Origin of the sequence: Luteimonas colneyensis (assembly GCF_014836665.1) — a bacterium.
Taxonomy (GTDB): domain Bacteria; phylum Pseudomonadota; class Gammaproteobacteria; order Xanthomonadales; family Xanthomonadaceae; genus Luteimonas; species Luteimonas colneyensis.
Genome location: NZ_JACSQJ010000007.1, coordinates 111,087 through 166,401 on the forward strand (window position 1 = coordinate 111,087; position 55,315 = coordinate 166,401).

At 72.2% G+C, this 55,315-nt stretch carries 51 protein-coding genes and 2 pseudogenes (1 of these 53 running past the window's edge); 24 read left to right on the plus strand and 29 right to left on the minus strand.

Annotated features, from left to right (window positions below; genetic code table 11):
* The first annotated feature begins 32 nt into the window (after positions 1-32).
* A complete protein-coding gene (gene bla, locus H9645_RS12115) occupies positions 33-929 on the plus strand; it encodes a subclass B3 metallo-beta-lactamase (protein WP_191729942.1) in 897 nt (298 codons plus the stop codon).
* A gap of 93 nt (positions 930-1,022) precedes the next feature.
* Here the strand turns inward: bla and H9645_RS12120 are convergent, their stop codons facing one another.
* Positions 1,023-2,378, minus strand: a complete 1,356-nt coding sequence (locus H9645_RS12120; RefSeq protein WP_191729943.1) for a dicarboxylate/amino acid:cation symporter — start codon at positions 2,376-2,378, stop codon at positions 1,023-1,025.
* Between the two features lie 190 nt (positions 2,379-2,568).
* Between H9645_RS12120 and H9645_RS12125 the strand changes: the two genes are divergently transcribed.
* Positions 2,569-4,263: an alkaline phosphatase gene (locus H9645_RS12125; RefSeq protein ID WP_425490246.1), complete on the plus strand. Its 1,695-nt coding sequence runs from the start codon at positions 2,569-2,571 to the stop codon at positions 4,261-4,263.
* A 39-nt stretch (positions 4,264-4,302) separates the two neighbouring features.
* Here the strand turns inward: H9645_RS12125 and H9645_RS12130 are convergent, their stop codons facing one another.
* The 3 genes from H9645_RS12130 to H9645_RS12140 all read right to left on the minus strand — a co-directional run bounded on the left by H9645_RS12130 (position 4,303) and on the right by H9645_RS12140 (position 6,603).
* Complete coding sequence (locus tag H9645_RS12130; RefSeq protein WP_191729944.1) at positions 4,303-5,634, minus strand: XVIPCD domain-containing protein; 1,332 nt, start codon at positions 5,632-5,634, stop codon at positions 4,303-4,305.
* A gap of 24 nt (positions 5,635-5,658) precedes the next feature.
* A complete protein-coding gene (locus H9645_RS12135; RefSeq protein WP_191729945.1) occupies positions 5,659-6,018 on the minus strand; it encodes a hypothetical protein in 360 nt (119 codons plus the stop codon).
* Positions 6,019-6,150: 132 nt separating this feature from the next.
* Positions 6,151-6,603, minus strand: coding sequence for a CopD family protein (locus H9645_RS12140; RefSeq protein WP_191729946.1), 453 nt, complete (start codon positions 6,601-6,603; stop codon positions 6,151-6,153).
* Positions 6,604-6,718: 115 nt separating this feature from the next.
* Between H9645_RS12140 and H9645_RS12145 the strand changes: the two genes are divergently transcribed.
* Both H9645_RS12145 and H9645_RS12150 read left to right on the plus strand, forming a co-directional pair.
* A complete protein-coding gene (locus H9645_RS12145; protein WP_191729947.1) occupies positions 6,719-7,309 on the plus strand; it encodes a class I SAM-dependent DNA methyltransferase in 591 nt (196 codons plus the stop codon).
* Positions 7,310-7,416: 107 nt separating this feature from the next.
* Complete coding sequence (locus tag H9645_RS12150) at positions 7,417-8,703, plus strand: polyhydroxyalkanoate depolymerase (protein ID WP_191729948.1); 1,287 nt, start codon at positions 7,417-7,419, stop codon at positions 8,701-8,703.
* A gap of 13 nt (positions 8,704-8,716) precedes the next feature.
* Here H9645_RS12150 and H9645_RS12155 read toward each other — a convergent pair whose 3' ends face one another.
* Positions 8,717-9,640: a sensor domain-containing protein gene (locus H9645_RS12155; RefSeq protein ID WP_191729949.1), complete on the minus strand. Its 924-nt coding sequence runs from the start codon at positions 9,638-9,640 to the stop codon at positions 8,717-8,719.
* Positions 9,637-10,017 carry a PadR family transcriptional regulator gene (locus tag H9645_RS12160; protein ID WP_191729950.1) on the minus strand — a complete coding sequence of 127 codons (381 nt, stop codon included), beginning with the start codon at positions 10,015-10,017 and terminating at the stop codon, positions 9,637-9,639. Before H9645_RS12160 ends, H9645_RS12155 begins: the two co-directional genes overlap by 4 nt.
* 100 nt (positions 10,018-10,117) lie before the next feature.
* Between H9645_RS12160 and H9645_RS12165 the strand changes: the two genes are divergently transcribed.
* Both H9645_RS12165 and H9645_RS12170 read left to right on the plus strand, forming a co-directional pair.
* The gene (locus H9645_RS12165) at positions 10,118-11,050 is read left to right on the plus strand and encodes a peptidylprolyl isomerase (protein WP_191729951.1); all 933 of its coding nucleotides are present in this window, start codon (positions 10,118-10,120) and stop codon (positions 11,048-11,050) included.
* A gap of 93 nt (positions 11,051-11,143) precedes the next feature.
* A complete protein-coding gene (locus H9645_RS12170; RefSeq protein WP_191729952.1) occupies positions 11,144-11,440 on the plus strand; it encodes a hypothetical protein in 297 nt (98 codons plus the stop codon).
* Positions 11,441-11,461: 21 nt separating this feature from the next.
* Here the strand turns inward: H9645_RS12170 and H9645_RS12175 are convergent, their stop codons facing one another.
* Positions 11,462-11,815: a GFA family protein gene (locus H9645_RS12175; protein WP_191729953.1), complete on the minus strand. Its 354-nt coding sequence runs from the start codon at positions 11,813-11,815 to the stop codon at positions 11,462-11,464.
* 106 nt (positions 11,816-11,921) lie between these two features.
* Here H9645_RS12175 and H9645_RS12180 point away from each other — a divergent pair, with 106 nt between their 5' ends.
* Positions 11,922-13,736: a DUF885 domain-containing protein gene (locus H9645_RS12180; protein WP_191729954.1), complete on the plus strand. Its 1,815-nt coding sequence runs from the start codon at positions 11,922-11,924 to the stop codon at positions 13,734-13,736.
* A 58-nt stretch (positions 13,737-13,794) separates the two neighbouring features.
* On the opposite strand, the gene H9645_RS12185 is transcribed toward H9645_RS12180, so the two are convergent.
* On the minus strand, positions 13,795-15,393 hold the full coding sequence (locus H9645_RS12185) for a serine hydrolase (RefSeq protein WP_191729955.1): 1,599 nt from the start codon (positions 15,391-15,393) through the stop codon (positions 13,795-13,797).
* A gap of 121 nt (positions 15,394-15,514) precedes the next feature.
* Here H9645_RS12185 and H9645_RS12190 point away from each other — a divergent pair, with 121 nt between their 5' ends.
* The 7 genes from H9645_RS12190 (at position 15,515) to H9645_RS12220 (ending at position 21,576) form a co-directional block, all read left to right on the plus strand.
* A complete protein-coding gene (locus H9645_RS12190; protein WP_191729956.1) occupies positions 15,515-15,946 on the plus strand; it encodes a VOC family protein in 432 nt (143 codons plus the stop codon).
* A gap of 1 nt (position 15,947) precedes the next feature.
* The gene (locus H9645_RS12195; protein ID WP_191729957.1) at positions 15,948-16,799 is read left to right on the plus strand and encodes a DUF72 domain-containing protein; all 852 of its coding nucleotides are present in this window, start codon (positions 15,948-15,950) and stop codon (positions 16,797-16,799) included.
* A gap of 98 nt (positions 16,800-16,897) precedes the next feature.
* A complete protein-coding gene (locus H9645_RS12200; protein ID WP_191729958.1) occupies positions 16,898-17,839 on the plus strand; it encodes an EamA family transporter in 942 nt (313 codons plus the stop codon).
* A 4-nt stretch (positions 17,840-17,843) separates the two neighbouring features.
* Positions 17,844-19,544, plus strand: a complete 1,701-nt coding sequence (locus H9645_RS12205) for an ExeA family protein (protein WP_191729959.1) — start codon at positions 17,844-17,846, stop codon at positions 19,542-19,544.
* 8 nt (positions 19,545-19,552) lie between these two features.
* Entirely contained in the window at positions 19,553-20,308 is a 756-nt protein-coding gene (locus H9645_RS12210; RefSeq protein WP_191729960.1) for a general secretion pathway protein GspB, read from the plus strand.
* A 76-nt stretch (positions 20,309-20,384) separates the two neighbouring features.
* Positions 20,385-20,918, plus strand: a complete 534-nt coding sequence (locus tag H9645_RS12215; protein WP_191729961.1) for an RNA polymerase sigma factor — start codon at positions 20,385-20,387, stop codon at positions 20,916-20,918.
* A gap of 10 nt (positions 20,919-20,928) precedes the next feature.
* Positions 20,929-21,576 carry a hypothetical protein gene (locus H9645_RS12220; protein WP_191729962.1) on the plus strand — a complete coding sequence of 216 codons (648 nt, stop codon included), beginning with the start codon at positions 20,929-20,931 and terminating at the stop codon, positions 21,574-21,576.
* 15 nt (positions 21,577-21,591) lie between these two features.
* Here H9645_RS12220 and H9645_RS12225 read toward each other — a convergent pair whose 3' ends face one another.
* The gene (locus H9645_RS12225) at positions 21,592-21,981 is read right to left on the minus strand and encodes an MAPEG family protein (protein WP_191729963.1); all 390 of its coding nucleotides are present in this window, start codon (positions 21,979-21,981) and stop codon (positions 21,592-21,594) included.
* Positions 21,982-22,084: 103 nt separating this feature from the next.
* Here H9645_RS12225 and H9645_RS12230 point away from each other — a divergent pair, with 103 nt between their 5' ends.
* From H9645_RS12230 to H9645_RS12245, 4 genes are read left to right on the plus strand one after another with little or no spacing between them, the layout of a single operon-like run.
* Complete coding sequence (locus H9645_RS12230) at positions 22,085-22,312, plus strand: RNA-binding S4 domain-containing protein (protein ID WP_191729964.1); 228 nt, start codon at positions 22,085-22,087, stop codon at positions 22,310-22,312.
* Positions 22,309-22,866, plus strand: coding sequence for a LemA family protein (locus tag H9645_RS12235; protein WP_191729965.1), 558 nt, complete (start codon positions 22,309-22,311; stop codon positions 22,864-22,866). Before H9645_RS12230 ends, H9645_RS12235 begins: the two co-directional genes overlap by 4 nt.
* Positions 22,863-24,638 (plus strand): DUF2207 domain-containing protein, encoded by a 1,776-nt coding sequence (locus H9645_RS12240; protein WP_191729966.1) that lies wholly within the window; start codon positions 22,863-22,865, stop codon positions 24,636-24,638. The genes H9645_RS12235 and H9645_RS12240 overlap by 4 nt, the downstream gene beginning before the upstream one ends.
* 19 nt (positions 24,639-24,657) lie before the next feature.
* Positions 24,658-26,490, plus strand: a complete 1,833-nt coding sequence (locus tag H9645_RS12245) for an ABC transporter ATP-binding protein (RefSeq protein ID WP_191729996.1) — start codon at positions 24,658-24,660, stop codon at positions 26,488-26,490.
* 159 nt (positions 26,491-26,649) lie between these two features.
* Here the strand turns inward: H9645_RS12245 and H9645_RS12250 are convergent, their stop codons facing one another.
* The 5 genes and pseudogenes from H9645_RS12250 to lexA form a co-directional block, all read right to left on the minus strand.
* The gene (locus H9645_RS12250; RefSeq protein ID WP_191729967.1) at positions 26,650-27,795 is read right to left on the minus strand and encodes a COG3904 family protein; all 1,146 of its coding nucleotides are present in this window, start codon (positions 27,793-27,795) and stop codon (positions 26,650-26,652) included.
* 115 nt (positions 27,796-27,910) lie between these two features.
* Positions 27,911-31,567: an error-prone DNA polymerase gene (locus tag H9645_RS12255; RefSeq protein ID WP_225218222.1), complete on the minus strand. Its 3,657-nt coding sequence runs from the start codon at positions 31,565-31,567 to the stop codon at positions 27,911-27,913.
* The gene (locus tag H9645_RS12260) at positions 31,564-33,045 is read right to left on the minus strand and encodes a Y-family DNA polymerase (RefSeq protein ID WP_191729968.1); all 1,482 of its coding nucleotides are present in this window, start codon (positions 33,043-33,045) and stop codon (positions 31,564-31,566) included. Before H9645_RS12260 ends, H9645_RS12255 begins: the two co-directional genes overlap by 4 nt.
* 135 nt (positions 33,046-33,180) lie before the next feature.
* Positions 33,181-33,843 (minus strand): annotated as a pseudogene (gene imuA / locus H9645_RS12265) (translesion DNA synthesis-associated protein ImuA); the annotation flags it as partial.
* A gap of 20 nt (positions 33,844-33,863) precedes the next feature.
* Positions 33,864-34,538, minus strand: coding sequence for a transcriptional repressor LexA (gene lexA / locus H9645_RS12270; RefSeq protein ID WP_191729969.1), 675 nt, complete (start codon positions 34,536-34,538; stop codon positions 33,864-33,866).
* A gap of 215 nt (positions 34,539-34,753) precedes the next feature.
* Between lexA and H9645_RS12275 the strand changes: the two genes are divergently transcribed.
* Complete coding sequence (locus tag H9645_RS12275) at positions 34,754-35,029, plus strand: type II toxin-antitoxin system RelE/ParE family toxin (RefSeq protein WP_191729970.1); 276 nt, start codon at positions 34,754-34,756, stop codon at positions 35,027-35,029.
* A gap of 53 nt (positions 35,030-35,082) precedes the next feature.
* Positions 35,083-37,614 carry an excinuclease ABC subunit UvrA gene (locus H9645_RS12280; RefSeq protein ID WP_191729971.1) on the plus strand — a complete coding sequence of 844 codons (2,532 nt, stop codon included), beginning with the start codon at positions 35,083-35,085 and terminating at the stop codon, positions 37,612-37,614.
* A gap of 30 nt (positions 37,615-37,644) precedes the next feature.
* On the opposite strand, the gene crcB is transcribed toward H9645_RS12280, so the two are convergent.
* The 5 genes from crcB to H9645_RS12305 form a co-directional block, all read right to left on the minus strand.
* Entirely contained in the window at positions 37,645-38,028 is a 384-nt protein-coding gene (gene crcB, locus H9645_RS12285; protein ID WP_191729972.1) for a fluoride efflux transporter CrcB, read from the minus strand.
* A gap of 1 nt (position 38,029) precedes the next feature.
* Complete coding sequence (locus tag H9645_RS12290; protein ID WP_191729973.1) at positions 38,030-39,157, minus strand: alpha/beta fold hydrolase; 1,128 nt, start codon at positions 39,155-39,157, stop codon at positions 38,030-38,032.
* 67 nt (positions 39,158-39,224) lie between these two features.
* Positions 39,225-39,686: a GNAT family N-acetyltransferase gene (locus tag H9645_RS12295; RefSeq protein WP_191729974.1), complete on the minus strand. Its 462-nt coding sequence runs from the start codon at positions 39,684-39,686 to the stop codon at positions 39,225-39,227.
* A gap of 289 nt (positions 39,687-39,975) precedes the next feature.
* Complete coding sequence (locus tag H9645_RS14420; protein ID WP_191729975.1) at positions 39,976-40,650, minus strand: restriction endonuclease; 675 nt, start codon at positions 40,648-40,650, stop codon at positions 39,976-39,978.
* A gap of 6 nt (positions 40,651-40,656) precedes the next feature.
* Positions 40,657-41,001: a hypothetical protein gene (locus tag H9645_RS12305; RefSeq protein WP_191729976.1), complete on the minus strand. Its 345-nt coding sequence runs from the start codon at positions 40,999-41,001 to the stop codon at positions 40,657-40,659.
* A gap of 136 nt (positions 41,002-41,137) precedes the next feature.
* On the opposite strand from H9645_RS12305, the gene H9645_RS12310 reads away from it, so the two are divergent.
* Positions 41,138-42,325 (plus strand): porin, encoded by a 1,188-nt coding sequence (locus H9645_RS12310; RefSeq protein WP_191729977.1) that lies wholly within the window; start codon positions 41,138-41,140, stop codon positions 42,323-42,325.
* Positions 42,326-42,443: 118 nt separating this feature from the next.
* Positions 42,444-42,923 (plus strand): VOC family protein, encoded by a 480-nt coding sequence (locus H9645_RS12315; protein ID WP_189493991.1) that lies wholly within the window; start codon positions 42,444-42,446, stop codon positions 42,921-42,923.
* Positions 42,924-42,932: 9 nt separating this feature from the next.
* Here the strand turns inward: H9645_RS12315 and H9645_RS12320 are convergent, their stop codons facing one another.
* From H9645_RS12320 to H9645_RS12335, 5 genes and pseudogenes are all read right to left on the minus strand, one after another.
* A complete protein-coding gene (locus H9645_RS12320; RefSeq protein ID WP_191729978.1) occupies positions 42,933-44,387 on the minus strand; it encodes a UdgX family uracil-DNA binding protein in 1,455 nt (484 codons plus the stop codon).
* The gene (locus H9645_RS12325) at positions 44,387-45,607 is read right to left on the minus strand and encodes a putative DNA modification/repair radical SAM protein (protein ID WP_191729979.1); all 1,221 of its coding nucleotides are present in this window, start codon (positions 45,605-45,607) and stop codon (positions 44,387-44,389) included. Before H9645_RS12325 ends, H9645_RS12320 begins: the two co-directional genes overlap by 1 nt.
* Positions 45,608-45,668: 61 nt before the next feature.
* Positions 45,669-45,824: pseudogene (locus tag H9645_RS14250) on the minus strand (NAD(P)H-quinone oxidoreductase); the annotation flags it as partial.
* Positions 45,825-45,878: 54 nt separating this feature from the next.
* The gene (locus tag H9645_RS12330) at positions 45,879-46,268 is read right to left on the minus strand and encodes a DUF6165 family protein (protein ID WP_191729999.1); all 390 of its coding nucleotides are present in this window, start codon (positions 46,266-46,268) and stop codon (positions 45,879-45,881) included.
* Between the two features lie 11 nt (positions 46,269-46,279).
* Complete coding sequence (locus tag H9645_RS12335; RefSeq protein ID WP_191729980.1) at positions 46,280-46,603, minus strand: MliC family protein; 324 nt, start codon at positions 46,601-46,603, stop codon at positions 46,280-46,282.
* A 76-nt stretch (positions 46,604-46,679) separates the two neighbouring features.
* Here H9645_RS12335 and H9645_RS12340 point away from each other — a divergent pair, with 76 nt between their 5' ends.
* Together H9645_RS12340 and H9645_RS12345 are read left to right on the plus strand one after the other, a co-directional pair.
* Positions 46,680-47,444: a hypothetical protein gene (locus tag H9645_RS12340; RefSeq protein ID WP_191729981.1), complete on the plus strand. Its 765-nt coding sequence runs from the start codon at positions 46,680-46,682 to the stop codon at positions 47,442-47,444.
* 97 nt (positions 47,445-47,541) lie between these two features.
* Positions 47,542-48,009: a BON domain-containing protein gene (locus tag H9645_RS12345; protein ID WP_189493987.1), complete on the plus strand. Its 468-nt coding sequence runs from the start codon at positions 47,542-47,544 to the stop codon at positions 48,007-48,009.
* 65 nt (positions 48,010-48,074) lie between these two features.
* Here H9645_RS12345 and H9645_RS12350 read toward each other — a convergent pair whose 3' ends face one another.
* The 5 genes from H9645_RS12350 to H9645_RS12370 form a co-directional block, all read right to left on the minus strand.
* Entirely contained in the window at positions 48,075-49,910 is a 1,836-nt protein-coding gene (locus H9645_RS12350) for a DUF885 domain-containing protein (protein ID WP_191729982.1), read from the minus strand.
* Positions 49,911-50,030: 120 nt separating this feature from the next.
* The gene (locus tag H9645_RS12355) at positions 50,031-51,101 is read right to left on the minus strand and encodes an ROK family protein (protein ID WP_191729983.1); all 1,071 of its coding nucleotides are present in this window, start codon (positions 51,099-51,101) and stop codon (positions 50,031-50,033) included.
* 54 nt (positions 51,102-51,155) lie between these two features.
* Positions 51,156-51,821: a ligase-associated DNA damage response endonuclease PdeM gene (gene pdeM / locus H9645_RS12360; protein ID WP_191729984.1), complete on the minus strand. Its 666-nt coding sequence runs from the start codon at positions 51,819-51,821 to the stop codon at positions 51,156-51,158.
* Entirely contained in the window at positions 51,805-54,342 is a 2,538-nt protein-coding gene (locus H9645_RS12365) for a ligase-associated DNA damage response DEXH box helicase (RefSeq protein ID WP_191729985.1), read from the minus strand. Before H9645_RS12365 ends, pdeM begins: the two co-directional genes overlap by 17 nt.
* Positions 54,342-55,315 carry the 3' portion of an ATP-dependent DNA ligase gene (locus H9645_RS12370; protein WP_191729986.1) on the minus strand. 733 nt of this gene lie beyond the right edge of the window, so only the last 974 of its 1,707 coding nucleotides appear in the window; its start codon lies beyond the right edge, outside the window; the stop codon is at positions 54,342-54,344. The genes H9645_RS12365 and H9645_RS12370 overlap by 1 nt, the downstream gene beginning before the upstream one ends.

Consider the following 55,315-nt stretch of genomic DNA (forward strand, 5'->3'; position numbering starts at 1 on the left):
ATACTCGCACTTCCCCGCACCGGTCCCACCGCATGACGCTCCGCGCCGCCTGCCTCGCCGCTTCGCTGCTGCCTGCGACGATCACCGTCCCGGCCACCGCCGCCGAGCCGCCGCTGCCCCAGCTCGAGGCCTACACGGTGCACGAGAGCTGGCGCCAGCCGATCGCGCCGGTGCGCATCGCCGACAGCACCTGGCACATCGGCACCGCCAACCTCGGCGCGATCCTGGTGAAGACCCCGGTGGGCGCGGTGCTGATCGACGGCGGCATGCCGCAGGCGGCCGACATGCTACTGCGGAACATGGCCGCGCTGGGCGTGGCGCCGGCTGACCTGGAGCTGATCCTGTCCAGCCAGGCCCACGCCGACCACGTCGGTCCCTTCGCCGAGCTGAAGCGCAGGACCGGCGCGCGCATCGTCGCCAACGCCGAGTCCGCGGTGCTGATGGCGCGCGGCGGCAGCGACGACATCCACTTCGGCGACACCATCGTGTTCCCGCCGGTGCAGGCCGACCGCCTGCTGATGGACCACGAGGTCGTCGAACTCGGCGGCATGCGCTTCACCGCACACTTCATGCCGGGGCACACGCCGGGCAGCACGGCCTGGACCTGGACCGACCGCGTCGGCGGCCGCGAAGTCCGCATCGCCTATGCCGACAGCCTGAGCGCGCCGGGCTACCGGCTCATCGACAATCCGCGCTACCCGCGCATCGTCGAGGACTACCGCCGCAGCTTCGACGTGGTCCGCACCCTGCCCTGCGACCTGCTGCTGACGCCGCACCCGGGCGCCAGCGGCCGCGATTTCGCCAATCCGGCGGCTTCGAAGCCGATGGGCTGCGTCGAATATGCCGATGCCGCGGAGCGTGCCTTCGAAGAGCAGCTGGAAGCAGAGCGTCAGGACGTCCACCTGCCCACCGGGTCCCGCGCCCTGTAGGAGCAGCTACAGCTGCGACGGCCCGAAGCCTCCATGGTCGCAGCTGTAGCGGTTCCTGCAGGAAGGCCAAGGGCTCCTCGTTCCGCAGCAGGATCACGCCGGACCGGTGCGCTCCGGCTGCCCGGCCTCCTCGCCCTCCTCCACCCCGACGTTGCTAGAAGCCCGCTCGTACACCTCGCGGTCGAGCAGTCCGGTCTCCTTCGCCACCAGCACCGGCACCAGCACCTGGCCGGTGACGTTGGTCATGGTGCGCATCATGTCGAGGATGCGGTCGATGGCGTAGAGGATGCCGATCGCTTCCAGCGGCAGCCCGGCGGCGCTGATCACCACGGTCGCCATGATCACCGCCGTGCCCGGCACGCCGGCGGTGCCGAAGCTGCCCAGCACCGAGGCCAGCGCGATCAGGAAGTACTGCCCCGCCGACAGCTCGATGCCCATGAACTGGGCGATGAACACCGCGCCCAGCGCCGGGTAGATCGCGCCGCAGCCGTCCATCTTGATGCTTGCGCCCAGCGGCACCGCGAAGCTGGCGTAGTCCTTGTCGACGCCGAGGTTGTGCGTGGCCGAGGTCAGCGACAGCGGCAGCGCCGCGAAGCTCGACGAGGCCACGAAGCCGATCTGCATCGCCGGCGCCGCGCCGCGGAAGAACTTCAGCGGGTTCAGCCCGTGCGCCAGCAGCAGGCCGGTGTAGACCACCAGGATGTGGAAGGCGCAGGCCAGGTACAGCGCGATCACGAACTTGCCCAGCGGGATCAGCTGCTCGAAGCCGTAGGTACCCACCAGCGCCGCGATCAGGCCGAAGGTGCCCACGGGCGTGGCCTCCAGCACGAAGCGGGTGACCTGGATCATCATCTCGCGCGACTGGTCCATCAGCGAACGCAGGCCCGCCGTCTTCTCCCCCAGCCGCACCAGCGCGAAGCCGACCAGGCCCGCGAAGAAGATCACCTGCAGGATGGTGAAGTTGCTGGGCACGATCACCCGCTGCCCGTCCTCGGTGCTGCCGGCGCCCAGCGCGGCCAGGGCGCGCACCGGGTTCTCGGGCACGATGTTGATCAGCACGTCCAGTGGGCCGGGCACGTCACGCTGGCGGTAGGTCTCGGCCACCTGCAGGCTGGCCGCGTCCACGCCCACGCCCGGCTTCAGCACCAGCCCGAAGGCCAGGCCAACGGCCACCGCCAGCACCGCGGTGATGGCGAACCAGATGAAGGTCCGTGCCGCGAGCGCCGCGATCGAGCGCTGCCCGGCCAGCGAACCCACGGCGCTGACCACCGCGAAGAACACCAGCGGGATGGCGATCATCTTGATCAGGTTGACGTAGACCGTGCCCAGCGGGCCGAACCAGGTCCCCGCCGCCGGCCCGAGCAGCCAGCCGGCGATCGCGCCGAGCACGAAGCCCGCGGCCACGCGCTGCCAGAACGGGATCTTGAACCAGGCGGTGACGGCTTTCATCGGCGTCCACGGGAAACTGCGATGGAGCACCTTAGCCCATGCCCCGTGCGGCGGCGACGGCGGAGGCGGAACGCCGAGGTGTCTCCATCGCGACGCTGCGCAGGGCGCCCTGGCCGACACGGTGTCATGGCCCGGCCACTGCGGGACGCCATAATGCGCGTTTCACCGCGTCCGCATCCCCGGGAACTCCATGACCTGCACCCCTCGTCCGCTCCGGCTCGCCCTGACCATGCTGGGCGTCTGCGTCGCCACCGCCTGCGCCACCCAGCCCGCCGGCACCGCCGCACCGGATCGTCCCGTCGCCGCCGCGCCCGCGACCGCCATCCACGTCGACGTGCCGAAGATCCAGCGCCCCGGGGGCGAGACCCCGCAGTGGTGGTACCGCAGCGGCGCCGCCCACGCGGCCGCCAACGGGGCGACCGCCGGCCGCGCGAAGAACGTGATCCTGTTCGTGGGCGACGGCATGAGCCTGACGACCGTGGCCGCCGCGCGGATCTACGCAGGCCAGCAGACGGGCGGCTCCGGCGAGGAGAACCTGCTGTCCTGGGAGCACTTCCCGGCCACCGCGTTCTCGCGCACCTACAACACCAATGCGCAGACGCCGGACTCCGCGGGCACGATGACCGCGATGGCCTCTGGCGTGAAGAGCCACATCGGCGCGATCGGCGTCAGCGCCGGCGCCATGGACGACTGCGCGGAGTCGCGCGGCAAGCGCGTGCAGAGCTGGCTCGCGCTGGCCGCCGATGCCGGCATGGCCACGGGCATCGTCACCACCGCGCGCCTGACCCACGCCACCCCGGCCGCGCTGTACGCGCACGTTCCCAATCGCAACTGGGAAAGCGACGCCTCCACGCCGGATGCGGCGAAGGCGGCGGGCTGCACCGACATCGCCAGCCAGTTCATCGACTTCGTGCGCGACACCGGCGGCCCGCAGGTGGTGCTCGCCGGCGGCGCGCGCGAGTTCCTGCCCGACGAGGACGTGCTGCCGGGCGTGCGCGGCCGCCGCAGGGATGGCCGCAACCTCGTCGGGGAATGGCAGGCGCTGAATCCCGAGGGCGCCTTCGTCCACACCACCGCCCAGTTCGAGGCCGCGCGCGGCGCCTCGCCGGTACTCGGCCTGTTCGAGCTGAGCCACATGCAGTACGAGCACGACCGCGATCGCGGCGCGGAGGGCGAGCCTGACATCGAAGCCATGACCCGCTTCGCGATCGAGTCGCTGTCGAACAGCGAGGACGGCTACGTGCTGCTGGTGGAAGGCGCCCGCATCGACCATGCCAACCATGAAGGCAATGCCTACCGCGCGCTGGACGAGACCGCGGCGATGTCGCGCGCGGTTCAGGCGGCGGTGGAGATGACCTCGGCCGAGGACACGCTGATCGTGGTCACCGCCGACCATTCGCACGTCCTCAGCTTCTCCGGCTACCCGCGCCGCGGCAATCCGATCCTCGGCAAGGTGCGCGAGTACGGCGACGGCCCGGCGCGCGACGCCCTCGGCCTGCCCTACACCACGCTCAGCTATGCCAACGGCCCCGGCTATGCCGGCGCCAGCAACGACCAGCCCGCGGGTCCGAAGCGCCACGAGCACGCGCTGAAGCGCGCGCAGCCGGCCGCGGGCCGCCCGGATCTCACCGACGTCGATACCACGCACCCCGACTACCTGCAGGAGGCGCTGGTGCCGCTGGGCTCGGAAACCCATGGCGGCGACGACGTGGGGATCTGGGCGCGCGGACCGGGCAGCGCGGCCTTCCGCGGCACGCTGGAGCAGAACGTGATCTACCACGTGATCGTGCAGGCCACGCCGAAGCTGCGCGAGCGGCTGTGCGCGACGGGCGGCTGCGATGCATCGGGCGTGCCGGTGGGGCTGCCGGAAGTGCCTGCGCGGTAGGCAGCAGGTCCAGGCGCGCCGGAACGGAGCCGCCCCGGCTCAGATGCCGTGCGCGGCGCGTACCGGGTCCGCCGGCGTCGGAAGACCGCGGGCCAGCAGGCCGGGATCGTCGCGCCGTGGATCCAGCGCCTGCAGCGCACGCAGCGACTCCCGCGGCGGCACCACACCGGCCTCGTCGAGGGCCATCCAGACCCGACGCTGCGCCGGGTCGTCCAGTCGACCCTGCACGACGAGCACGCCCGGCGGCTGCCCGGCGCCGTCCCGCCCGGGGACGAGCAGCACATGGTCGGCCGAGGCCAGCCGCTGTGCCGCTGCGCGACCGGCGAGCGCCAGCGCCACCAGCTCGCCGTCCGCGTCGTGCGCCCCCGCGCCCTCCGACCCGAGGCGCCGGATGTGGCCGCGGATCTGGTCGAGCAGGCGGAAGGCGCCCGGTGGCGACGGCAGGCGCCCATCCGCGTCGAAGACCGGTGCCGGCAGCACCGGCCTGCCGAGCGCCACGTCGAGCGACGCGCGCCAGGTCCGCGGATCGATGTCGGCGGTCGGCTCCAGGCCCTGGTCCACCTGGAAGGCGAGCACCGCGCCCTGCATCGACAGCCGGTACACCCCGTCGACGATGACCGGCGCACCGCCGACCTCCCGGTAGCCTCCGGCCACCAGGGCCCGCTGCACCATGGCGATGCGCTCGCCGGACTCGCCCACCCGCAGCACCCCGTCGTCGACCACCGGTCGCGGCGCGACGCCGGCGCGGTGCGCGGCCTCGACCGGCAGGCGGCCTTCCACCAGGTCGCGCACGTAGCCGTCGAACTCGCGGTAGTAGCGCGTGTCCATTTCGATGTGGACGTGCTTGCCGGCATTGCGCGGCAGGCCGATGTTGTTCTGCGTGCCGAGCGACTGGCCGTAGGCCACGTGGTCGCCGACATCCACGGCGATCGGGCCCAGGTGCCGGATGCGGGCGATCAGGGACCGGTCACCCGGATCGAGGATGTCGACCACGCCGTTGCGCGCATCCACGCGCCCGATGACGCCCGCCGCCGGCGCGGGCACGTCGACGCGGCGACTGTCCGTCGCGGTCGGGTCGTCGAGGATGAAGTCCTTGATGAGCAGGACCTGGTGGGCCCCCAGGGAGTCATAGCGGTCGGTACGCCGCACCTGCACCTCCTGGAACTCGCCGCCGACCACGGCGTGCGAGCGCCGCAGGCTGTTTTCGGCTCCAACCGGTACGCCATCCTCCAGTCGTGCGCGATGATTCGCGCCAGGATGGTGGGTGACCAGGCTGTCCAGATCGGTCACCGGCACGTTCCACTGGTGACCATTCGCATCCGGGCCGCCAAGCTGGCGCACCAGGTATCGGGTTCCCGGCGTATCGACCATTGGACACTCCTTGTCCACGGGGGTTCACTTGCAGCGCATGTACGTCCTTGCACTCCGGCCATCAGCGACCGTCAGGACGTTGCCGTCCAGCACATAGATGAAGGGCTGCTCCAGGCCTTCGGGGCCGATGTTGGACGTCGTCAGGATCCGCCACGTCCGGGGTGAGGACGCCAGCAGCTCGGCGGACACGAGATCCTCGATCTCTTCGTAGTTCAGGCGTTGACGACCGGTGATCTCGAACCGGGCGTCGCGATCGGAGGTTTCCCCCTGATCACATGGCAGCTCGGGTTCCCAGAAGCCGAGCATGTGAACCGGGAACGCCGGCTCCGCGGCAAAGGCGCCAGCGGATGAGCAGGACGCGACCAGGAAAAACGCCAGGACCATGTACGGATTCCTTCCTGCCAGGCACATGACATCCTCCATGACATCCCACGACGAACCCCGAGCCTAGCAGCGCCGCCGGCGCCCCGGTATAGGGCTTTCCCGAGGCCCGGGGGCATCCGCCGCGCCTCCGGCTCAGAACGGCTTCGCCAGCACCAGCCAGACGATCACCAGCAGGATCAGCACCGGCAGCTCGTTGCGGATCCGCAGCGCCTTCGTCGAGGGCAGGCCGGCGCCGCGGGCGACGCCCTTCAGCGCGCGGCCGTCGACGATGTACAGCGCGAACATCACCGCCACCAGCAGCAGCTTGGCGTGCAGCCAGCCGGTACCGGCACCGACCATGGTCGGGAAGTCCGGCAGCACGCGGTAGCCCAGCCAGAGCACCAGCCCGGCCAGCACGGCCAGGCCGAACATCACGTGGCCGAAGCGGTACAGGCGGCCGCCCATCAGCAGCAGGCGCTCGCGGACCGCGGGATTGCCGCCGTCCTCGACGATGTTGATCAGGATCCGCGGCAGGTAGAAGGCGGCGGCCACCCAGGCCATCACCAGCACGATGTGCGCGGACTTGATCCACAGGTAGCTCTGCATTGCGACGGTCCTTGGATGGGGAATCGGCGCAAAGGATGACATGCCGGCCATGGCGCGCGCCTGCCGCAGGCCTCGCCGGGCCACAATGGCGGGCCCTCCAGGCCAGGCCCGCCGCATGGACAAGCGCTACGACCGCGACTATTTCGACCGCTGGTACCGCCGCGGCGGCATCGGCGGCGCGCAGCGCCTGGCGCGCAAGGTCGCGCTGGCGGTGGCCACGGCCGAATACCACCTCGAGCGCCCGCTGCGCACGGTGCTCGACGTCGGCTGCGGCGAGGGCGCCTGGCGGGCGCCGCTGCTGAAGCTGCGGCCGAAGCTGCGCTACCTCGGCTTCGACAGCAGCGAGTACGCCATCGAACGCCACGGCGCGCGCCGCAACCTGCACTTCGCGCGCTTCGCCGACTTCGAACACCTGCGCCCCTGCCCGCCGGCCGACCTGGTGGTCTGCAGCGACGTGCTGCATTACCTGAGGGCGCCCGAGATCGACCGCGGCCTGCCGGGGCTGGCGGAGCTCTGCGGCGGCGTCGCCTTCCTGGAGACCTTCGCCCGCGAGGACGCCGCCGAGGGCGACGAGGACGGTTTCATCGCGCGCCCGGGCGCGTTCTACCGGCGCCGCTTCGAGTCCGCGGGCTTCCGCGCCCTGGGCTCGCACTGCTGGCTGTCGCCGGCGCTGGCGCCGGGCGCGACGGCGCTGGAGCTGGCATGAACGGCCGGGCGGTCCCGCGGACCTGAACAGGCCTCCCACGCCGGGGGTCCTGTCGGTCACGGCAGCTGCGTTATGCTGCGCCGCACCAGGAACAGGGTCCTTCGCCGATGATCTACCAGCTCCACGAACTCAACCGCCAGCTGCTCGCGCCGTTCACCCAGCTGGCGCAGGCGAACGCGAAGATCTTCGGGGCCGACGGCACCTGGCTGTCCTCGCTGCCCGGCGCCACCCGGATCGCCGCCGGCAACGAGCTGCTGCACCGCATCGGCAAGGACTACGAGAAGCCCGAGTTCGCGATCCACCAGGTGGCGAAGGACGGCCACGACGTGCCGGTGGTGGAGAAGGTCGCGCTCGACAGGCCCTTCTGCCGGCTGCTGCGCTTCAAGCGCTACACCGACGACGCCGAGAACATCCTCGGCATGAAGGACCAGCCCACCGTGCTGGTGGTCGCGCCGCTCTCGGGCCACCACGCCACCCTGCTGCGCGACACCGTGCGCACCCTGTTGCCCGACCACAAGGTCTACATCACCGACTGGGTCGACGCGCGCATGGTGCCGAAGGAGGCCGGCGCGTTCACGCTCGACGACTACGTCGGCTACATCCAGGACTTCATCCGCCACATCGGCGCCGGGCGCCTGCACGTGGTGAGCGTCTGCCAGCCGACGGTCCCGGTGCTGGCCGCGATCTCGCTGATGGCCGCGCGCGGCGAGGACGTGCCGCGCTCGATGGTGATGATGGGCGGCCCGATCGACACGCGGAACTCCCCGACCGCGGTCAACAACCTCGCGTCCACCCGCCCGCTGTGGTGGTTCGAGCAGAACGTGATCCACACCGTGCCGCCGAACTATCCGGGCCGCGGCCGCCGCGTGTATCCCGGCTTCCTCCAGCACACCGGCTTCGTGGCGATGAACCCCGAGCGCCACTTCATGTCGCACTGGGACTTCTACCAGGACCTGGTCAAGGGCGACCTGGAGGACGCGGCCTCGCACCGAAGGTTCTACGACGAATACAACGCCGTGCTCGACATGCCCGCCGAGTACTACCTCGACACGATCCGCGTGGTGTTCCAGGAACACCTGCTGCCGCGCGGCGAATGGACCGTGGCCGGCGAGCGCGTCGATCCCGCGGCGATCACGGGCTGTGCGCTGATGACCATCGAGGGCGAGCTGGACGACATCTCCGGGCTGGGCCAGACCCGCGCCGCGCACGCCCTGTGCACGGGCGTCGCCGACGCCGACCGAGAGCACTTCACGGTCGAGGGCGCCGGCCACTACGGCATCTTCAGCGGCCGCCGCTGGCGCACGCAGGTGTATCCGAAGGTGCGGGACTTCATCGCCGGCCACGATGAGCCGGCGACGAAGCCCGGGGCCACCGGCGCGGCGAAGCGCGGCTGACCCCCGCGACCGCTCAGGAGTACTGGGCGGTCTTCACCAGCAGGTGCTTGGCCAGCAGCCCGTGGCCGCGGCCGATCAGGCGCGCCAGGTGGAGGGTGGCGAACAGCAGCAGCACGCCGGCCACCAGCATCAGCACCAGCTCCCAGCCCTGCAGCGCGACGCCGTCGATGCCGACCAGCACCATGTCGTGCATGTCGAACCATTCTTCGGCCAGGCCGGTCCAGACCGCGATCGGCGCCAGCACGAAGCTCAGGCCCACGGCCAGCAGCGTCACCGCCAGGGTGAAGTAGGCCACGCCCAGCGGCAGCATCAGCAGCATGTACAGCAGCGTGCTCCAGGTGCGCGGGTCGGTGAACATGTCGCCGATGCGCTGCCAGATGCTGCGCCCGCGCGCCGAATACAGCGGCCGCCGCGGCATGCGTTCGCCCAGCATCACCTCCACGATCCGGCCCTCGACCAGCGACAGCACGCGCACCGAGCCGAAGAACAGGATCAGCAGCGGGATGCCGACCACGGTGATCGACAGTCCGGCGGCGGTGGAGAAGCCGGCCACCACCCAGGTGAAATAGAAGACGCCCGTGGCCAGCGCCAGCACCATGTAGAACAGCGAGGCGTAGGTGCGAGGGTCGGCGACGACGCCGAAGAAGCGGCCGGCCAGCGACTTGCGTGGCCGCGGCACCGGCGAGCGCAGCGCGGTCTGCACGGTGGCCTCGGTGTCGCGGTAGATGTCGGCGACCTCGTCGGGCGCGCCGTAGCTGGACGCGACCGCGGCGATGACCTCGGCCTCGGACCTGCCCGGATTTTCGGCCAGCTCGGAGCGCAGGTATTCCTCGGCGTCGTAGAGCGCGTCCTGGATCATCGCCGGGTCGGCGCCGGCCAGCGCGCGGCGCAGCTGCTCCAGGTATTCGGGAATGGTGCGGGGCAGATGGGTGTTCATGGGGTCCCCTCCAGGACGGTGTCGACTGAGTCGCGGGTCGCGCGCCAGGCGGCGGCCCATTCGCGCAGGGCGTCGCGCCCGGCGTCGGTGATCCGGTAGTAGCGTCGCGGCGGCCCGGCATCCGACGGCCCGACGTGGCTGGCCAGGAAGGCCGCGCCCTCCAGGTTGCGCAGCACGGGATACAGCGCGCTCTGCTTGCCGCTCAGCACGCCCTCGCCGAAGCGCTCCAGGGTCTTCGCGATCTGGTAGCCGTACATCGGCTCGCCGGCGCGGGACAGCACCGCGAGCAGGGCCAGCGCCACCACGCCCGAGCTCAGCTCGCGCTGGAACTTGCGCAGGGCGGCTTCGATGTCCGGCGGTGGCGACTGTTCGACCATGCCTCGATGCTATTGCGAACTTCCATATAGTGAATGTGCCGATAGTCAGCCAGGCACCGGGATGGGCAACAATCCGGGCCTTCCCACCGGAGTTCCCGCCATGGATCGAAGCCGCCGCGTCCGCCTGCTGCCCATGCTTGCCGCCCTGCTGGCAGCCCCCGCGGCCGGTGCCGCCGAGCCTGTCGCGGTCGAGGCACCGGAGCGTCCGAAGACGACGCAGGAGCTGCTCGACGCATCGCTGCCGACGGACTGGCGCCGCCCGGACCCCGGCAACACCCTGTACATGGAGCTCGACGGCGGCCGCGTGGTGATCGAACTCGCGCCCGACTTCGCCCCGGCGCACGTGGCCAACATCCGCACGCTGGCCAGGCAGGGGTTCTGGGACGGGCTGACCATCTACCGCTCGCAGGACAACTTCGTGGTCCAGTTCGGCGATCTGGTCGACGAGGGCGGCACGCCACGGCCGCTTGGCGACGCAAAGCCGGCGCTGCCCGCCGAGTTCTCCCGCCCGTCCGACGGCCTCGCCTTCCACGCCCTGCCCGACCGCGACGGCTGGGCGCCGCAGACCGGGTTTGCCGCGGGCTTTCCCGCCGCGCGCGACCCGGCGGCGGGCCAGGCCTGGATGGCGCACTGCTACGGCACGTTGGGCGCGGGCCGCGACGCCGCGCCGGACTCCAGCACCGGCGCCGAGCTCTACGTCGTCACCGGCCAGTCGCCGCGCCAGCTCGACCGCAACATCACCCAGGTCGGCCGCGTGCTGCACGGCATGGAGCTGCTGAGCGTGGTGCCGCGCGGCACCGGCCCGCTGGGCTTCCACGAGGACGCCGCGAAGCGGGTGCCGATCAAGGCCGTGCGCCTCGCATCCGAGGTGCCCGAAGGCGAGCGCACCGACCTGCAGGTGCTGCGCACCGACACGCCGCTGTTCGACGCGGTGGTCGAATCGCGCCGCAACCGCCGCGACGGCTGGTACGTACAGCCCGCGGGGCATATCGACCTGTGCAACATCACCGTGCCGGTGCGGATCGCGGACTGAGTCGCGGTCCCGTCACGCGGCCTTGGCCGGCGGCTTCCTAGCCTGCAGAGCACGCATCGACTCCCCACGACTGCATCCCAGAGGACCCCCACGATGGCCCTGCTCCGCATCCGCCTCACCGGCAGCGACGACACCGCGCGCGCCGTCATCAACCTGCTGCAGAGCCTCGACGGCATCGAGCACGTCGAGGAGATCGACGACCTGATGCCGCAGCTCGACGACGCCGACTCCAGCTCCGCCGGGCTCAGCGACGTGGGCGGCCCGCAGGGCCACACCATCGAGATCGATGCGCCCAACGCCTCGACCGCCCGCCGCGTGCGCGAGGCGGTGGAAGCACTGGCCTTCGATCTCGATGCGCTGGTGGAGTTCGACGAGGAAGACGAGGACTGACGCCGCCGTCCCGCGCGAGGCTCAGAAGCTCGCGCCGTCCACCGGCGTCACCTTCAGCGCCGAAAGATCGACGTCGGGCACGCAGCGCAGGTTCACCGCCGCCATCTCCGCGCCGCTGCGCGGATCGGCGCCCTCGCTGAAGGGCGCGATGCCGCAGGTCGGGCAGAAGTGGTGCCGGATCGCATGCCGGTTGAAGGTGTAGGTGCGCAGCGCGGACTCTGGCGTGGACAGCGTCAGCGCCGCGCGCGGGAAGAAGGCCAGCAGGCTGCCTCGCCTGCGGCACATCGAGCAGTTGCAGTCGATCGCCTCTGTGATCGCCTCGGCTTCGAGTTCGAACGCGATGCCGCCGCAGTGGCAGCCGCCCTGGTAGTTCATGCCCCGCCCTCCGTATGGCCAGAACGGCCACGGTAAACGATCGGCCCGGGCGCGGGCACCCGGGCGCGGACTATCCTGCGCGCCTGTCCAGATCCCGAGCGCCCGCATGTCCCGACCGCTGATCACCGTCTCCCTCCTCGCGCTGGCGCTGGCCGCCTGCCAGGGCCAGTCCCCCGCGCCGGCCGCCGGCGATCCAGCCGCGGCCACCGCGACGGCCGTGGACAGCGAACAGGACCGCGCCTTCGCCGCGCTGGCGGCGCGCTACCTGGACGAAGGCCTGGCGCTGTCGCCGGTCGCGGCCACCCAGATCGGCGACCATCGCTTCGACGCCGAACTCGACGACCTCGGTGCCGCCGGCCGCAAGGCCTCGGCGGACTGGACGCGCACCATGCTGGCCGGGCTCGAGGCCATCGACGCGGCCGCGCTCTCGCGCGAGCACCAGGTCGACGCGCTCATCCTGCGCAACCAGCTCGAAGGCAGCCTGTGGGACCTCGAGACCATGCAGTCCTGGGCCTGGGACCCGCAGGTCTACAGCGGCCTGGCCGGCGGCGCGATCTACAGCCTGATGGCGCGCGAGTTCGCGCCGATGCCCGAGCGGCTGAAGTCGGCGGCCGCGCGCATGGAGAAGATCCCGGCGCTGCTGGCGCAGGCCCGCGAGAACCTCGACCCGGCACGGGTACCGAAGACGCACGCCGAGACCGTGGCGCGCCAGAACCGCGGCATCTTCACCCTGGTCGACACCTTCATCACCCCGAACGCGGACCAGCTGCAGGGCGCCGACCGCGAGCGCCTCGACGCCGCCATCGCCGCGCTGCGCACCGCGGTGGAGGAGCACCAGGCCTGGCTCGACGGCACCCTGGTGCCCAACGCCAAGGGTGACTTCCGCATCGGCGCCGAGCGCTACGACCAGAAGCTGCGCTTCTCGCTGAACTCCTCGCTCGGCCGCGAGGAGATCCGCAGCCGCGCCGAGGCCGAGCTGGCGCGCGTGCGCGACGAAATGTACGCCGTGGCGAAGATCGTGCTGAAGGATCGCGCGGGCGCGCCGGAGACGCCGGACCAGCCCAGCGAGGACCAGCGCCAGGCCGCGATCGAGGCGGCGATGGAGCTGGCCAACGAGGACCGCCCCGGTCGCGACGAGGTCGTCGACTTCGCGAAGCACACGCTCGAGGTCGCCACCGACTTCGTCCGCGCCCACGACATCGTGACCGTGCCCGACGATCCGGTGAAGATCATCCTGATGCCGGAGTTCCAGCGCGGCTTCTCGGTCGCCTACTGCGATTCGCCCGGCCCGCTCGACAAGGGCCTGGACACCTACTATGCGATCTCGCCGATCCCCGACGACTGGAACGACGGCCAGGTCACCTCGTTCCTGCGCGAATACAACAAGCGCATGATCCACGTGCTCACCATCCACGAGGCGATGCCGGGGCACTACCTGGAAGGCGCGCACTCGGCCAACCATCCCTCGACCCTGCGCGCCGCGCTGCGCTCGGGTCCCTTCGCCGAAGGCTGGGCGGTATACACCGAGCGCGTGCTGGCCGACGCCGGCTACCTCGACCACGACCCGCTGTTCCGGCTCATGCAGCTGAAGTTCTACGCGCGCTCGGTCGGCAACGCCATCCTCGACCAGGGCATCCACGTCGAGAACTGGACGAAGGAGCAGGCGATGGACCTGATGGTGCGCCGCACCTTCCAGCAGCAGAGCGAGGCCGAGGGCAAGTGGATCCGCGCGCAGCTGTCGTCGACCCAGCTGGCGACCTACTTCGTCGGCGCGCAGGAGCACTTCGACATGCGCCGCGCCGCCGAGGACAAGGCCGGCGAGGCGTTCGACATGAAGCAGTACCACGACCGCGTGCTCGCCCAGGGCGCGCCTCCGGTGCGCTTCGCACGCCAGCTGCTGCTGGACGAACCGATCAGGTAGCGGGTCTCGCGGGCGTTGCCCCCGTCCCCGCCATGAGGGGGGGCGGGGCAGTCCCCGCCTAGTCCTTCCCGACCGGCACCAGCCGCAGGTCGTGGAAGTCGAAGCTGAAATCGGTCAGCGGCGACACCGCCTCCATCCGCGCGCCCAGCACCCTGCCATCCTGGTCGAGGCTGAAGTTGACGAAGGCGTCCGCGTTCAGCGTTCGGTCGTCCCAGCGCACGATGAAGCTGTCGTGCTGCCAGTGCTCGAGCGTCCCCACCAGCTGCGGCGTGCGGCTGAAGCGCATGCGCAGGCCGCGGCCGTCCTGTTCCACGACCACGTCGCCGTACCAGGGGTCGGCATAGGTCGCTGCGTAGCCGCGCAGCGGCAGCGACGGCTTCGACTTCGCGTCGCGCGCGGCCACGTGCTTCGCCCAGTCCTCCTCGGCCCTGTCGCCGCCCTTGCCCACCGCGGCGGCGTAGGCCGCCACCCAGTCGGTGGCCGGCGCATCCATGTAGGCGTCGAGCACGTGCATGGTCACCGCGTTGAAGGCCGCGCCGGCCTCCTGGTTGGTCAGCACCACCACGCCCAGGTCGAGCTCCGGAACCAGGGTCAGGCGCGACACCATGCCCGGCCAGCCGCCGGTGTGCCAGACCAGCCGGCGGCCCCGGTAGTCGCTCAGGCTCCAGGCCTCGCCGTAGCCGGCGAAATTCGGCTTTGTGGCGGCCAGCTCAGGCACCGCCGGCGCGCGGATCGGGATCGGCGTCACCAGGGTCCACATCGCCTCGTGGCGCTTCGCGCTGAACAGCCGCTTCGCGTCCTCGCCCTCGCCTTCCAGCACGCCGCCATCAAGCTGCACGCGCATCCACTTCGCCATGTCGTTGACGCTGGAGTAGATGCCGCCGGCCGCGGTGTTGTTCGACCACGACATCGCCGGCACCGGCTCCGGATCGCCGGTGAATCCAGGCCGCGCGTGGCCCATGGCGACGTTGGTGTCGCTCGGGCGCAGCGCGTTGCTGTCGATGCGCGTGGAGGCCATGCCCACCGGCTCGAACAGGCGCGTGCGCACGAAGTCCGCGTAGCGTTCGCCCGAGACCTCCTCGATCACCAGCTGGGCGACGGCATAGAGCACATTGTCGTAGGCGTAGCGGTCGCGGAAGCCGCCTTCGATCGGCACGTTGGCCAGGCGCTCGACCACCTCGCGCGTGTCGTAGTCGCTCGGCGGCCAGAACAGCAGGTCGCCGGCGCCGAGGCCCAGGCCGCTGCGGTGCACCAGCAGGTCGCGGATGCGCATCTCGCGCGTCACGTAGGCGTCGGCCATGCGGAACCACGGCAGGTGGTCGATGACGCGGTCGTCCATGTCGAGCTTGCCCTCGTCGGCGAGGATCGACAGCGAGGCGGACGTGAAGGCCTTGGTGATCGAGGCGATCGAGAACAGGGTGTCGCCGTCGACCTTCCCCGGCTTGCCGACCTCGCGCTCGCCCCAGCCGCCGGCGAACACCAGCTCGCCGTCCTTGACCACGGCAACGGCGATGCCGGGCACCTTGAAGGCTTCGCGCACCGATTCGACCTGCGCGTCCAGGCCCGCCAGGGCGGGCGGAAGCGGTTCGTTCGCGCCCACGCGCGGCGCGGCGGAAAGCAGCAGCAGGGAAACAGCGGCCACGAGCGGCTTCGACATGTCTGAATACCCGGATGGACTGGGCGCCAGTATCGAGTGCGGGCGCCCGCGCGCCAAGCGTGCGCAGGCACGCGGCTTGCCCTAACCTGCGACGCACGCCCGTTCCCGCAGGAGCCGCGCCATGGCAGGACCCGCAGACACCACCGCGACCATCATTCCCTGCCTGCGTTACCGCGACGCGCCCGCCGCGATCGACTGGCTCTGCCGCGCCTTCGGCTTCGAACGCCACGCGGTGTACGCCGAGGGCGACACCGTCCACCACGCCCAGCTGGTCTTCGGCAACGGCATGGTGATGCTCGGCTCGGCCGACACCGCGAGCGAGTGGGGCCGGCGCATCGCCCAGCCCGGCGACATCGGCGGCCTCGAGACGCAGAGTCCCTGCGTGGTGGTGGCCGACGTCGATGCGCACTACGCGCGCGCGGTCGCCGCCGGCGCCGAGCTGGTCCAGGACATCGCCGACCAGGACTACGGCGGCCGCGGCTATTCCTGTCGCGACCCGGAGGGCCACCTGTGGTGGTTCGGCAGCTACGATCCGTGGAAGGCGGAAGGCTGACATGGGCTCGGGCGGCGGCGACGTGTCCGGGACCGGCGTGCCGCCGGTCGACGGCATCCGCACCGGCATCGGCGGCTGGGTCTACGCGCCCTGGCGCGACAACTTCTACCCGAAGGGGCTGGTGCAGCGGCGCGAGCTCGAATACGCCAGCCGCCACCTGTCGGCGATCGAGGTCAACGGCACGTACTACGGCGCGCAGAAGCCGGCGACGTACGCGAAGTGGCGCGACGAGACCCCGCCCGGATTCGTGTTCTCGGCCAAGGCGCCGAAGCGCATCACGCAGTCGCGGACGCTTGCCAGGACCGGCGCGCAAGTGGAGGACTTCGTCGGCGGCATCGTCGAACTCGGCGACCGCCTGGGCCCGCTGGTCTGGCAGTTCGACGCCGGCACCCGCATCGACCGCGACGGCTTCACCGCCTTCCTCGGGCTGCTGCCGCGCGAGGCCGGCGGGCGCCCGCTGCGCCACGTGCTCGACGTGCGCGACCGCGCTTTCGTGGATCCCGGCTACATCGCGCTGGCGCGCCGGAACGGCATGGCCACCGTCTTCACCGACTCCGACGAACACCCGTCCTTCGCCGACGTCACCGCGGGCTTCGTCTATGCGCGGCTGATGCGCGCGCGCAGCGGCGTCGCCACCGGCTACACCGACGACGAACTCGCACGCTGGGTCGCCCGTGCACGCGCCTGGGCGGCGGGCGGCGAGCCGGACGACCTGCCGAGGATCGCGCCCGCGGCCGACGCCGGCGCTGCGCCGCGCGAGGTGTTCGTGTTCTTCATTTCCGCGGCCAAGGAGCGCAATCCCGCGGCCGCCATGGCACTGCAGGCCCGGCTGGTGCAAGGCTCCATCCGCTGATCCCGCGCCTCCAACGCGGCGCCTTGCGGCGGAAAGTTCAGGGGAATTCCGGAGGGCCGATCCGCGATAATCATCGGCTCCCCCGCGACCTCCCCGCCATGACCCCGAGCACCCGCGCCCAGCTGCAGATCCACCTGTGCGTCGTGCTTTGGGGCTTCACCGCCATCCTCGGCAAGCTGATCACGCTGCCGGCGCTGCCGCTGGTGTGGTGGCGGATGCTGCTGGTGGCCGCGGCGCTGGCGCTGGTGCCGCGGGTGTGGCGCGGCGTGCGCGCGCTGCCGCGCCGGCTGCTGCTGGCGTACGCGGGCATCGGCGTGCTGGTGGCGCTGCACTGGCTGACCTTCTACGGCGCGGTGAAGCTGGCCAACGCCTCGGTGGCCGCGACCTGCATGGCGCTGGCGACGGTGTTCGTGGCGATGGTGGAGCCGAAGCTCGCCGCGCGGCGCTTCTCGCGCGCCGAGCTCGCGCTGGGCCTCGCGGTGCTGCCGGGCGTGGCGCTGGTGGTGGGCGGCATCCCCGACGGCATGCGCATCGGCGTGGCGGTGGGCGCGCTGTCGGCGCTGTTCGTGGCCCTGTTCGGTTCGCTCAACAAGCGCCTGGTGGAGCATGCCGACCCGCTGGTGGTGACCGCGGTGGAGCTGGGCGCCGGTGCGGTCGCGCTGACCCTGCTCGCACCGGTGATGCCGATGCTGTTCCCGGCCTTCGCCGGCCCGCTGTTCGTGCTGCCGGGCGCGCAGGACGCCGCCTGGCTGCTGCTGCTCGCCTTCGCCTGCACCCTGTTCCCGTTCGCGCTGTCGCTGGTGGCGCTGCGCCACATGAGCGCATTCTCGGCGCAGCTGGCGGTGAACCTGGAGCCGGTGTACGCGATCGTGCTGGCGATCGTGCTGCTGTCCGAGCAGCAGGAGCTGAGCCTGCCGTTCTACCTCGGCGTGGTGATCATCCTGGCCGCGGTGCTGGTGCACCCGATGCTGGCGCGGCCGCGCAGGATCACCCATCCCGAAGCCCTGGCCATGGGCGAATCCCGCGACGTGACAGACTGAGGCCATGTACCTGGAGCACTACGGGCTCGCCGAGCCGCCGTTCTCGATCACGCCGGATCCGCGCTTCGTCTTCCTCGGCGAGCGCCACCGCGACGCGCTCGCGCACCTGCTGTTCGGCATCACCCAGGGCGGCGGCGGTGGCTTCGTCCAGCTCACCGGCGAAGTCGGCACCGGCAAGACCACGCTCAGCCGCCTGCTGCTGGGCCAGCTGCCCGCGAACGTGCGCGTGGCCCTTGTGCTCAACCCGCGCCAGGATCCGGTGCAGCTGCTGGAGACCGTGTGCGAGGAGCTGCGCATCGACCTCGACGGCCGCCGCGGCAACGCCAAGGCCCTGGTCGACGCGCTGAACGCGCACCTGCTCGAGGCCTATGCGCAGGGCCTGCGCGTGGTGCTGCTGATCGACGAGGCGCAGGCGCTGCCGGTGGACACGCTGGAGCAGGTGCGTTTGCTGACCAACCTCGAGACCGATACGCAGAAGCTCCTGCAGATCATCCTGGTCGGTCAGCCCGAACTGCGCGACCTGCTCGCCGAGCCCGGCCTGCGCCAGCTGGCGCAGCGCATCACCGCGCGCTTCCACCTCACCCCGCTCGACGCCGCCGGCACCGCCGCCTACCTGCGCCACCGCTTCCGCATCGCCGGCGGCCAGCACTTTCCCTTCGACGACGGCGCGGTGCAGCGCGTGCACCTGCGCAGCGGCGGCATCCCGCGGCTGGTGAACGTGATTGCCGAGCGCGCGCTGCTGGCGGGCTATGCGCGCGACCGCAGCGGCATCGACGCCGCGCTGGTCGAGGAGGCCGCGCGCGAGGCGCTGCCTCCCGCGCGTGGTGCGGACGGGCCGCGCGGGCGCTGGCTGGGCGTGATGGCGGCCGCGGGCGCCGTGGCGGTCGTGGCGATCGTGTTCGCGGCGCTGTGGCCGATGCAGGGACGGCGGGTGGATTCCGCCGCGACCGCGGCGGATACGCGCGTCGCCGACGCCGCCAATGCCGCCACGTCGCAGGCCGCTCCGACCGCGGATGCGCGCGCGTCACAGGCCTCCACGGCCTCTCCGGACGGCAACGCGCACGAGGGCCGGGCGATCGACGGCGAAGTGCTGGCGGCCCGGATCGCCAGCGCATCCACTCCCGCCGCGCACGAAGCCGCGTGGCGCGCCATGCTCCAGGCCTGGTCCCTGCCGCACACCGCCGACGATGCCAGTGCCGCCATGGCCTGCGCCCCGATGCCTGCCGCCGGCACGTACTGCACGCGCGGCACGGCGCACCTCGACCGGCTGGCCGCACTCGGCCGCCCCGTGCTGCTCCAGCTCGACTCCGGACGCAACAGCGCCTGGGCGCTGCTGCAGGGCACCGACGGCACGCGAGCGCGCCTGCTGCTCGGCGGCGCCGTGGTCGATGTCGACCGCGCCGACCTGCAGCGCGCGTGGCCGGGCCGCTACGCCGCGGTGTGGCGCTCGGCGGCGACACTGGCGCCACCGCCGTCGCGCGGCACCTCCGGCGCCGCCGTCGACTGGCTGCGCGAACGCCTGGTCCGCGAAGGCGTGGCCAGCGACGCGCCGTCCGGCACCGCCTTCGACGACGCCTTGGCCGACTCGGTGCGCCGCTTCCAGCGCGCGCGCGGGCTCGCCGTCGACGGCGTGGTCGGCTCCGAAACCCTGTTCGCGCTGGCCGCCGACGATCCCGGCCCACGCCTCGAACGCCGCCTGGACTGAGGCCGCGCATGTCCCTGATCCTCGAAGCCCTGCGCAAGTCCGAAGCCGAACGCCGCCGCGGCGACGCGCCCGACCTGCGCGTCGAACTGCCGCCGCCGGCACCGCCGAAGCGGCGCCTCGCACCCCTCGCCTGGATCGTCGCCGGCACCTTGCTGGCCGCCATCGCCCTGGTGGCGCTCTGGCCGCGCGATGGCCGGCAGGACGCGGCGGAGCGCGACCGCGCTGCGATGGCCGCGACGGACACGCCCGCACCCGCATCGACGCCACGCGACTCCGCGGACGGGGACGCTGCGGGCACCGCCGTGGCCCCGCGCGCCGGCAATGTGGCACCCGGCGCGCAGGGGCAGGACCGGCTCGACGGCGGCTTTCCGACGGTCGAGCGCATCCAGGCACCGGACGCCGCCCCGGCGCCCGAGCCCGCGTCGGATCTCCCGCTCGCACCTCCACCGATGGCCACGCGTGCCGCCGAAGAAGCCGCCGCCGACATCACGGGTGCCGACGCGCCAACGGCCGTCGCGCCTCCCACAGGGGGCCAGGGCGCGCTGCGCATCGCCGGCCTCTCCTCCAGCCAGCGCGAGCGCCTGCCCGAACTGAAGCTCAGCCTGCACATGTGGAACGAGGACCCGGCGCGGCGCTTCGCGGTGATCGACGGCCAGCGCCGGGTCGAGGGCGACCGCCTCGGCGACGCCACCATCACCGCCATCGACCGCGACGGCGTCCTGCTCGACCTCGACGGCCAGGCGGTGCGCGTGCCCCTGCCCTGACCCGCGCGGTGTGACAAACCGCGCCCCGGCGCGAACCACGACTCCATCACGCACACTCGAAGGGTCGGCCACCGGGATGGACGCCATCGCCACGCACCGCCAGCGCGAGGACGCAGAAGGATTCGCCGCGCTGCTGCAGCGCCACCGCGGCATCGTGTACAAGGTCGCCGGCACCTATGCCCGCGGCGCCGACGACCGCGAGGACCTCGCGCAGGAGATCGCCGCCGAACTCTGGCGCGCCTGGCCGCGCTACGACCCCGCGCGCAGCGTCTCCACCTGGATGTACCGGGTGGCGCTGAACGTCGGCATCTCCCACCTGCGCGGCGACGGCCGCCGCCGACGGCACCTGGTGCCGTTCGACGCGGCATTGCACGAGGCCGAAGCCGTCAGCGGCGACGACCACGAGCAGGCCCAGCACCTGCGCCTGCTGCAGGGCTTCATCGCCACGCTCGACCCGCTCAACCGCGCCCTGCTCCTGCTCTACCTCGAGGACCGGCCGGCGCGCGAGATCGGCGACGTGCTCGGCCTGTCCGCGAGCAACGTCGGCACACGCGTCAACCGGCTGAAGCAGCGCATCCGCGACCACGTCGCCCCCTCCACGCCCGACTGAGGACGCCACCATGGAACTCGACGAACTCCGCACCGCCTGGCAGGCCCTCGGCCGCCAGCTCGAACACCACGATGCGCTGCAGCTGCGCATGTACCGCAGCGACCGCCTGGACGCCGCGCGCCGCGGCCTGCGCCCGCTGGTCTGGGGCCAGGCGCTGCAGATCGCGTTCGGCCTGGCCCTGCTGCTGCTGGGCCTGGCCTGCTGGACGCGCAACACCGACGTCCCGGCGCTGCTCGCCACGGGCCTGATCCTGCACGCCTTCGGCCTGCTGAATATCGTGCTCGCCGCGCTCACCATCGGGCTCGCCGCCAGCATCGACTACGGTGCGCCGGTGCTCGACATCCAGCGCCGCCTGGCGCGGCTGCTGCGCCTCTTCGGCATCAACGCCAAGGCCTGCGGGCTGCCGTGGTGGATCATGTGGGTGCTGGTGGTGGTGGCGGTCGCCGGGCTGCAGGGCCTGCCCGCCGGGGCCGGGACGCCGGGCTGGATCACGCTGTCGCTGGGCGTCGGCCTCGCCGGCCTGCTCGCCACCGGCGCTTGGGCCTGGCTGCGCCGGCCGGCCGCTCCCGACCCGGCGACACCGCGCTGCGACGGCGGCGACGGCATCCGCCGCAGCCAGCGCATCCTCGCCGACCTGGACGCCTTCGAGCGCGGCTGAGCGCGCCCGGCAGGCTCAGAACAGCGCGGCCAGCACCATCACGATGCCGGCCAGCGACACGCCCCAGACCACGCTGCGCACGTAGGGGATGCCGGCGGCATACAGCGGGATGTAGGCGACGCGGGCCCAGAAGTAGAGCTGCGCGCCCAGCGCGGTGGTGCCGTCGGTGCGTTCGGCCACCACCGCCGCCAGCACGGCCGCGGCGAAGACCGGGAAGGTCTCGAGGAAGTTCTGCCAGCTCCGGTTGACGCGGCCGGCCACCGGGCCCAGCGGCTTCGTCTCGCCATCGCGCGCACTGGCATTCCAGGCCAGGCCGCGCTCGGAGGTTTTCATCCCCGCGTCCAGCAGCAGGTGGAACAGGCCCAGCGCCATCGCCCAGGCCAGCATCTGCAGTTCGGTCCCCATCTCGTCGCTCCCTTGCCCCGGCGGGGCACGCGTGCCGAGGGTAACCCCGCCGGGCATCGCGCGGTGCGTTACGCTCGCCGTCCGGAACCAGGCAGCGAGCCCCATGCAGCACATCGATCTCGAACTCGAGGGCGACTACGTCGAGCTCAACCAGCTCCTCAAGCTCTGCGGCCTCTGCGACAGCGGCGGCGCCGGCAAGGCGCTGGTGGCGTCAGGCGCCGTGCGCGTGGACGGCGCGCTGGAGTCGCGCAAGACCGCGAAGATCCGCGCGGGCCAGGTGGTGGCGCTGGGCGACGTCGAGGTGCGCGTCCACGCGGGGCCGGCACCGTGACCGCGCTGCTGGTCGCGGCCGTGCTGGTGGCAGCGCTGGCGGCGTGGGCGATCGCGGCCTACAACCGCCTGGTGCGGCTGCGCAACCAGGTCGCGACCGCGTGGTCGGACATCGACGTGCAGCTGCAGCGCCGGCACGACCTGGTGCCGCAGCTGGTGGCCGCGGTTCAGGGCTATGCCCGCCACGAAGGCGCGGTGCTCGAAGCGGTGACCGCGCTGCGCACGCGCGCGCTCGGGCTGCGCGACCCGGCCGAACTCGGCCAGGTCGAGGCCGAGCTGGAGCAGGCGCTGGGCCGCCTGCTGCTGCTGCGCGAGGCCTATCCGGACCTCAAGGCCAGCCGGAACTTCGCCGCCCTGCAGCAGGACCTCGTCGACGTGGAGGAGCAGCTGCAGTACGCGCGGCGCTTCTACAACGGCGCCGTGCGCGACCTCAACGACGGCGTGCAGCGCGTGCCCGACGTGCTGGTGGCGCGCACCTTCGGCTTCGGCGAGGCGGCGTTCTTCCAGGCCGGCGCCGACAGCCGCGAGGCGCCCGCGGTGGACCTGTCGCGATGAGCCTGCCGCGCACGCGCCTGCCCGCGTTCCTGCTGGCCGTGGCGCTGGCGCTGCTGGCGGCGACGGCGCCGGCGCTGGCCGCCGAGCGCATCCTCGCCTACGACAGCGTGGTCGAGGTCCGCGCCGACGGCACGCTGGACGTGACCGAGCACATCCGCGTGCGCGCCGAGGGCGACGCGATCCGCCGCGGCATCTACCGCGACTTTCCCACGCGCTACAAGGACCGGCACGGCAACAACGTGGTCGTCGGCTTCGAGGTGCTGGGCGTGGAGCGCGACGGCCGGCCCGAGCCCTGGTTCACCGAGCGCAAGGCGAACGGCGTGCGCGTGAACACCGGCAACGACGACCTGCTGCCCGTTCCGGTGGACACCGCCTACACCCTGCGCTTCCGCACCACCCGCCAGCTCGGCTTCTTCGACTCGCACGACGAGCTTTACTGGAATGCCATCGGCCATGGCTGGGCGTTCCCGATCGAGGCCGGCAGCGTCGAGGTCCGGCTGCCCGTGCCGGTGCCCGCCGACGCGCTCGACGTCGATGGCTGGTCCGGTCCGCAGGGGGCCCGCGAGCAGGGCTTCGCCGCCGGCGTGGCCGGTCCGGGCGTGGCGCGCTGGACGCTCACCGGACCGCTGCGGCCGCGCGAAGGCCTGACCATCGCCCTGTCCTTCCCCAAGGGCATCGTCGCGCCGCCGTCCCGCGCCGACCGGATCGGCCTGCTGCTGCGCGACAATCTGTCGCTGCTCATCGCACTCGTGGGCCTGGTGGTGCTGCTGGCCTGGTGCCTGAAGCGATGGCACCGCGTCGGCCGCGATCCCCGGCCCGGCGTGGTGATCGTCCGCTACGAGCCGCCGCGCGGCGAGTCCCCGGCCGCGCTGCGCTACCTGGTGCGCCGCGGCCACGATGCCCGCGGCTTCTCCGCCGACCTGCTGGCCTGCGCGGTGCAGGGCGCGGTGCACATCCACCGCGACGAGGGCATGCTCGGCGACCGCTGGCGGCTGGAGCGCGGCCAGGCCGCCGCGGCGGCCCCGGACAACGCCGACGAGCGCCGCCTGCTCGACGCCCTGCTTCCCGGCCCCGGCGCCACGCTGGCACTGGAAAAGAAGAACGCCACGCGCATCCAGGGCGCCATGCAGGCGCACGCCCGGGCCTTCGATGCGCGCTTCCAGCCGGCGATGTTCACCCACAACGCCGGCAGCATCGGCATCGCGGTGGCGATCTTCCTCGTGACCTTCGCGCTGGCGGGCGTGGCGCTGGTGTTCACCGGCGGCGGCGCGCCGTGGATGCTGGTGCCGCTGGGCCTGATGCTGGCGACCACGATCGCGTTCGCGGTGCTGGTCGGCGCGCCCACCGCCGCCGGACGCGCGCTGCTCGACGAGATCGAAGGCTTCCGGCGCTACCTCGGCGTCGCCGAGCAGGACGACATCGCGCGCGTACCGGGACCGGCCGCCGCCGACGCGGAGGAGACCGAACCGGCGCTCGACGCCGGCCGCTTCGAACGGCTGCTGCCCTACGCGGTCGCGCTGGACGTCGAGGATGCCTGGACGGAGAAGTTCACCCTCGCCGTGGGCAGCGCCGCCGCGGCCGCGGCGACCGCGGCCATCACCTGGTACCACGGTGCCAGCCCCGGGAACATGGGCCAGCTCGCCAGCGCGGTCGGCGGCGCCCTGAGTTCGAAGATCGCCTCGTCCGCGACGCCGCCCGGCAGCAGCTCCAGCGGCGGTGGCGGCGGCTTCTCCGGCGGCGGTGGCGGCGGTGGAGGTGGCGGTGGACGCTGAGCGTCGGCGCCGGCGCGGCATCTTCGGCTGGTTCGAGTCGCGCCTGGATCCGTTCCCCGAAACGCCGCCGCGGCAGCCGCCGCGCGGACTGGTCGCGTTCTGCCTGCACTACACCCGCGGCGCCGGCGGCTGGCTGGCGCTGATGGCGCTGACCGGCGCGCTGATCGCCACCGCCGAGCTCGGCCTGTACGTCTACCTCGGCGCCCTGGTCGACCGGCTCGGGCAGCACACCCCGGCCAGCTTCCTCGAAGTCGAGGGCACGCGGCTGGCGTGGATGGCCCTGCTGGTCGCGGTCGGCCTGCCGCTGGTGGTGTGGCTGGACAACCTGATCCAGCTGCAGGTGCTGCTGGGCAACTTCCCGATGCGCATCCGCTGGAACGTGCACCGCTACCTGCTGCGGCAGTCGATGGGCTATTTCCAGGACGAGTTCGCCGGGCGCATCGCCACCAAGCTGATGCAGACCTCGCTGGCGGTGCGCGAGACGGTGGTGAAGCTGCTCGACGTCGGCGTCTACGTCTGCGTGTACGTGGTCGGGGCGATGGTCGCGATGGCGGCCACCGACTGGCGGCTGATGCTGCCCTTCCTCGGCTGGCTCACCGGCTACGTGCTGCTGATGGTGTACTTCGTGCCGCGCATGGAGCGCGTCTCGCGCGAGCAGGCCGACGCGCGCTCGGACATGACCGGGCGCATCGTCGACAGCTATACCAACATCGCCACGGTGAAGCTGTTCTCTCACTCGCGGCGCGAGCAGGCCTACGCGCGCGAGGCGATGGACGGCTTCCTCGGCACGGTCTACCGGCAGATGCGGCTCGGGTCCGGGGTCAGCGCCGGCAACTACGCGCTCAACATGGCGCTGGTGTTCGCGGTCTCGGGCATCGGCCTGTGGCTGTGGCTCGACGGCGCGATCAGCACCGGCGCGGTGGCGGTTGGCATCGCCCTGGCCCTGCGCCTGGTCGGCATGAGCCAGTGGATCATGTGGGAGCTGTCGGCGCTGTTCGAGAACATCGGCACCGTCCAGGACGGCATCAACTCGATCTCGCTGCCGCCGACGGTGGACGACGCGCCGGGCGCGCCGGAACTGCCGGCCGTGCGCGGCGACATCCGCTTCGAGGGCGTGGGCTTCCACTACGGCAAGGGCTCGGGCGTGATCGAGCACCTGGACCTGCACGTGCGCCCGGGCGAGCGCATCGGCGTGATCGGGCGTTCGGGCGCCGGCAAGTCGACGCTGGTGAACCTGCTGCTGCGCTTCCACGACGTCGAACAGGGTCGGATCCTGGTCGATGGCATCGACATCGCCAGCGTGCAGCAGGACAGCCTGCGCGCGCGCATCGGCGTGGTCACCCAGGACACCTCGCTGCTGCACCGCTCGGTGCGCGAGAACATCCTCTACGGCCGCCCCGATGCGACCGAGGCCGAGATGCTGGAGGCCGCCCGCCAGGCCGAGGCGCACGACTTCATCGGCGAACTGTCGGACGCGGCCGGACGCCGCGGCTACGACGCCCAGGTCGGCGAGCGCGGCGTGAAGCTGTCCGGCGGCCAGCGCCAGCGCGTCGCGATCGCGCGCGTGCTGCTGAAGGACGCGCCGATCCTGGTGCTGGACGAGGCGACGTCCGCGCTCGACTCCGAGGTCGAGGCCGCGATCCAGGGCAACCTGTACCGGCTGATGGAAGGCAAGACGGTGATCGCGATCGCGCACCGGCTGTCGACCATCGCGGCCATGGACCGGCTGGTGGTCATGGACCGCGGCGCGATCGTGGAGGAAGGCACGCACGACGAACTGGTGGCGCGCGGCGGCATCTATGCGCAGCTGTGGCGCCGGCAATCGGGTGGTTTCCTGGCCGAGGCGCCCTGACGCCGTCCACCTGCGCCCGCCCTTCTGCTGCTTCTGTAGGAGCAGCTACAGCTGCGACCGCGGTGTGTCATTCCGCGACCGGGGCGTGGCATGCGGCGAGGTGGGAGTCGCAGCTGTAGCTGCTCCTACAAAAAGGCAGCGAGGGAACCCGGCGTGTTTTTACGGCGAGCCGCTGCTGCCGGAGCGCGCGGCGGCGGCCTCCGCCGAGGCGGACTCGTGGCCGCGGCGCTCGTCCGCCGGCTCGGCCGGCACCGGCGCGCTGCGCTGGAAGAACGCGCTGCGCACGGCGTCGAACTCGCTCATCGGGCTGTCGTCGGGGCAGGTGGCGTCGGGGAAGCCGTATTCCTCGCGCAGCGCCAGGCCGCATTCGTTGAGCTCCTCGAGCTCGCGCTCGGGTGCCTTGCACTGGCGGTCGAAGTTGCGCTGGAACGAATCGCGGCGGCGCACGAAGTCCTCGCCGCACTTGCGCATCAGCTGCAGCCGGTCGAGGTCGTCCTGCGCCGGGTTGGTGCCGTCCAGGCCGTACTCCAGCAGCTCTTCGGCGGTGAGCAGGCGCAGGTTGCGGTTGGGCACCGCCATCATCATGTCGGCCACGGCCACGGCGACGCCGTTGCGCGCGAGGTATTCCTTCACCCGTCCGTAGACCGCCTGCAGCTCCTCGTTGAGCTGCGCGCGCGAGGTGGCGGTGGAGCTCATGCGGATGATGCGGTGGATGCCGACCGGGCCCGAGATCATGCGCACGTCGCCGGCGCCCAGGATCAGCACGCAGGCGCTGTGGCAGCTCGCGCCGTCGCGCACCCAGATCGTCCAGCCGGAGGCGCCGATCGCATCGCCGGCCTTGATCGCGTCCTCCACCTGGCCACCGGTGGAGTCGATGTCGAGCACGCGCTTGCCGATCTCCATGCGGTCGGCGATGGCGGCCACGCGCTCCACCAGCGCGGTGAAGCCGGCATTGATCTTGCCCTGGTAGCGCAGCCGCACCAGGCCGACCTCCTGGCAGGGCTTGAGCGCATCGGCGACGTTGAGGAAGGCCAGGCTGGTGAGCGCCTCGCCGTCGCCGGCGCTGGCGTAGTCGAGTTCGCAGCTGATCGCGGCGCTGCCGTCGGCCAGCGCGGCCTCCGGCCAGTCGGTGCCCGTGCGCACGTCGTAGGGCTTGGGCACCGTCTCGACGGGGGCGGAGATGAACTCGCCGGCGCCATTGGCTTCGGTGACCGCCTCCGCCTCGGGCTCCGGCGGCGGCTGGGGCTGCGCGCTGCAGCCGGCCACGAGGGCGCAGAGGGCGAGGGCGCGGAGGAAGGGCGGCATGGAGGGGCGCGGCAAGGACATTCGCGTCAGTCTATGGCCTGCCCGTGGCGCGGGACGCAACGCAGCATGAACCTTCCCCGCCACGGCGCGTGATGCGTCGGCGACCCGCGCGCATTCAGCGGAAGTCCCGCGACTCCGCGGGCAGGCCGCCAAGCAGGCCGGACAGGTCCTCGAGGCCGCCGGCGATCAGGTGCTCCACGCCGTCCACCCGCTCCCAGCGCCCGCGCACGCCGAGCAGGGTCGCGCCCAGCAGCGCCTTGCGCCAGCGCTCTGCGACGCGTGGCCAGACCACCACGTTCACCATGCCGGCCTCGTCCTCGAGGGTGACGAAGATGGTGCCGCTGGCGGTCTGCGGCTTCTGCCGCTGGGTGACGATGCCGGCGGTAGCGACGTGGCTGCCGTGGCGCCGCCCGTGCAGCTCGCGCGAGCCCAGCAGCCGGCGCGCGCGCAGCTGGTCGCGCAGCAGCGCCAGCGGATGCGCGCGCAGGCTCAGGCCCAGCGCGCGGTAGTCGGACAGCACGTCCTCGCCGGTGGTGGGCGCCGGCAGCATGACCGCGTCCTCGTCCGGACTGCCGGCCAGCAGCGGCCGCTGGCGCTCGATGCCGGCGACCTGCCAGCGCGCGTCGTGGCGATGGCCGGCGAGCGACTGCAGCGCGCCGGCTTCGGCCAGCGCGGTGCGCGCCTTCGCATCGAGTCCGGCGCGGCGGCAGAGGTCGGCGACGTCGCGGAAGGGGCGCCGGGCGCGGGCGGCGAGGATCGCGTCCGCGACGTCCTCGCGCAGGGCGGCGACCTGGCGGAGGCCGAGGCGGATGGCGGGATTGTGGATCCGGGACACGCCTTCTCCGTACGCGGCACCATCGTCCCTGTAGGAGCAGCTACAGCTGCGACCAGGTGCCCCTCGCGAGGACAGGTCGCAGCTGTAGCTGCTCCTACAGGGGGATTCGGCCAGGGTGTTGTCCCAGTCGCTGTGGGCGACGTCGACGGGGAGGAACTCCACGCCGGGGCGGTCGCCCTTGCCGCGGCGCGCGTCCTGCACGATCTGGCTGGCCGAGTAGAACCCCATCGGCAGCGAGTTCAGCAGCGCGCAGGCGAAGGCCGCGGGCTCATGCCGCTTCAGCCAGCAGCTGGCGTACACCAGCACCGCGAACGAGGCCGCGTGGCTCTGCGGGAAGCCGTAGGAGCCGAAGCCCTTGATCTGCTCGAAGATCTGGTCGATGAACTCCGAGGAGTAGTGCTTCTTCTCCATCAGTTCGCGGATGCGCAGCCGGTGCGGCTCCATGTCGCCGCCGTGGCGCCAGGCGGCCATCGAGCGGCGCAGTCCGTCGGCCTGCTCGGGCGAATAGCCGGCGTGGATCACCAGCTCCATCACCTGCTCCTGGAACAGCGGCACGCCAAGCGTCGGCCCGAGGATCTCCTTGATGCCGGGCGAGGGATACGTCACCGGCTCCTGCCCCATGCGGCGGCGCAGGTAGGGATGCACCATGTCGCCCTGGATCGGGCCGGGCCGCACGATCGCGACTTCCACCACCAGGTCGTAGAACTTCTCCGGCTTCAAGCGCGGCAGCATCGCCATCTGCGCGCGCGACTCGATCTGGAACACGCCCACGGTGTCGGCCCGCTGGATCATCCGGTAGGTGTCCTTGTCCTCTTTCGGGATGGTGGCGAGCTCGAGGTCGCGGCCGCGGTGGTCGCGCACCAGGTCCAGCGCCTTGCGGATGCAGGTCAGCATGCCCAGCGCCAGGCAGTCGACCTTGAGCAGGCCCAGCGCCTCCAGGTCGTCCTTCTCCCACTGGATGATGGTGCGCTCGGCCATGGCCGCGTTCTCCACCGGCACCAGGTTCCAAAGCGGCGCATCGGAGATCACGAAGCCGCCGACGTGCTGCGACAGGTGCCGCGGCCGGCCGCGCAGCATCGCGGTGACGGCGAGGATGCGCGCGATCAGCGGGTTGTCGATGTCGAAGCCGGCATCGGCCAGGCGCCGGTCCATCGGCGTCTCGCCGTTGCCCCAGCCGAAGCAGCCGGCCAGCAGCGTGACCTGGTCGGGCGGCAGCCCGAAGGCCTTGGCCACGTCGCGCACCGCGCTCCTGCCGCGGTAGCGGATCACGGTCGCGGCCAGCGCGGCGCGCTCGCGGCCGTACTTGGCGTAAACGTACTGCATCACCTCCTCGCGCCGTTCGTGCTCGAAGTCGACGTCGATGTCGGGCGGTTCATCGCGCTCCTTCGACAGGAAGCGCGCCATCAGCAGCCGGCTTTCCGCCGGATCGACCGCGGTGATGCCGAGCGCGAAGCACACCGCCGAGTTCGCCGCCGAGCCGCGGCCCTGGCAGAGGATGTTCCTGCTCCGCGCGAAACGGACGATGTCCTCGACGGTGAGGAAGAAGGCTTCGTACCGGAGCTCGGCGATCAGCGCCAGCTCGTCCTCGATCTGCGCGGCGACCTTCGGCGTGGGGCCCTCCGGCCAGCGCCGCCGCATGCCGGCTTCGGTGAGCATGCGCAGGTGGCTGGCGGGCGTCTCGCCCGGGGGCACCAGTTCGGCCGGATAGGTGTAGCTGACCTCCGCCATCGAGAAGCGGCAGCGGCGTGCCAGCGCGGCGGCGTTGTGCAGCAGCGCGCGCGGGTAAATGTTGCCCAGGGTGTAGCGGTGGCGCAGGTGGCGCTCGCCGTTGCGGAACAGGTGCGCGCCGGCTTCGGCCAGCGGCAGGCCATGGCGGATGGCCACCATCGTGTCCTGCAGCACGCGCTGCCGGCGCGTGGCCATGTGCACGTCACCGGCGGCCAGCGGTGTGATGCCGAGGTCGCCGGCCAGCGCGCCCAGCCGGGCCAGGCGCGCGGCATCGTCGTCCTCGCGGTGCAGCTCGACGGCGAGATGCGCGCGTTCGCCGAAGACGCGGCGCAGCCAGGCGCCCTCGGCCGCGTCGGGATCACGGCCGGGCAGCCAGAGCGCGAAAAGTCCGCAGGGGGTTTCGGTATCGGCCTCACCGGCCTCACCGGCCTCACCGGCTGCACCGGCCTCATCGGCATCACCGGCTGCACCTGTAGGAGCAGCTATAGCTGCGACCCGGAGTTCCGGAAGGGCCGGGTGATCGGCGTCGCAGCTATAGCTGCTCCTACAGGGGACGTTGGGGGCAGCGACGGGAGCGGCGGGGGTGGCGGCGGAAAGCGCGGCTTCGACATCGGCGCGGGAGAGACGGTATTCGCCCTTCGGGGCCGCGCGTCGGGCGATGGTGATGAGCCGGCACAGCTGCGCATAGCCGGCGGCGTCCTCGACCAGCAGCACCATGCGCAGGCCGTCGTCGAGGCGGAACTCCGCGCCGACCACCAGCCTCACCCCGGTGATCTTCGCCGCCTCGTGCGCGCGCACGATGCCGGCCAGCGAACACTCGTCGGTGATCGCCAGCGCCTCGTAGCCGCACTGCGCGGCGCGGGTGAACAGCTCCTCGGCGCTGGCCGCGCCGCGCAGGAAGCTGAAGTCGGACAGGCAGTGGAGTTCGGCGTACGGCGGTAGTTGTGTCGCGGTCGCCTGTGCCGCGGTTGCATGCGCTGCGGTTGCCTGCAGCCCTGTGGGAGCGGCTATAGCCGCGACTGTCGTGCGATCGGGGTCGCAGCTGTAGCTGCTCCTACAGGGAGGGGGGGCGGCCGTTGGGTCGTTTGCCGCTTCGAGGCGCGCCTGCATTTGTCGCTGCATGCGCACGATGCGCGGCGGCCTGGCGCCGGGCGTGTCCGGGGCGACGCCCCAGGGCAGTTCGTCGTCGTGATCGTCGCCGCGGCTCATGCGAACCAGCCGTGCAGCATCCAGTCGCCCTGCACGCCCGGCGGCGCGAAGGCCCAGGCGCGCTGGCCGCGCGAGGTTTCCAGCACGTAGTAGTCGCGGCGCGCATCCTCGCCGTCCCACCAGCCGCTTTCCAGGCGCTCGGGGCCGGACACGATGCGCAGCTGCGCATCGCGCAGCGGCACTGGGCGCGGCAGCAGCCAGGCCGGCCGCGGCGGGCGCGGCGGCGCGGGCATGGCGCAGGCCGCGTCGCCGCCCTCGCCGGCATCGACGCGTCGCCAGGCACGTTCGGGACGCGGATCGCCGGACGGCGCCACGCGATGCACCGCTTCGTCGCCCAGCCGCGCGCGCAGGCGCTCGCGCAGCTGCGGCCAGGGCACGGCCTGCGCCGGGCGGGTGTCGAACAGGTCGCGCTCGGCCGGCACGAACGGCGGCAGCTCGCGCGCCAGCAGGCGCAGGCCGATCACCGGCGCCGGCAGCGCCACCTGCTCCAGGCGGTTGCGCGTGAGCTCGAACAGCAGCCCGGCGTCGCGCTCGGCGGCAAGCAGGCCGACCGGCACCTCGGTGAAGCGCACCGCGTCCTGCTGCACCTGGTCGGCTTCGTGCGAGGGCAGCGCGTGGCGCGCTTCGTGCTCCAGGCGCAGGGTGAAGCGCTGCACCCCGCCGTCGCGCGCGGAGAGATACGTGGCGAGGTCGGCGATCAGCCGGCGCAGCGGGAACAGCAGCGCCTGGTGGCTCTCGACCTCGAAGCCGAGTTCGATGCGGCCGTCGAAATGGTCCGGCGGCGCGTACAGCTGCAGCGGATCATCGGCATCGCCATGCAGGCGGTCGAGATGCTCGAGCAGTTCGACGCCGAAGCGCCGCCGCAGGCTGTCGCGCGGCAGCGCGCGCAGGGCGCCGAGCGTGCGCACGCCCATGCGCTGCAGGCGCTCGCCGGCGTTGCCCGGAAGCGCGGCGCGGCGCACCGGCACCCGCGCCAGCGCCTCGCGCATCGCGTCCGCGCTGGTGACCGCGAAGCCGTCGCGCAGGCCGGCGAACACCCGCGCCGCGCGCGGCGTCGGCGCCAGCGCGATGCGGTGGCTGAAGCCGAGGCCGTCGAGCTCCTCGCGCAGCCGCGCCTCGAAGCGCGGCCACGGCCCGAACAGGCGGAAGCTGGCGCGCACCTCCAGCACGATCACGCCCGGCCACCGCGCGCTCACCTGCGAACTGTGGCGGTAGGCCCAAGCGGCGAGGAAGCGCTGCCAGCGCGCCTCCGACGCGGGATCGTGGTCGACCATCGCCACGTCCGACAGCAGCGCGTGCGCGGCCGACAGCCGCATGCCCGGCTTCAGCCCGGCTTCGGCGGCGGCGGCGTTGACCGCGTGCAGGTGGCGCAGCTGCGCAGGGCCGGACACCAGCGCCAGCGGCCGCGACGGATCCGGCATGCGGCGGAGGACGGCGTCCAGCGCCAGCCGCGGCAGCGCGATGCAGGCCCAGAGCATGGCGGCTCAGCCCGCAGTTGCAGAAGCAGTTGCAGGAGCAGCTGTAGGAGCAGCTACAGCTGCGACCCGGTGTCGCAAGGATGTGGTCGCAGCTATAGCTGCTCCTACAGCTGCTCCTGCAGTCGTGCCTGCGGGCAGCTTGAACGGCCGCGCCGGCGGATTGGCGCCGCGGCATTTGCGGACATGCCAGCCGCCCTCGCCCACTGCCGCGTATTCCAGCCGCAGCGCCGCCGGCGACGGGTTGGCCGCATGCTTCGCGTCGCGGAAGGCAAAGCCCAGGCAGTCGCCGCTGTCGGCCGCGACCTGCAGCCGCCGCAGTGCCGGACCGTCGGCCTGCAGCGGCCAGCCCAGCACCGCCGCGCAGGCCGCGCTGCGCAGGCACTGTTCGAAGGCCCACAGCGCGCCGCGCGCGTCGGCCTGGATGATTTCGAGCTGGCGCAGGTCCACGCCCGCCGCCTGCCACGCCGGCGCATACGGCAGGTAGGGCGGCGCCACCAGCGCCACGACGCCGCCGGCCCGGGTCAGCCGCGCGAGCGTCGGCAGCAGCAGCGACAGCTCGCCCACGCCGTCGGCCGGCAGCAGCAGCTCGGTCAGCGCCGCGCGCGGCCAGCCGCCCTGCGGCAGCAGCGCGTCGAGCGCGGCGTGTCCGGTGGCTTCGCCGTCGGCCGCGACCGCCGGCGCGCGCCCGGCGCGCCACACCGTGCGCGCCGAGAGCATCGCGCCGAGGTCCGGCGGCGCCGCGATCGCCGTTATCCCGGTGGAGGGCACGTCGGCGGACCGCGCGCCGGTGCCAGGCATTCCGATGGCCGGCAGCGCGCTCATTCCGCGCGCACCAGCCCGCAGTAGATGCCTTCGATGGCGAAGTCGCTGCCGGGCGGCACCTCGATCGGCGCGTAGTCGGGATTGCGTGGCAAGAGCCGCAGCCGCGAGCGCGTGCGTTCCAGGCGCTTGATGGTGATCTCGCCGTCGATGCGCGCCACCACCACCTGGCCGTTGCGCGCATCGCTGGCGCGCTGCACCGCCACCAGGTCGCCGTCGAAGATGCCGTCGTCGCGCATCGAATCGCCCTTCACCCGCAGCAGGTAGTCCGGGCGGCTCGAGAACAGCGCGCGGTCGAGCAGCACATGGCGCTCGACGCCGGCATCGGCGCCGATCGGCGAACCCGCGGCCACCCGGCCCAGCACCGGCAGGTCCAGGCGGTCGTCGCGGACCTTCAGCCGCGTGCCGGGGATCTGGCGCCCGCGCCCTGCCCGGCCCGACGCGCCGCCCTGCGCCAGGCCGCCCACCACGCGGATCCCGCGCGCCTCGTTGGGTCGAACCTCCAGGTAGCCCGCCTGCTGCAGCCGGCGCACGTGCTTGTGCGCCGCGCAGGCCTGGCGGAAGCCGAAGGCGTCGGCGATCTGCTGCAGCGTGGGCGGCGCGCCCTCGGCCTGGGCATGGGCCTGGATGAAGCCGAGTACGTCGCGCTGTCGGTGGGTGAGGTCGTCGGTCATGGGTAAAAATCTATTTACCTTGCCGGGAAAGGGCAAGCCCGGCTGTCGGATGGATTCCGGCACCGGGCGGTCTCAGAAGGTGAGAGGTGTTTCAGATCAAAGAGTTGGACTGACAACAGAAAGCGGGATCGCACTCTTCTCCGTGCCGGGTCAAGGTGCGGGCGTGCCGACTACAGCTACGACTCGCTGGTTTCCGAACTGGATGCCGAGCGGCCGTGAGCTCCTTTGGCCTCACCAGGGCCGCCCGCGCTGATCTCAAGTCGATTGCGCGCCACACGGAAGCCCAGTGGGGTGTACGACAGCGCAATGCGTATCTGAAGGAAGTCGACCGGATCTTCCATGCCCTGGCCAGGAATCCCGCGATGGGGACTGCATGCGATGAGATTCTGCAGGGCTACAGAAGACTCCCCCACGGGGCGCACGTCATCTACTACAGGCAGATCGCTGGGCAGGATGTCCTCATCGTCCGCATCCTGCACGGCGCGCTTTGACGGCGCGTTCCTTCACCACGACCGATAGTGGCCGCCCACCCGGGAGTCCACGCATGCCCCGCTCCACCAAACCCCGCGACTCCGCCCCCACCAGCGCCTTCGTGCAGGTCCGCGGCGCGCGGGAGCACAACCTGCGCGACGTCGACGTCGACATCCCGCGCGACGCGCTGGTCGTGTTCACCGGCATCTCCGGCTCCGGCAAGTCGTCGCTGGCCTTCGGCACGCTGTTCGCCGAGGCGCAACGGCGCTATCTCGACTCGATCTCGCCCTATGCGCGGCGCCTGATCGACCAGGCCGGCGTTCCCGAAGTCGATTCCATCGAGGGCCTGCCGCCTGCCGTCGCCCTGCAGCAGCAGCGGGGATCGCCCAGCACGCGCTCCTCGGTCGGCAGCGTCACCACCATCTCCAATTCGCTGCGCATGCTGTACTCGCGCGCCGGCCTGTATCCGCCGGGCCAGGACATCATCCATGCCGACGGGTTCTCGCCGAACACGCCGGCGGGCGCATGTCCGGAATGCCATGGCCTGGGCCGGGTCTACGACGCGACCGAAGCCTCGATGGTGCCCGACCGCAGCCTCAGCATCCGCGAGCGTGCCGTGGCCGCGTGGCCGCTGGCCTGGCACGGGCAGAACCTGCGCGACATCCTGACCACGCTCGGCCACGACGTGGACCTGCCCTGGCACCGGCTGCCGAAGAAGACCCGAGACTGGATCCTGTTCACCGACGAGCAGCCGGTGGTGCCGGTGTACGCGGGGTTCACCCTGGCCGAGACCCAGCGCGCGCTGAAGCGGAAGATGGAGCCCAGCTACATGGGCACGTTCACCAGCGCGCGCCGCTACCTGCTGCACACCTTCGCCAACACGCAGAGCCCGCTGATCAAGCGACGCGTGTCGCAGTACCTGCTGAGCACCGTTTGTCCCACCTGCGACGGCAAGCGCCTGCGCCGCGAGGCGCTGTCGGTCACGTTCGCCGGCCTCGACATCGGCGCCCTGTCGCAGCGGCCGCTGACCGAGGTGGCCGGGCTGCTCGAGCCCGCTGCCAATGGAAAGACCGGCGCCACGAAGCAGCATCCGGAGCAGGCGGTGGCGGCGCAGCGCATCGCCGCCGACCTGCTGGCGCGCATCCGCATCGTCGAACAGCTGGGCCTGGGCTACCTGACGCTGGAGCGCACCACGCCGACGCTGTCGCCGGGCGAACTGCAGCGCCTGCGCCTGGCGACGCAGATCCGCTCGCACCTGTTCGGCGTGGTGTACGTGCTCGACGAACCCTCCGCCGGCCTGCACCCCGCCGACACGGAGTCGCTGCTGCGCGCCCTGCACGCGCTGAAGGAGGCCGGCAACACCCTGTTCGTGGTCGAACACGAGATGGACGTGATCCGCGATGCCGACTGGATCGTGGACGTCGGGCCGGGTGCCGGCGAACACGGTGGGCGCGTGCTGTACAGCGGGCCGCCGGCCGGGCTCGCGCAGGTGGAGGCGTCCAGCACGCGGCGGTACCTGTTCGACGGCGCACCGCCACCGGCGCGCGCGCCGCGCACGCCCACGGGCTGGCTGCGCATGCGCGAGGTCACCCGCAACAACCTCGACCAGGTCGACGTCGACATCCCGCTGGGCGTGCTGGCCACCGTCACCGGCGTGTCCGGCTCGGGCAAGTCCTCGCTCGTCAGTCAGGCGCTGGTCGAACTGCTCGCCGCCCACCTCGGCCATGCACCGGGCGATGCCGAAGAGGAGGTCGATCCGCTGGAACGTGGTGACCCGCAGGTGTCCACGGGCCGGGTCGAGGGCCTGGAGCAGGTGCGCCGCTTGGTGCAGGTGGACCAGAAGCCCATCGGCCGCACGCCCCGCTCCAACCTCGCGACCTACATCGGCCTGTTCGACCACGTGCGCAAGCGATTCGCGGCGACGCCGGCCGCACGCAGGCGCCGCTACGACGCCGGCCGCTTCTCGTTCAACGTCGCCAAGGGGCGCTGCGCGACCTGCGAGGGCGAAGGGTCCGTGTGCGTGGAACTGCTGTTCATGCCGAGCGTGTACGCGCCCTGCCCCGACTGCCACGGCGCCCGCTACAACGAGGCCACGCTGGCGATCACGCTCGAGGGCCGCAACATCGCCGAGGTGCTGGCCATGACCGTGGCCGAGGCCGCGCGGTTCTTCGCCGACGATGCGGCGGTGCTGCGTCCCCTGCAGGTGCTGGAGGAAGTTGGCCTGGGCTACCTGCGCCTGGGCCAGCCCGCCACCGAGCTGTCGGGCGGCGAGGCGCAGCGGATCAAGCTCGCCACCGAGCTGCAGCGCGCCCAGCGCCGCGACACCGTGTACGTGCTCGACGAGCCCACCACCGGGCTGCACCCCGCCGATGTCGACCGGCTGATGCAGCAGCTGCAGTCGCTGGTCGATGCCGGCAACACGGTGCTGATGGTCGAGCACGACATGCGCGTGGCCGCCGACAGCGACTGGATCATCGACATGGGGCCGGGGGCCGGGCAGGACGGTGGCCAGGTCGTGGTGGTGGGGCCGCCGGCCAAGGTGGCGGGCCACCGGCGCAGCAGGACGGCGCGGTTTCTTGCCGCCGAGCTGGCCCAACAGGCCTGACGCGCCCGGCGGTCACGCCTGCCGCGCGGCTCACCGCCCCGCCAGCCCCACCAGTTTCAGGCCCAGCCACACCGCGGCGATCCCGAGCACCACGCTGCCGCCGGCGTACAGCGCGGCGGTGGCCAGCTCGCCGCGACGCAGCAGGTGCACCGCTTCCAGGCCGAAGGCCGAGAACGTGGTGAAGCCGCCGAGCAGCCCGGTGAACAGGAACAGCCGCGCGTCCGGCCCGAAGGCGTGGTGGCGCTCGGCGAGCCCGGCGAGGATGCCGACGACCAGGCAACCGAGCACGTTCACCGCGAAGGTGCTGTACGGAAAGCGCTCCTGCGCCGTCAGGTGCAGCACCAGCCCGCCGAGCGTGTAGCGCGCGACCGCGCCGAGGAAACCGCCGAGGCCGACCAGGAGGATGGGATGCATGTCAGCGGCCGTCCGGCGGAACCGGGTTGGCAGGCGCTGAGGCCAGCGGCCGGACATGTTCCAACAACGCCAGCAGCGTCCGTCCCGGCTCTTCCCACGGAATCATGTGCGCGGCGTGCTCGAACCACACCGCGCGCTTGTACGGCGCCTGCACCCGGTCGAGCCACTCCGCGGTCGGCGCCGAGGGCGTGGTGTAGTCGTGGCGGCCGAGGAACATCACCACCGGGATGGGGAATTCGCGCACGCCGCTGAAATCCACCTGCAGGAACTCGTCGAGCACGTGTTCGAGCGTGAACACGTTGCCGGCGAAGAAGGCGCGCCGGTCCTCGCAGTCGTAGTCCGGGGCCAGCAGCGAGGCGCCGTAGTAGTAGTCCTGCTCCGCGTCGCGGTACGCGTTCAGCCCGCCATAATGCTGCGGCCACTTGCGCGCGATGATGATCCGGTCACGCGTGATCGGCGCATCGCCGGGATAGGGCGCGATCGACTCCAGCTCGGCGACCGCCGCGGCATTGCCGTCGGCACGCGCCCGCTCCAGGCCGTACTCGAAGCTCAGCCGCTCGTTGCGCCGGACATCGATCACCTGGCCGATGCCGACGTAGGCGTGGAACAGGTCCGGTCGCTTGAGCGCCGCGTGCATCGCCACCACCGTGCCCCAGCTGTGCGCGGCCAGGACCAGCTTGTCCTTGCCGTAGCGCGCGCGCAGGTGCTCGGCCACCTCGATGGCATCGCTGACGTAGCGGTCGATGGCCATGTCGCCGGCGACCGCTTCCGGGTCGTTCGCCCGGTGGGTCTTGCCGGCGCCGCGCTGGTCGTAGTGGGCGACGGTGAAGAACTCCTCGACCGGCCGCTGCCACTGCCACGCGCTGGGCATCGCCGGCGACGACGGTCCGCCGTGCACGAACAGGATCATCGGGTTCGCGCGATCCTGGCCACGCACTTGGATCCACTGGTCGATGCCACCGATGCGCTCGGCGTAGGTGTCCTGCACGCCGGCGGGGGTGACGATGCGCTGCAGGTCGGCGACCACGGCGCGCGCCTTGTCGAAGGACTCGCCGGAAGGACAGGCCGCCTGGCCGTGGGCGAGGACGGGCAACGCGAGCAGCAGCAGCGCGGTGAACAGTCGTCTCATGATCCGGTTTCCGAGCGGTGGAGCGGGAAGCCTACTGCGCCGCCCGGCTCCCGACATGGGGCAACGGTCATCGCACGGCGGGACGCGGCGTCCACGCCATGTGCAGCGTGCCTTCGGCCTCGGACTCGACCGCGAAGCCCAGCCGCACGTACAGCGCCCGCGCCGGATTCTCCACGTAGACCCGCAGCTGCAGCCGCGCGTAGCCGCGCTGCAGGGCGATGGCCTGCGCCTGCCGCACCGCCCAGCCGCCGATGCCCTGGCGCTGGCGCGCCGGCACGATCTGCAGGTCGCGCAGGCCCAGCGCCTCGCCTTCGGGGAGCAGGCGCAGCAGGCCGATGGCCTCGTCGCCGGCGACGATCATCAGGTTCTCGAATTCCGCCCAGCTGGCGCGGAAGCGCGCCGGGTCCCAGGCGATGCCGCGCGCTGCGCGGTAGCCGGCCATGTTGCTGCGGCTGAGTTGTTCGCAGAAGGCGAAGTCGTGCGCGGTGGCGGGCCGTAGGGCGAGACTGGCGACAAGTGCTCCCGCCATCGGCTCAGAACCCGACGACCTGCTGCGCACGCGCGTGCTGGATCGATCCAACAGCGGGCTCCGGTCAACCATCGCGATCTATTCCCGGTACACCGCATGAGGGTCAGGAGGAAGTTGCAGCTCCGGCGTGGTGTCCTCGATGACCCGAATGGCAGCGTCGCTCCTGCGCCTGGCCTCGGCCGCGTCGATCTCACGTGATGCGGGCGCGGCCCGCGACCGCTCGAAGGCTGGAGCTTCCGGACGCTGCGCTGGGCGCGGGTGCTGGGCCTGCGGCGGCACGTGGCGCGGCTCAGCAGTCTGTGCCGCTGGCAATGGAGTTGGCGCGCGCCCGGTCCCGTTCCGGACGGAGCAGTGCCACAGAACCATCATCACCAGGACACCCAATGCCACGAGCGCCTGGATGCCTTGCGCATCCTTCTTGGCCTGCATCCGTCCATACCGGACACGGCCCGGAGCAGGACGCGACGGCGGACCCGACAGCGGCCAATCGAGCGGCGCTTTGACGTCGGCACCGCGAGCAGCGGGCGAGTCGACAAGCGCGTACTCGGGAAGCATCTCCCGCAGCCCTGTCGCCGTCTATGAGCTCAAGGCGAGTGTCCCTCCGCGCGCTTTCCCAGGCATAGGGTGTGAACTCGCCGGCGTTGACGACGATGGCCCGATCCGCCTTCTCGGTCAGCATGATCCCGAGGAGTTCGTGGCCGACCTTGTGCGTGACTTGAAGCGCGTTTTCCCGCTTGCACTGGACGACGGTGTACGAGCCATCGCGGTACATCTTCAGATCGATGCCGCCATCGAATCTTCTCCCGCCCCGGCCCGCCCCGCAGTGCTCCACCTGGTAGCCCAGGCGCCGGTAATAGCCCGCCACCACCCGCTCGAACTCCTGCGGATCCAGCAGCGCAAGGCGATCGTAACGGCGGTTCCGGACGTCTGGACGTCCGAAGCCACGTCCTCCGGCTCGACTCATCGCACGTCAGGCCTCCAGGAAATCGGGCCAGAGGAAATACGGCCCGTAGCGCTGACTCATCCTGAATTCGCCTCCTGCAGCCTTGCCGGCATCGGTGAGGTAATGCTTGTCGTCCTTGATCTCGAGATAGCCCTTGGCCCCAGCCGCTCCAGCAACTCTGCGGTCTTGATCCGGGTTCTGAAACTCCGGGCGCAGCCACCGGACGTGGCCGCGCGCTTCTTCGGCGGCGCGTTCAATGAAGGCCTCCGCGGCCGCGTCGGCCGTGGCCCTGGCCGTGGCATCGGCCGGTGTCTGTGCTGCGTCCTGCACGCGCCCCCCCTTGCACTGCGCGTCCTGCGGACGTTGAAGCATACCGCCTTGCCCTGCGGACGCGGCCCGCCTGGCGCTTGACCGCGGTCAAGGTGTCCGCACCACGGCAGGCGCATCGTCTGCAGCATGCTCCGGACGACCGTCCTGGCCCGGTCCGGCGCCCTTCCCGGAGGCCCCCATGCACGCCCGCGCCAACCACCCTCGCCTCACCCCCATCCGCATCCCGGACCACGCGCCGCGCGTACTACCGGTCCTGGCCACGCTGCTCGCCCTTGCCGCCGGCACCGCCCACGCCGGCGACACATGGCAGGCAAGCGGCGACGTCCGCTTCGGCTACGTCGCCTCGGAGACCCGCGCCCGCAGCGGCGCGGAGTCCGACAGCGACAGCCTGCGCGCCCGCGTCCGTGTCCGCGTGCGCGGCGACCTCGGTGGCGGCTGGCATGCCAGCGGCCGCGTCGCGGCCAGGCTCGACAGCGACCAGGACGACGACGCCTTCTGGATGCGCACCTACGCACCCGATCCGACCGGCCTGGCGAACGGCCAGGCCACGGTCGATGAGGCCTACCTGGAATACCGGCCGGCCGAGGCGCCCTGGAGCCTGCGCATCGGCCGCTTCCAGGCTGCCTGGGGCCTGGACGACGTGATGAAGAAGTCGCTCGACCAGAACGACAGCACCAACTTCGACGTCACCTGGACCGACGGCGCCTGGCTGCAGTGGCGCCCAAACGAGGACTGGACCACGCACCTCATCGTCCGCCACAACGACCGCCGCGGGCCGACGGGCACGCTGCGGCGCCCGCTGGCGTTCGGCGACGGCGACTCGCGCATCGGCGTGTTCGCGGCAGTGGAGTCGAAGACCGCGATCGGACCGCTGGTGCAGCGCATGGTCACGCTCAACTGGCTGCCTTCGGCGCTGCACCGGTACGGCGTCAACGATCCGAGGACCGTGGACTACCTCGCTGTGACCGCCAAGGCCACCGCGGAATGGCCGCTCGGCCAGGACGGGACGACGCTGCGGCTGGGCGGCGAGCTCGGCTACGCGCCGGAGACGCCGCGCCGCGAGGCGATGAACTCCGGCACCGGCCGCGCCGACGCGCTGTCCTGGCAGGCGTCAGTCAACGTCATGGACGTCCTGCCCGGCCACGACCTGGGCCTGGTCCATGGCCGGGTGGCCGATGGCTGGCTGCTGTCGAGCGACTTCCGGCCCAACGACGAACTGACCGAGGTGCGCTGGGTCTGGCAGGCGACGCCCGAATGGCAGCTGGACGCACGCCTGCGCCGTCGCCGTGAGATCGACCTGCCGGCCGCCGCCGCCCGCCCGCGGCGCGACGACGACCTGTACCTGCGGGCGACCTACCGCTTCTGACACGCGTCAGGGCGCGGGCGCGGTCGTCAGGCGGGCCAGGAGCGCGCGCGCGTCCGGGGATAGGTGAACCGGCGCGGCCGGGCGCATGCTGGACGCCCTGCCCCACCGGAGCCCCGCCATGCCCGCCAGGAACACCATCTGCCTCTGGTTCGACGGCACCGCCCTGGATGCCGCCCGGTTCTACGCCGAAACCTTCCCCGACAGTTCGGTGGACGCCGTGCACCGCGCGCCCGCCGACTATCCCTCCGGCAAGGCCGGCGACGTGCTCACCGTCGACTTCACGGTGATGGGCATTCCCTGCCTGGGCCTCAACGGCGGGCCGGCGTTCACGCACAGCGAGGCGTTCTCGTTCCAGGTCTGCACCGAGGACCAGGCCGAGACCGACCGGCTGTGGGACGCGATCGTCGGCAACGGCGGCCAGGCCAGCGAATGCGGCTGGTGCAAGGACCGCTGGGGGCTGTCGTGGCAGATCACGCCGCGCGTGCTGACCGAGGCGGTCACCGGTCCCGACCCGGCGGTCGCGAAGCGCGCGTTCGAGGCGATGATGACGATGCGGAAGATCGACGTCGCCGCGATCGAGGCCGCGGTCCGCGGCTGAGCGCTGGGGTCAGGGTTGCGCGGACGCGGCCCGGAGCAGGCGCAGGTCGGCGATGAAGTCACGCCACGCAGCGGGACGTTCCGACTCCGGCAGGCGCAGCAGCCACGAGGGATGCACGGTCGGCAGCACCCGCAGGCCGTCGTCGAGGCGGTACCAGCGTCCGCGTCCGGACAGCAGCGCGAAGCCGCGGCCCAGCAGCGCCTGCGCGGCGGTGGCGCCGAGGCACAGCACCATGCGCGGCCGCACCGCGGCGAGCTCGGCCTCGAGCCAGGGCCGGCAGGCGGCCTGCTCGGTCGCGTCCGCGCGCACGTGCATGCGGCGCTTGCCGGCGGGCCTGAACTTGAAGTGCTTCACGGCGTTGGTGAGGTAGAGCGTGGCGCGGTCGATCCCGGCCTCGGCCAGCGCGCGGTCGAACAGCTGCCCGGCCGGCCCCACGAACGGACGCCCGGCGAGATCCTCGCGGTCTCCGGGCTGCTCGCCGATCACCATGATCCGCGCGTCCGCCGGCCCCTCGCCGGGCACGGCCTGGGTGGCGGGCGCCCAGAGCGGGCAGGCGCGGCAGGCGGCGACCGATGCGTGGATCGCCGGCAGTCCGGGCGACGCCCCAACAGGCACGGCGGCACGTGCGCCGGGCGTGTCGCGCGGTGCCGGGAACGCCTTCCGCGACACGGTCGGGGCGGCGTCGACCATCGCATGCATGCGCGCGCCGGCGTCGCGCACCAGCGCCGGGATCAGCGCGGCCTCGGGCATGTTCTTCCAGTAGCGCACCGGCATCTCCTTCACCATCGCGCCGACCTTCAGGCGCGCGGGGTTGAAGATGTTGGCGTAGTACACGCGCCACAGGTCCTCGAGCGCGTCGCCGTCGGGCGCGTCGCCACGCCGGGCGCCCTCGCCCGGGTGCAGCGCCTGGCCGTCCCAGTGAGCGCTGCGCCCGGGCGTCAGGATCGACCAGCGCATGCCCGCGAAGCGGCGCACGAAGAACGGCGCGACCTGCGGCAGCACGTCGTGCTCGGGTTCGAACCAGGCCACGTAGACGCTGCCCTCACCGTCGACCACCTCGCGGAAGCGGACGAAGGCCTTCATCTTGTGCTTCTCGCGGCTGACCGCCTTCGCCGCCTGCCGCGCCCAGGCGACGTCGTCGTCGGTCGCCATCGCGAGCAGCGCGCGCTCGCCGCGGGCGATGCGCCAGAGCAGCCGGTAGAGCAGCGCGTGGCGGCGCGGATCGGCGTGGGCGATGACCAGGCCGGCCAGGTCGAGGAAGTCGCGCGGGACGCGCAGGCCGGCAGGCGAGCCGCTGCGGCGCATCGCGTCGCCCATGGCGTCCACCACCTCGCCCAGGAGGTCGCGCTGCGCCCCGACCTGCCACAACACCTGCTCGGGTGGCACGCCGTCGGCCAGCAGCGCGCGCGCCGCGTCGCGCCACTGCACGAGGTCAGCGCCATCGGCGAGTTCGACGCGTCGCATCAGTGGCCGAACAGGTCCGGCTGCTTCGGCGGCGGCGCGACCGCCGCGCGCAGCACCGCGCCGTCGACGTCGGCGCGCGGGCGATGGTCGAGCGTGGACACGAACGGCGCCACCTTCGTCACCGACACGCCCAGCTTCACCAGGTCGGCGTAGCGCAGGCGGCGATGGCGGCGCATCGCGAGCAGCCGCCGCACCGTCTTCACCCCCAGGCCCGGCACCCGCAGCAGCAGCTCGCGCGGCGCGGTGTCGAGGTCGACCGGGAACTGCTCGCGGTGGCGCAGCGCCCACGCCAGCTTCGGATCGATGTCGAGGTCGAGCATGCCGTCGTTGCCCGCGGGCGCGATCTCGCCGACGTCGAAGCCGTAGAACCGCATCAGCCAGTCGGCCTGGTAGAGGCGGTGCTCGCGCATCAGCGGCGGCGGCCGCAGCGGCAGCGCGCGCGAGGCGTCGGGAATCGGACTGAAGGCGGAGAAGTAGACGCGCTTGAGCCCGTAGCTCGCATACAGCGTGCTGCTGGTCTCGAGGACGTCGCGGTCGCTGGCGGGATCGGCGCCGATGATCATCTGCGTGCTCTGGCCGGCAGGCGCGAAGCGCGGCGCCTTCTTCTCGGCCTTCGCTTCCTCGATGCCCAGGCGCAGCCGGCCCATCGAGCGGCGGATGTCCTGCGCGTCCTTCTCCGGCGCCAGCGCCTTGAGCCCGCCCTCGGTCGGCAGTTCGACGTTGATGCTGAGCCGGTCGGCCCAGCGGCCCGCGGCCGCGAGCAGCTCGGGCGAGGCGTCGGGAATCGTCTTCAGGTGGATGTAGCCGCCGAAGCGCTCCTCCACGCGCAGCCGCCGCGCCACTTCCACCAGCATCTCCATGGTGTAGTCGCCGGAGCGGATGATCCCCGAGGACAGGAACAGGCCCTCGATGTAGTTGCGGCGGTAGAAGTCCATGGTCAGCCGCACCACTTCGTCGACGCCGAAGCGGGCGCGCTGCACGTTGGAGCTGCGCCGGTTGATGCAGTAGGCGCAGTCGTAGATGCAGAAGTTGGTGAGCAGGATCTTCAGCAGCGAGATGCAGCGGCCGTCGGGGGCGTAGGCATGGCAGATGCCGGTGCCCTCGTTGGAGCCGATGCCGCCGGTGCCCCGGGAGTCACGCTTCGCGCCGCCGCTGGACGAACAGGAGGCGTCGTACTTGGCGGCGTCGGCCAGGATCGTGAGCTTTTCCGTGAGCTGCATCGCGCGATGCTGGCAGGGGGGCGTCTCGGGATCTGAGACGGGAAACTGAATGCGAGGGCCGCTCGGCCAGGGGGAAGCTGCGGTCCACCACGGCGCGCACGCGGCCGGCCTCGACCCACGGCCAGATCACCCGCTCCACCTCCGCCGCCAGCGCGGCCTTTTCGTCGGCGCTGCGCGGGCGCAGCAGCGACCCGGTGACGACCGCGCGCTTGCGCATCCCGTCGCCAGCGGCAGCGACAGTTGGCCGCCGCCCTGGCCATGGTCGCGTCCCTCAGCCGGCCTGGTACTGCTTCTCTTCGACGAACTCGGATCCGGCCAGGCGGTTGATCGCGTTCTTGATCGCGATCCGCTCGCCGTTGCGCACGGCCACCGCGCGCGCGAGCGCGATGAACTCCTCGTCGAAGGTCCTGGCGGCCTCGCGCGCGCGCAGGCCGTCCTGCACGTCCCACATCTGCTCGTTGACCGCCTTCAGCCGGTCGTAATGCCCGGCCAACTCCGGATTGGCGGCCACCACGCGGTCCCAGATCGGGCGCAGGCCGGCCATCTCCACCTCGACGTGGGCGCGCTTGCCGGCATCGGCGATGCGCTCGTGCTTGATGTGCAGGATCGACAGCTTGTCGGCCAGCTCGCCGACGGCCACCGGTACGGAAATGGTCTGCATGGCGTGCGTACTCATGCCGCGCGGCACCGGATCGGCGCCATGCGGCCGATCTCGACCGTCAGGTCCTCGCCCTTGCCGCGGATGGTGGTCGGGCCGTTGCCGTAGATGAAGCCCGAGCCGCTGACCTGCTGCCGAAGCACGATCTCTTCATTGTTGCGCACCAGAACGGCGCGTTCGTCGGGGTGGAAGCGCACTGTGACCGACTGCCCGCCGTCGCAGGCGAACTCGACCTCGCGCACCGCGCCGGCAGCGGCCGAGGGCGCCGGGGCATCGGGGACGGCGCTGCAGGCCGAGGCCATGCAGGTGGCGAGCAAAGCGGACACAGGCGCTTTCATCGGAGTCTCCAGGACGGCTGTCGACGTCATCTTCGTTCCGTAGACTGGCACCGGCAAGCCCCAAGAAAGGATGCCCATGCCTGCAGGACACTTCGCCGCCGTGATCGCGGCCGCACTCTCCGCCACCCCGGCCACGTCGGCCGTGGTGCGCACGCCGCCCGCTCCGAACTGCCTGGATGCGCGCGACGTGCGCGAAGTGTTCCAGCCCGACGCACGCACGCTGGCGCTGGTGCAGTCCGACGGCCGCCGCTACCGGGTCGACCTGGCCGATGCCTGCCCCGACATCGACGGCGCCACACGTACCCGCATGCTGGCCGCCAACGGCTGGATGTGCGGCGCGGGCAACGAGTACGTGGCGGTGGGCGAAACGCTCTGCCCCGTGGCCGCGGTCGAACCCATCACCTCCGCCGAGTACGCAGGCCATGCGCGCGCCAGCCAGACCAGCGCCGACGGCAGCACCACGGTGGCCAACGTGGTCGTGAAGGGCGAAAAGCGCCGCGGCTTCGCGGCCTCGCACAGCTACTGCTTCAGCCCGCGGCACGTGCGTGGCTGGTCGGAGGATCCCCGCGGCGTGGTCGTCGAGGTCAATCCCAACCGCTCCGACGGCAACCGCTATTACCGCCTGGAACTGGTTCGATCCTGCCCGCACCTCTCGGGGCCGGTGGAGATCGCCTTCCATTCCGGCATGGGCATCGGTGTCATCTGCGGAAACCCGGGCGACGACATCCGGGTCACCTCCACCGGCAGGCCGTCGGACTTCGTCATGACCGGCTCCGACCGGCTGCAGGTGCTGGGCGCGAAGTCGGGCTGCCCCATCCGCGCGGTGTATCCGATCGATTGAGAGGCATCCACGCCGGCGTGACGCGGCTTGAACATCCCCGGCCGGACACTGGTGCCGCTGGGCGCGCCGCGCCCGTGAAGAGACAGGAGGCCATGCCATGACCCGATCCACTTCCGGCCAAGCCGCTGCCGATGAGTTCCGCGAGGTCGCGCGCGACGCGATGAAGCTGGGCGGACGCTGCGTGGGCGCCGCGCGCGACTGGCTGGGCGAGAAGCGCGAGGAGTTCGCCGCCGGGCGCAGCGCCGGCGCCGCCGGCGTGTCGGCCCACGGCTACCGCGGCGTCGGCCCGCGCGGCTATCGCCGCGACGATGCGCGCATCCGCGAGGACGTCTGCGACGTCCTCACCGAGAACGACGCGCTGGACGCCAGCAGCATCAGCGTCGCCGTACAGGACGGCGTGGTGAAACTTTCCGGCACCGTGCCGCACCGGCTGATGAAGCGCCTGGCGGAAGACCTTTCGGAAGGCTGTCCGGGCGTGCGCGACGTGGACAACTCGCTGCGCGTGGGTGTTTCGCAGACCGCGGGCACCGGCAACGATGTTCCCGGGATGGATCCGCTGGGCTGAGCCCCGCGCCCCGCGCAGGCACGCGCCCGGGTTCCCCGGGCGCGTCGATGCAACAGGCGTCGCGGTCAGCGACCCTCGGCGAGCTGTTCCGGAGTGCCGGCCTTCTCGCGCACGATGAAGGCCCGCATTTCCTCTTCCAGCACCGGCAACGGCACCGCGCCCAGCGCCAGGATCGCGTCGTGGAACGGACGCTGGTCGAAGCGATTGCCCAGCTCGCGCTCCGCTTCCGCGCGCAGGTCGCGGATGGTGCGATAGCCGATGTAGTACGACAGCGCCTGGCCGGGCCAGGAGATGTAGCGGTCGACCTCGTTCTCGATGTCGGCACGCGACAGCGCGGCGTGGCTGGCGAGGTACTCGATGCCCTGCTCGCGGCTCCAGCCATAGGCGTGGATGCCGGTGTCGATCACCAGGCGCGCGGCGCGCCACATCTCGAAGCTCAGGCGGCCGAACTCCTCGTAGGGCGTCTCGTAGATGCCCATGCGCGTGCCCAGCCACTCGGTGTACAGCGCCCAGCCCTCGCCATAACCGGAGAAATAGCTGTTCTGGCGGAAGTCCGGGCGCTCCGGCGCCTCGAGCGCCAGCGCCGCCTGCAGGCTGTGCCCGGGCGAGCACTCGTGCAGCACGAGTGCCGGCAGGTTGTACAGCGGCCGCGACGGCAGGTCGTAGGTGTTGAACCAGCAGGCGTCCAGCCCCCCGCGGCCGGCGGTGTAGTTGGGCGCGATGTCGTCGGCCACCGGCAGGATCGTGAAGCGGTAGCGCGGCAGGGTGCCGAGCACGTGCTTGAGCTGGCCGTCGACTTTCTTCGCCACGTACGACGCATGGGCAAGCAGCTCGCGCGGCGTCTTCGCGTAGAACCGCGGGTCGCTGCGCAGGTAGGCGAGGAACTCTTCGAAGCTGCCTTCGAAGCCGGCGCGCGCCATCACCTCGTGCATCTCGGCGGTGATGCGCGCGACCTCGGCCAGGCCGAGTTCGTGGATCTCGCGCGGCGACATGTCGAGCGTCACGTACTCGCGGATCTGCGCGCGGTAGAACGCCTCGCCGTCGGGCAACGCGCTGGCGGCGATCGTGGTGCGGGTGCGCGGCAGGTAGTCCTCGCGCATGTAGGCCAGCAGTTCGCGATAGGCCGGCACCACGTCGCCCAGCACCACCTTGCGGCCTTCCTCGCGCAGCTGCGTGCGCAGGGGCTCGGGAATCGACTGCGGAATCGCGTCGAAGGCGTCGAGCAGCGGATTGCCCGGGCCTTCGCCGGTGTAGGCCTCGATGGTGCGGTCGCGGTCATCGAGCGAGGCGCGCGGCACGCTCCAGCCGCGGGCCAGCCCGCGCTCCATGTTGGCGATCTGCTCGTCGAAATGGCGCGGGATGTCGGCCAGTCGGGAGATGAAGCGCCGCCAGTCGGCTTCCTGCTGCCAGGGCTGGCGCGGCGCGAAGCCGGCCCAGAAGAACGTGTCGCTGTTGAACGGTGCCTCCCAGGTGCGGCGCACGGCGTTGTCGAGCTCGGCGGCCCGGGTGGCGCGGAACACCGCCAGGTTGACCTGGTCCTCGCGCGAAAGCGTCGAGGGGTGGATCGCGTCGAGTTCGCGCAGGATGCGCGTGACGTGCGCGATGCGCCGCTCCCAGGCTTCGGGCAGCACCGACGGCAGGCGGCCCGACGGACGCCAGCGCCCGTCGACCTGCTCGTATCCGAATTCGCGCTGGCGCCAGGCGGCGTCCTCGGCGAAGAGCGCGTGCAGCCGCGCCCGCGGTGAATCGGCGGGCGCGGCGGTCGTGGTGGTGCTGGCGGCCGTAGTGGTGGAACCGCTCACCTCCGCCTGCGTCGCCATTGCCGGCCCGGACAGGCCCGCGGCCAGCAACAGGCCCGTCAGCAGCACCGGTCGACGTGAGGAATGGCGGGTGGTCGGCATGGGCGGATCTCCTGGCAGGTCGGTCGCGGCGCGCGGAATCCCGCGCGGGCGGTCGCGCCCGGCATGGAGTCCCCTCATCGATTCTCCGCGAAGCGTCGCGCCCCGGCCATCCGCCAAAGGTCAGCCCAGGTTGGAGTAGGACGCGTTGCCCAGGCCGGTGCCGATGGTCAGCACGCCCCAGCGCTTGGCATTGCGCATGCGCGGGCGCTCGCTCAGGCCCTGCACCACCGCGTCGTTGTGCAGCAGAACGCGCGGCGCGCGGCCGCGCACCGGCGCCAGCCAGGCGCCCAGCGCATCGGCCAGGAAGAAATCCTCCGCCGCCCAGTCGCCCGGCAGGTTCTGCGCGCCGTTGAGCAGGTGGCCGCGCGCGTCGACCTCGCCCGGACAGGCGATGCCGACGAAGGCCGCGAGGTCGATCCCGCGCGTGCGCGCATGCGCGGCCAGGCCGTTGAGCATCGCCCCCAGCCGCTGCAGCGCCTCCTCGCGCGTCGGCGCATCGTCGCCGTGGCGCCACTGCGCGTGCTCCAGGATGCGTGCTTTGCCGCCGCTGCGATCCTCGCCCAGGCGCGGCTCGACGATGCCGCAGCGGATGTTGGTGCCGCCGATGTCCACCGCCAGGAAGGCCTGCCGGCGCAGCGCGGCCGACGGCGCCAGCTGCACCCAGCCGAGCAGTCCGCCTTCGTCGCTGTCGTGGCCGAGCACGCGCAGGCGCACTCCGCTGCGTGCGAGCTTCAGCAGCCGCGCGGCGCGGCGGATCGCCAGCCGTCCGGCCTCGTGGCCGGGGAAGCCGCCACCCAGCACGATGTCGCGCACGCCGCGCCATTCCGGCTGCGCGATGAAGCTGCGCACCACCGCCACCAGCGCACGCGCGTACTCCTCGACGGCGAGGTGCACCACGTGCGCCGCGTCGGGATCGCCGCCGACGAGCACCATGTCGATCTCGCGCTTGTCGAGTTCGGCCGTGGGCGTGCGCCCGAAGGGATCGCGCGCGCAGGTGCTGTGCGCGCGGCGCGCCTGGTCCAGCAGTTCGCGGAACGCGGTCTGGCTGGCGCGGTCGCCCAGGAATCCACCTTCGGGATGGCGCAGCGGCAGGTTCCAGCTGTCGATGCGCACGCCGGTGCCGCGGGTAGCGGCATGGCCACCGCGGCGCGGGGCGGCGCGGTGGCTGGACGGTGCCTGGCGTGGCGGCATGCGGAGCTCCTGGTGCAGGACGCCCACGCTAACCGCCGCGGCGTCGTGCGCCGGTCAATGCGCTGCTGCCCGCCACGGTCCGTCGCCGTTGCCGGCAAGCTCGCCCTGCGCGCAGGCGATCCAGGCCTGTGCGTCCGACAGCAGCCAGCCCCCGGTGAACGCCGAGAACGCCGGCAGGATCGCCTGCCCCGGCGCCAGCGCCAGGGCCGGATGGCGTCCGGGCAGGCCCGGCAGTCGCGCCACCGGGTGCACGTGCCCGCACAGCACGTGGCCGAGGGCGGGATCGGGGGCTTCCAGCGGCACATGGCGGAAGCGGAACGGCCCGTCGCGCACGTCGTCGGGCAGGTGGACCACGCCGGCGGCATCGGCCACCAGCGCCCGGTCGTGGTTGCCGGCGACCACGCTCGCCACGCAGCCCGGATGCGCGGCCAGCAGGGCGCGCCACTCGGCCTCGACGCGCGGGTGGCGGCGGCCGTGCAGGAAGTCGCCCAGCACCCACACTTCGCGCGCCCCGGTCGCGTCGAGCAGGACGTGCAGCCGGTCGAGGTCGTGGCGCGTGCCGCCGGACGGCACGGCGATCCCGGCGGCACGCAGGATGTCGCCCTTGCCCAGGTGCAGGTCGGCGATGAGCAGCCGTCCGCGCGCCGGCCAGTACAGGGCGCGGTCGGCCAGCAGGCGCATCGGCTCGCCGGCCAGCAACAGGTCAAGCACGGCGGGCATGGCGCTCCTCCAGGCGTTCGGCGGCGCGCTGCACGCGCGTGCGCCAGTCCTCGGTGCTGAGCTGGCCACGCATCGATTCGGCCCACAGCGGGAAGGCCAGCGGCGTCAGGCCGCGCGGGCGGTGCAGCGCGAGGGGGCGCCGGCCACAGCGTTCGAGCGCGGCGCGCAGCCGCACCACCTCCAGCTGGGCTTCGAGGACTTCGCGCTCGGCCTGGGCCAGCAGCACGTGGCCGGGATCGTGGCGGCTGAGCACGTCGAACAGCAGGCTGCTCGAGGCCTGCAGCTGGCGCAGCGACCGGATGGCGCGCCCCGGCAGCGACGGCGGCAGCAGCCCGGCGACGCGCGCGATCTCCCGGAACTGGCGACGCGCGAGCTCGGCCAGGTTGAGGCTGGCGCGCAGGTCGTCGACCACGCCGTCCACGGCGAGCATGCGTGCGAGCAGGGCCTCGTCCGGCCAGGCTTCGGCCTGCGCGCTCAGCACCAGGCCGTAGTCGTTCACCGCCCAGGCGAAGGTGTTGGGCGCCTCGCGCGCCCAGCGCAGCGCCAGCAGCGGCGCCAGGCCTTCGTGCACCGCGCGCCCGGCGAAGGGAAACAGGAACAGGTGCCAGCCTTCGCGCGTCTTCACCGCCTCGGCCAGCAGGCTGTCTGGGGTGGGCAGGGAGGAGAGCCGCGACTGCAGCGACAGCAGCGGTGCCAGCGCGCGCATCTCGGGACTGCGCGGTGGCCGGGCCAGCACCGCCTCGACTTCCGCGGCCAGCTCGCTCGACAGCGGCATGCGCCCGCCCTGCCAGCGCGGCACGCTGCCGTCGCTGCGCCTGGCCAGGCGCACGAAGGCGGTCATGTCGCGCAGCTGCACCAGCTCCAGCGTGCGACCGGCGAACTGGAAGCGGTCGCGCGGACGCAGGCGCGAGACGAACGATTCCTCCACCGCGCCCAGCCGCGCCCCCTTGGCGAAGCGGACCTCGACGCTGCCGTCGCTGGTGATCGTGCCGATCGAGAGCCGGTGCCGGAACGCGACCCGGCGATCGAGGACGCGCCACGCACCATCGTCGTCGCGCACCACGCGCCGGTAGTCCGGATAGTGCTCCAGCGCGCTGCCGCCGCGGACGATGAAGTCGAGCACCGCCTGCCAGGCGTCGTCGGACAGCGCGGCGAAGGCGTGGGTGCCGCGCACTTCGTCCAGCAGCGCACCGGCGTGGAAGCCGCCGCCGAGCGCGAGCGTGACGCAGTGCTGCGCCAGCACGTCGAGCGACAGCCGCGGTGGCACGCGCGCCTCGATGCGCCCGGCCTCGATCGCGATGCGCGCCGCCGCGTACTCCGCCAGCTCCAGCGCATGCGTGGGCACGCAGACGACGTGACCGGCCTCGCCCGGACGGTGGCGCGCGCGGCCGCCGCGCTGCACCAGCCGCGCCATGCCCTTGGGGCTGCCCACCTGCAACACCTGGTCGACGGCGGGGAAGTCGACGCCAAGATCGAGGCTCGACGTCGCCACCACGCAGCGCACGCGGCCGTCGCGCAGGCCGGCCTCGGCCTCGGCGCGCAGCGAGGCGTCGAGCGAGCCGTGGTGCAGCGCCAGCGTCGCCGGATCGTCCAGCCACACCGCCTGCAGCGCCCGGTGCCAGAGCTCGGCCTGCGAGCGCGTGTTGGTGAACAGCAGGCTGCTGCGTGCGCGCTGCAGCACCGCGGCCACGCGCTCGAGCTGCGACAGGCCGAGGTGGCCGGCCCAGGGGAAACGCTCGCCCTCGGCCGGGATGAGGGTCTCGAGCGTCAGCCGCCTCGGTTTCGGGGCGGCGAGGATGGGCGCATCGGGCTGGCCGGGCAGCAGCACGTCGCGCGCTTCCCCGATGTTCCCCAGCGTGGCTGACAGCCCCCAGGTCCGCGCCGCGGGTGCGACCGCACGCAGCCGCGCCAGGCACAGCTGCAGCAGCACGCCGCGCTTGTTGCCCAGCAGCTCGTGCCATTCGTCGACGACCACCGCGCGCACCCCGCCCAGCAGGTCCGCGGCGTCGGGATAGGACAGGGCCAGGGCGAAGGATTCGGGCGTGGTGACCAGCACCTCCGCCTGGCCCTGGCGCGCCAGGCGTCGGTCGCGCGCGCTGGCGTCGCCCGTGCGCATGGCGACGGTCCACGGGATGCCGAGCGCCTGCACCGGTTCGCGGATCGCGCGCACGGTGTCGACCGCGAGCGCGCGCAGCGGGGTGATCCAGAGCAGGCGCAGGCGGGGTCCGGGCGATGATGCGCCGCGTCGCTTCGGCGCCGGTGCATCGCCGAGCCGGAGCGCTTCGAGCAGCGGCCCCCCGAGCGCGGCCAGCGTCTTGCCGCTGCCGGTGGGCGTGACCAGGAGGCCGGAGCCACCGGTCAGGTAATGCCGCCAGGCCTGTCGCTGGAAGGGCGCGACGCGCCACCCGCGCGCGGTGAACCAGGCCGTCAGCGGGGCGTCGAACCGCCCGCGGCTGCGCGCGGGCGGCGGCACTGCGGGCTGTCCGGCCGGCGATTGCCTGGAACCGGCGGCGGGCGCCATCACCGCGCCAGGGCCCGCAGCGCGTCGAGCGTGTCGGCCTCGCGCACCGGCTTGTCCTCGCGCCAGCGCAGGATGCGCGGGAAGCGCACCGCGACGCCGGACTTGTGCCGCCGGGACCGGTTCACGCCTTCGAAGCCGAGCTCGAACACGTGAGCGGCCTCGACCGAGCGCACCGGTCCGAAGCGCTCCAGCGTGTGCGCACGGATCCAGCGGTCCAGGCGCAGGATTTCCGCGTCGTCGAGCCCCGAGTAGGCCTTGGCCACCGGCACCAGCGCGTCGCCGTCCCAGAGGCCGAATGTGTAGTCGGTAAACAGCGTGCTGCGCCGGCCGCTCCCGGACTGGGCGTAGATCAGCACCGCATCGATGCTGAGCGGATCGACCTTCCACTTCCACCAGTCGCCGCGCCTGCGGCCGTGGCGGTAGGGGGAATCGCGGCGCTTCAGCATCAGGCCCTCGACGCCGCGATCGCGCGCCTCGTCTCGCAGCGCGGCGGCCTGCGCCCAGTCACGGGCCTCGACCCGCGGCGACAGCGCGATGCGAGCGGCGCTGCCGCCCGTGCCGGCACGGTCGTCGCCGTTCGTGGCGCTCCCGGCCTGCGCGGTTTCGCCAAGGAGATCAGCCAGCAGCGACCGCCGCTCGTCCAGCGGACGCGCGCGCAGGTCCTCGCCGTCGAGCTCCAGCAGGTCGTAGGCCAGCACGCGCGCGGGCGCGGAGGCCAGCGTCTTCGGCCCCGGCTTCAGGCGCTGGATGCGGGTCTGCAGGGCGCTGAACGGCATGGGCGCGCTGGCGGCAGGCTGCCAGGCCAGCAGCTCGCCGTCGATCACGCAGTCGCGCGGGAGCACGGCGGCCGCGGCTTCGATCTCGGGGAAGCGCCCGTCCATGCGCTCTTCGCCGCGCGACCAGAGCGCGACCTCGCCGGCGCGTCGGATCAGCTGCAGGCGGATGCCGTCCCACTTCCATTCCAGCAGCCAGT

What these genes read in the sequence shown, in the direction of transcription:
- bla (WP_191729942.1), top strand. Translation starts at nt 33, where the DNA reads ATGACGCTCCGCGCCGCCTGCCTCGCCGCTTCGCTGCTGCCTGCGACG.
- H9645_RS12175 (WP_191729953.1), bottom strand. Translation starts at nt 11,815, where the DNA reads ATGAACTACCAGGGCGGCTGCCACTGCGGCGGCATCGCGTTCGAACTC.
- H9645_RS12210 (WP_191729960.1), top strand. Translation starts at nt 19,553, where the DNA reads ATGTCCCTGATCCTCGAAGCCCTGCGCAAGTCCGAAGCCGAACGCCGC.
- H9645_RS12195 (WP_191729957.1), top strand. Translation starts at nt 15,948, where the DNA reads ATGGGCTCGGGCGGCGGCGACGTGTCCGGGACCGGCGTGCCGCCGGTC.
- H9645_RS12340 (WP_191729981.1), top strand. Translation starts at nt 46,680, where the DNA reads ATGCCTGCAGGACACTTCGCCGCCGTGATCGCGGCCGCACTCTCCGCC.
- H9645_RS12120 (WP_191729943.1), bottom strand. Translation starts at nt 2,378, where the DNA reads ATGAAAGCCGTCACCGCCTGGTTCAAGATCCCGTTCTGGCAGCGCGTG.
- H9645_RS12155 (WP_191729949.1), bottom strand. Translation starts at nt 9,640, where the DNA reads ATGAACACCCATCTGCCCCGCACCATTCCCGAATACCTGGAGCAGCTG.
- H9645_RS12330 (WP_191729999.1), bottom strand. Translation starts at nt 46,268, where the DNA reads ATGCAGACCATTTCCGTACCGGTGGCCGTCGGCGAGCTGGCCGACAAG.
- H9645_RS12130 (WP_191729944.1), bottom strand. Translation starts at nt 5,634, where the DNA reads ATGGTCGATACGCCGGGAACCCGATACCTGGTGCGCCAGCTTGGCGGC.
- H9645_RS12170 (WP_191729952.1), top strand. Translation starts at nt 11,144, where the DNA reads ATGGCCCTGCTCCGCATCCGCCTCACCGGCAGCGACGACACCGCGCGC.
- H9645_RS12365 (WP_191729985.1), bottom strand. Translation starts at nt 54,342, where the DNA reads ATGGCGCCCGCCGCCGGTTCCAGGCAATCGCCGGCCGGACAGCCCGCA.
- lexA (WP_191729969.1), bottom strand. Translation starts at nt 34,538, where the DNA reads ATGACCGACGACCTCACCCACCGACAGCGCGACGTACTCGGCTTCATC.
- H9645_RS12260 (WP_191729968.1), bottom strand. Translation starts at nt 33,045, where the DNA reads ATGCTCTGGGCCTGCATCGCGCTGCCGCGGCTGGCGCTGGACGCCGTC.
- H9645_RS12190 (WP_191729956.1), top strand. Translation starts at nt 15,515, where the DNA reads ATGGCAGGACCCGCAGACACCACCGCGACCATCATTCCCTGCCTGCGT.
- H9645_RS12230 (WP_191729964.1), top strand. Translation starts at nt 22,085, where the DNA reads ATGCAGCACATCGATCTCGAACTCGAGGGCGACTACGTCGAGCTCAAC.
- H9645_RS12185 (WP_191729955.1), bottom strand. Translation starts at nt 15,393, where the DNA reads ATGTCGAAGCCGCTCGTGGCCGCTGTTTCCCTGCTGCTGCTTTCCGCC.
- H9645_RS12160 (WP_191729950.1), bottom strand. Translation starts at nt 10,017, where the DNA reads ATGGTCGAACAGTCGCCACCGCCGGACATCGAAGCCGCCCTGCGCAAG.
- H9645_RS12325 (WP_191729979.1), bottom strand. Translation starts at nt 45,607, where the DNA reads ATGCAGCTCACGGAAAAGCTCACGATCCTGGCCGACGCCGCCAAGTAC.
- pdeM (WP_191729984.1), bottom strand. Translation starts at nt 51,821, where the DNA reads ATGCCCGCCGTGCTTGACCTGTTGCTGGCCGGCGAGCCGATGCGCCTG.
- H9645_RS12135 (WP_191729945.1), bottom strand. Translation starts at nt 6,018, where the DNA reads ATGGTCCTGGCGTTTTTCCTGGTCGCGTCCTGCTCATCCGCTGGCGCC.
- H9645_RS12255 (WP_225218222.1), bottom strand. Translation starts at nt 31,567, where the DNA reads ATGAGCCGCGGCGACGATCACGACGACGAACTGCCCTGGGGCGTCGCC.
- H9645_RS12345 (WP_189493987.1), top strand. Translation starts at nt 47,542, where the DNA reads ATGACCCGATCCACTTCCGGCCAAGCCGCTGCCGATGAGTTCCGCGAG.
- H9645_RS12125 (WP_425490246.1), top strand. Translation starts at nt 2,569, where the DNA reads ATGACCTGCACCCCTCGTCCGCTCCGGCTCGCCCTGACCATGCTGGGC.
- H9645_RS12180 (WP_191729954.1), top strand. Translation starts at nt 11,922, where the DNA reads ATGTCCCGACCGCTGATCACCGTCTCCCTCCTCGCGCTGGCGCTGGCC.
- H9645_RS12320 (WP_191729978.1), bottom strand. Translation starts at nt 44,387, where the DNA reads ATGCGACGCGTCGAACTCGCCGATGGCGCTGACCTCGTGCAGTGGCGC.
- H9645_RS12220 (WP_191729962.1), top strand. Translation starts at nt 20,929, where the DNA reads ATGGAACTCGACGAACTCCGCACCGCCTGGCAGGCCCTCGGCCGCCAG.
- H9645_RS12355 (WP_191729983.1), bottom strand. Translation starts at nt 51,101, where the DNA reads ATGCCGCCACGCCAGGCACCGTCCAGCCACCGCGCCGCCCCGCGCCGC.
- H9645_RS12140 (WP_191729946.1), bottom strand. Translation starts at nt 6,603, where the DNA reads ATGCAGAGCTACCTGTGGATCAAGTCCGCGCACATCGTGCTGGTGATG.
- H9645_RS12350 (WP_191729982.1), bottom strand. Translation starts at nt 49,910, where the DNA reads ATGCCGACCACCCGCCATTCCTCACGTCGACCGGTGCTGCTGACGGGC.
- H9645_RS12305 (WP_191729976.1), bottom strand. Translation starts at nt 41,001, where the DNA reads ATGCTTCAACGTCCGCAGGACGCGCAGTGCAAGGGGGGGCGCGTGCAG.
- H9645_RS12310 (WP_191729977.1), top strand. Translation starts at nt 41,138, where the DNA reads ATGCACGCCCGCGCCAACCACCCTCGCCTCACCCCCATCCGCATCCCG.
- H9645_RS12200 (WP_191729958.1), top strand. Translation starts at nt 16,898, where the DNA reads ATGACCCCGAGCACCCGCGCCCAGCTGCAGATCCACCTGTGCGTCGTG.
- H9645_RS12225 (WP_191729963.1), bottom strand. Translation starts at nt 21,981, where the DNA reads ATGGGGACCGAACTGCAGATGCTGGCCTGGGCGATGGCGCTGGGCCTG.
- H9645_RS12215 (WP_191729961.1), top strand. Translation starts at nt 20,385, where the DNA reads ATGGACGCCATCGCCACGCACCGCCAGCGCGAGGACGCAGAAGGATTC.
- H9645_RS12295 (WP_191729974.1), bottom strand. Translation starts at nt 39,686, where the DNA reads ATGGCGGGAGCACTTGTCGCCAGTCTCGCCCTACGGCCCGCCACCGCG.
- H9645_RS12280 (WP_191729971.1), top strand. Translation starts at nt 35,083, where the DNA reads ATGCCCCGCTCCACCAAACCCCGCGACTCCGCCCCCACCAGCGCCTTC.
- H9645_RS12335 (WP_191729980.1), bottom strand. Translation starts at nt 46,603, where the DNA reads ATGAAAGCGCCTGTGTCCGCTTTGCTCGCCACCTGCATGGCCTCGGCC.
- H9645_RS12205 (WP_191729959.1), top strand. Translation starts at nt 17,844, where the DNA reads ATGTACCTGGAGCACTACGGGCTCGCCGAGCCGCCGTTCTCGATCACG.
- H9645_RS12290 (WP_191729973.1), bottom strand. Translation starts at nt 39,157, where the DNA reads ATGAGACGACTGTTCACCGCGCTGCTGCTGCTCGCGTTGCCCGTCCTC.
- H9645_RS12240 (WP_191729966.1), top strand. Translation starts at nt 22,863, where the DNA reads ATGAGCCTGCCGCGCACGCGCCTGCCCGCGTTCCTGCTGGCCGTGGCG.
- H9645_RS12150 (WP_191729948.1), top strand. Translation starts at nt 7,417, where the DNA reads ATGATCTACCAGCTCCACGAACTCAACCGCCAGCTGCTCGCGCCGTTC.
- H9645_RS12145 (WP_191729947.1), top strand. Translation starts at nt 6,719, where the DNA reads ATGGACAAGCGCTACGACCGCGACTATTTCGACCGCTGGTACCGCCGC.
- H9645_RS12250 (WP_191729967.1), bottom strand. Translation starts at nt 27,795, where the DNA reads ATGCCGCCCTTCCTCCGCGCCCTCGCCCTCTGCGCCCTCGTGGCCGGC.
- H9645_RS14420 (WP_191729975.1), bottom strand. Translation starts at nt 40,650, where the DNA reads ATGAGTCGAGCCGGAGGACGTGGCTTCGGACGTCCAGACGTCCGGAAC.
- H9645_RS12165 (WP_191729951.1), top strand. Translation starts at nt 10,118, where the DNA reads ATGGATCGAAGCCGCCGCGTCCGCCTGCTGCCCATGCTTGCCGCCCTG.
- H9645_RS12315 (WP_189493991.1), top strand. Translation starts at nt 42,444, where the DNA reads ATGCCCGCCAGGAACACCATCTGCCTCTGGTTCGACGGCACCGCCCTG.
- crcB (WP_191729972.1), bottom strand. Translation starts at nt 38,028, where the DNA reads ATGCATCCCATCCTCCTGGTCGGCCTCGGCGGTTTCCTCGGCGCGGTC.